This is a genomic window from Corynebacterium sp. Marseille-Q4381, assembly GCF_036881695.1.
Classification (GTDB): Bacteria; Actinomycetota; Actinomycetes; order Mycobacteriales; family Mycobacteriaceae; genus Corynebacterium.
Genome location: NZ_JBAJNR010000006.1, coordinates 113,841 through 168,451, shown reverse-complemented (window position 1 = coordinate 168,451; position 54,611 = coordinate 113,841). Strand labels below are relative to the sequence as shown.

Below are 54,611 nucleotides of genomic sequence, written 5' to 3'. Positions count from 1 at the left end.
GGTACCCCAATCGTGTGGGGCTTCGCTAACTACATTCTGCCGCTGCAGATCGGCGCCCCGGATGTGGCGTTCCCGCGCTTGAACGCGTTCGGCTTCTGGATCACCACCGTGGGTGTCGTCGCGATGCTCGCGGGCTTCATCACCCCGGGCGGCGCCGCCGACTTCGGCTGGACCATGTACATGCCGCTGGCTGACGCGACCCACACACCGTCGGTGTCTGCGAACCTGTGGATCGTCGGCGTCGGCGCAACCGGTGTCGGCACCGTGGCTTCTGCCATCAACATGCTCACCACCGTGCTGACCATGCGCGCACCGGGCATGACCATGTTCCGTATGCCGGTCTTCACTTGGACGGTCTTTGTCACCTCCATCATCGCGCTGATGATCTTCCCGCTGCTACTCGCTGCGGCTCTCGGCGTCCTGTACGACCGTCTTCTCGGCGGCCACATCTACGACACCGCTAACGGCGGCTCCATCCTGTGGCAGCACCTGTTCTGGTTCTTCGGCCACCCTGAGGTGTACGTCCTCGCGCTGCCGTTCTTCGGCATCATCTCCGAGATCGTCCCGGTCTTCTCCCGCAAGCCGATCTTCGGCTACATCGGCCTGGTGTTCGCAACGCTGGCCATTGCGGGTCTGTCCATGGCCGTGTGGGCGCACCACATGTTCGCTACCGGTGCGGTGCTACTGCCGTTCTTCTCCTTCATGACCTTCCTGATCGCGGTTCCGACCGGTGTGAAGTTCTTCAACTGGGTCGGCACCATGTGGAACGGCCGCATCACCTTCGACTCCCCAATGATGTGGGTCATGGGCTTCCTGTTCACGTTCCTGTTCGGTGGCCTGACCGGCATTATGCTCGCGGCTCCGCCGCTGGACTTCCAGCTCCACGACTCCTACTTCGTGGTCGCGCACTTCCACTACACCCTGTTCGGTACCGTGGTGTTCTCCGCAGTCGCGGGTGTCCACTTCTGGTTCCCGAAGATGACGGGCCGCATGCTGGACGAGCGCCTGGCCAAGATCTCCTTCTGGCTCGTGTTCATCGGCTTCAACATGACCTTCCTGGTCCAGCACTGGCTGGGCAACATGGGCATGCCGCGCCGCTACGCCGACTACCTGGACACCGACGGCTTCACCACCCTGAACCAGATCTCCACGATCGGTGCGATCATCTTGGGCATCGGTATGCTGCCCTTCATCTGGAACGTGTTCAAGTCTTGGCGTTACGGCGAGATCGTGACCGTGGACGACCCGTGGGGCTACGGCAACTCTCTCGAGTGGGCTACCTCCTGCCCGCCGCCGCGCCACAACTTCACCTCGCTGCCGCGCATCCGCTCCGAGCGCCCGGCGTTCGAGCTGCACTACCCGCACATGGTTGAGACCATGCGCCGCGAGGCTCACACCGGTCACAACGAGGACACCCCCGCCACCTGGAAGGGCTCTACCCACGAGCTCGGTGCCGAAGAGGGCCCGCACGCGCACACCGCGCCGAGCAAGTAAATCTGCTTGACCAACGCCTCCCATCGTAAGATGGGGGGCATTTTGTCTATCCGAACCGTACGCAGAAGGAATCACGCGATGCCCGAGAACCCCGCTCTTCAGGTCGAGCTGCAGCCAGGCCTGAAACCCGCAGTCATCAGCACCTCCGGCCCAGACCGCCCCGGCGTATCTGCGGCGTTCTTCGCGGCGCTGGCAGGCCACAACGTGCAGCTGCTGGACGTCGAGCAGACGAACTTCCGCGGGCGCCTCTTGCTTGCGGCCCTGGTGGGTATGGATCCCGCGGTGCTGACCGAGCTGGAGCGCGATCTGCGTTCGCAACTGTGGGAGTTCGGCCAGCACGTCACCATCGAGACCGGTTCCGCGGCTGCTGAGGTTCCCCGGGCGAAATCGACGCACGTGGTTGTCGCGCTGGGTAACCCGGTCACCGCGGAATCTGTTAGCCGCCTCGGCGCCACGTTGGCGTCCTACGGGGCGAACATCAACGTGATTCGCGGCATCGCGCAGTACCCGGTGACAGGTCTCGAGTTCCGCATTACCATCCCGGATTACACACCGGGTGGCGGGCAGGAGATTCGCAGAGAGCTCGCGGAGCTGTCTGCGGAGCTGGGGGTCGACCTTGCCATGGAGCACGCTGGCCTGCACCGCAGGGCCAAGCGCCTGGTGTGCTTCGACTGCGATTCCACGCTGATCACCGGCGAGGTCATCGAGATGCTGGCCGCTCACGCAGGCCGAGAGCAGGAGGTCGCAGAGGTGACGGAGCGCGCGATGCGCGGCGAGCTGGATTTCGAGGAGTCGCTGCGCGAACGCGTGAAGACGCTGGCTGGCCTAGACGCGTCCGTTATCGACGAGGTTGCCGCGGCGGTGGAGCTTACCCCGGGCGCACGAACGACCATCCGCACCCTGAACTCGATGGGGTACCGCACCGCGGTGGTCTCGGGCGGGTTCATCCAAGTGCTCGAGGGGCTCGCAGACGAGCTCGAACTGGACTACGTGCGCGCGAACACCCTCGAGATCGTCGACGGCAAGTTGACGGGCCGCGTCATCGGCAAGGTGGTCGACCGCACCGCCAAGGCTGAGTTCCTCGAGGAGTTCGCCGCGGACTCTGGTCTGACGATGAACCAGACTGTCGCGGTGGGCGACGGCGCCAACGACATCGACATGCTCTCGCGCGCGGGCCTCGGCATTGCTTTCAACGCCAAGCCAGCGCTGAAGGAGGTCGCCGACGCTTCGGTCAACCACCCGTTCCTCGACGAGGTGTTGTACATCCTCGGCATCCCGCGCGAGGAGATCGACGGACTGTGACCCATCCCGACCGCACAAGCGACATCGCCCGGGCGCACGCGCTGCTAGCGGAGTTGCCCGCGCGCGACTACAAGGACCGCACGGAGGACCCCGACGACCCGTCAACAGTCCAAGCCATGCAGATGGCCATCAACCTGCCGAAGGCGGATCCGCCGGCGCGCAACGCCGTGCTTGTCGACGCGGCCCGCGCAGTGCTCGCCGTGTGCCTCGACCCCCGCGCGAGCCAGGACGGGTTCTGGCGCGACGGCCTTGCCGGCTGGTACTCGCACCGCATCCGTAAGGTTGCCCGCCGCGCCCGCAACAAGGCGTGGGACGACGTGCAAACCCTTCCCGGCGCGACAGTCGGCGCAGTCCGGGCGTTTGTGCCGTCTCCGGTTTCGGACGTCCCGCACGAGATAGCGAAGCTGCAGATCAAAGGCACTGAGATTGAGGCGGGGGAGGAGCTCACGCTTGTCGACGCCCACCCCACCATCCTCATCAACGCCTCCCTGGGCATGTCCGCCGGCAAAGCGGCCGCGCAGGTGGGGCACGCCTCCATGCTCTACGCCGCGGCACTCCCGCTGGACGCGGTCCAAGCGTGGGCGCGCGAAGGGTTCGCGCTCAATGTGCGCGAGGTGCCCGCGGATGCGTTTAACGCGCTCGTTGATGCCCCGGGCGCAGCCGCAGTCCGCGACGCCGGGTTCACCGAAGTGGCACCTGGTTCGATCACGGCGCTCACGCTGCCGCCGGAGTGTAACGCCGAGCTTTACCGCTTAACCAAGCGCTGAAGGGAGCCGCGGACCGTCTCCGGGTTGGTGGTCTGCCAAAACGGCAGCAGCGACTTGCGCAGAAATGCTCCGTAGCGTTTGGTGACCAGGCGGTTGTCCAGCACGGCGATGACCCCGCGGTCTGTGGTGGAGCGCAGCAGCCGGCCGGTGCCCTGGGCGAGCAGCAGCGCGGCGTGGGTCGCGGAGACTTCCATGAACCCGGACCGGCCGGCGGCGTCGGCAGCTTCGGCGCGCGCCTGCAGCAGCGGGTCGTCGGGGCGGGGGAAGGGAATGCGGTCGATGATCACCAGCGAGCAGGAGCTGCCCGGCACGTCCACACCTTGCCAGAGGGTGAGCGTGCCGAAGAGGCAGGAGTTCTCCGACTTGGCGAACTTGTCCACCAGGGCTCCGGTTGTGTCCTCGCCTTGGAGGTAGATGTCGAACGGCAGCCGCGACCGCATCTCGGCCGCGGCCTGTTCGGCGGCGCGCTTCGAGGAGAATAGTCCAAGCGTGCGCCCGCCTGCGGCGGTAATGAGCTCGGCGATCTCGTCGAGGGTGGCGGGGGCCAAACCGTCGCGGCCGGGGGCGGGCAGGTGCGTCGCGGTGTAGAGGATGCCGGACTTCGCCGGGTCGAACGGTGTGCCGGCGTCCATCGTCTCGTACGAGTTGCGTGGCAGCCCCCAGGCCGCGGCCATGGCGTCGAAGTTGCCGCCGACTGTCAGGGTGGCGGAGGTGAGGATGACAGGGGTGGTGTCGAAAAGCGAAGTGCTCAACAGCGGAGCCACAGACAGCGGTGCGACGGAGACCGCGTCGTCCCCGCGCTCGGAGCGGGTGAGCCACACGACGTCGCGCTGCTTTTTCGGGTCTTCCTCCTCGAAGACGGAGAGGATGCGCTCGACGGCGCCCTCCAGCTCGTTGAGGTGGTTCTTCAGATTCTGGCGTTCGGCGTAGGTTTCGGGGTCATTCTCGGACTCGCCGGGAGGTGCGTCATTGATCGCGAGTCGCGTCTTGCTCAGCGCGGAGGAAAGCGTGGTGAACGCTGCTTCGGCGGGTTCGGTGATGGTCTCCCACCGTCCGGGCGCCTCGATAGCGACGGCCGCGTTGAAGTCGTCCACCACGCTTTCTAAGATCTGCTTATCAGCGCCGAGCTTGCCCGCGCGGCGGGCCGCGAGCGTGAGCGCCCGGTCCGAGATCACGTTGGTGGCCACGGCTGTGATGCGGGCGTCGAGCTCGTGGGCCTCGTCGATGATGACGGCGGAGTGCTCGGGAAGGATGTTGACGTCGCTGAGCGCGTCGATGGCGAGCAGCGCATGGTTGGTCACGACAACGTCGACTTTGCTCGCCTCCTCTCGGGCGAGTTGCGCAAAACACTCGTCGCCGTGCGGGCAGCGGGTAGCGCCCAGGCACTCGGCGGAGGTGACCGACACCTGCCGCCACACCAGGTCGCTCACACCGGGCTGCAGGTCGTCGCGGTCGCCGGTGTCTGTCTCCGACGCCCAGTCAGCCACGCGTTTGACCTCGCGGCCGATGCGCGAAAGGTTGTCTTCTTCGATGAGTGCTTCCGGCGCTGCGTCGTCAAGCGAAAGCTTGTGCAGGCACACGTAGTTGTTGCGGCCTTTGAGGATGGCGAAGGTGGGGCGGCGGCCCATGTGCGGCTCGAGGGCGTCTGCAAGCCGCGGCAAGTCCCGCTCGACCAGCTGCCGCTGCAGGGCAATCGTGGCGGTTGAGACCACCACCGTGGTGCCGGTTTGCTGCGCGTGCAGCATCGCAGGAACCAAATACGCCAGCGACTTGCCCGTGCCGGTGCCAGCTTGCACCGCCAAGTGCTTGCCGGTGTCGAGGGAGGTCGTCACCGCTTTCGCCATTGCCTGCTGGCCAGGCCGCGGCGCGCCGCCGATTGCGGCGACTGCGGCGGCGAGCAGGTCCTCGGTCGATGAGGCCACGCCTACTCTGTCGGCTCCGGGAAACCGACAAACTGCGTCGGGATGGCCGCCTCGCCGCGCGAGAGCGCCAGGCCTTCCCACGGCAACGTCTCGCGCGCCTTAGCGTGGTTCTCGCGCGCCGACTCAAGGTCGAAGGTGGCGTCGGTGACGGCACCGTCCTTGATCATCGGCACGGTCAGCTCCCGGTAGTCCAGGTTTGGCTTGCGGGAGATGTCTGCACCGCGCGGGGTGACAATCTCGGCGACCGCCACGCCGGAGGCGCGGTAGGCGCGCAGCGCGGTTTTTGCGCCGCCGTAGGTGCGCTTTCCGGAGGAGCGCTTCGCCACCGCGTGGCCCTCGACCTCAACCAGCTTGTACACCAGGCCTGCGGTCGGTGCGCCGGAGCCGGTGACTACGGAGGTGCCCACGCCGAAGCCGTCGACCGGGTCGCCGCGCAAGCCTGCGATGGTGAACTCGTCGAGGTCGGAGGAAACGATGATGCGGGTGTTGTAAGCGCCCGCTTCGTCCAGCTGGGCCCGCACACGGCGAGACATGATGCCCAGGTCACCAGAGTCGATGCGCACGCCGCCGAGTTCGGTGCCGGCAACCTCGAGCGCGTTTTCCACGCCTTTGGTGATGTCGAAGGTGTCCACCAACAAGGTGGTGTCTTTGCCTGCGGCCTCGATCTGGGCCTTAAATGCCGCCTTCTCGTCCGGCACGCCGTTCTCGTCCACGTGGAGCAGGGTCCACGCGTGCGCCGCGGTGCCAGAGGCGGGGATGCCGTAGCGCAGGGACGCCTCCATGTTCGAGGTCGCGTCGAAGCCGGCGATGTAGGCCGCGCGCGCCGCGGTCACAGCTGCGTGCTCGTGGGTGCGGCGCGAGCCCATCTCGATGATCGGGCGGCCGTCGGCAGCCGAGACCATGCGGGAGGCGGCGGAGGCGACAGCCGAGTCGGAGTTGAAGATGGACAAGATTACCGTCTCCAGCACGACGCACTCCGCAAACGTGCCGTGGACGGTGAGGATTGGGGAATAGGGGAAGTAGATGTCGCCCTCGCGGTAGCCTTCGACGCTGCCGGTGAAGCGGTAGTTGCGCAGGTAGTCCTTCGCCGCGTCCGAGAGGAACGGCGCGGTTTTGATCTGCTCCTCGGTGAAGCGGAAGTTCGAGATCGCGTCGATCACGCGCGCGGTGCCGGCGACCACGCCGTAGCGGCGCTCCACCGGCAGGCGGCGCGTGAAGACTTCGAACGCGCACTGCCGGAACGCGGTGCCCTCCTGGATCGCAGCGTCGAGCATGGTCAGCTCGTACATATCAGTGAAAAAGGCGGTGGATTCGGAGCAGCCGCTGGTGCGCGAGTCGCTCACCCGCGCGGGCGCCTTTGCCGTCTGATCGTTCATGGTGTGTAAGGCTACCCGGCTTCGCGGCTGAGAGCTCCAGCACACCTCGGGTAATGTGGGGCGCATGAATGCAATGCACCCGCGGATGGGCTCGCCGATGGCGTCGCCCGATTTGGACGAGGCGATCGAGGTTGATGTCGCCACGAGCGAGAATCTGCCGTGGATGTGCATCGTCTGGGACGACCCGGTCAACCTCATGAGCTACGTGGCCTACGTCTTCCAGACGGTGCTGGGCTACGACCGCAAGCGCGCGAACGAGCTGATGATGCAGGTGCACACGGAGGGCAAGGCGGTTGTGTCCTCCGGTGAGAAAGACAAGGTCGAAGGCGACGTGAAGAAACTGCACACCCACGGGTTGTGGGCCACGATGCAGCAGGCCGGGTAGCGAAAGCGGGGCGGGAGACAAAGATGGAGCAGTGGCGGCGCAAAAAGGGCTTGATGCGCTCGGGCGTAAAGTACTCGACTCGGTTCGAACCGATTGAACGCGAGCTGATCGGCGACCTGACAGCAACGGTCTCGGAAGCGCTGATCGCGCGCGCCCAGTCCGCGCCGAAGGACGAGTTCGCCGAGATGCTCGGTGTCTCCTCCGGCCACACCGAGGCGCCGCAGGACCCGCGTATGGCGCGCCTTTTGCCCGATTTTGAGCGCGAGGGCGACGAGGAGTTCGACGGCGACAACGGGCTGTTGCGCAGCTTGCACGAGAACGACATCATCAAGGCCAAGCTGCAGAACCTGCAGGTGGTCAACGAGGTGCTCGGCCCCACCGGCGGGGTGGAGGTAACAATCGAGCAGGACGACGCGCCGCGGTTTGTCGCGGCCCTCAACGACATGCGCCTCTACGTCTCGGAAGACACCTCCGGCGGCGAAGCTGCGCAGGAAAACCGCGCGATGCTTTTGGACTGGCTGGCGTTCTGCCAGGATTCGCTGCTGCAGGCCATGATGGATTGATGATGGGTAGAGCCGTGAACCTTCTTGTAGGGCACACCTCCCTCGGCGACACTGGCGTCACCGCGCTGGTGGCGGAGGACCCAGCGGGTATGGCCGCGGCCGTGGACGTGCGCGGCGGCGGGCCGGGCACGCGCGAGACTGATCTTTTGGAGCCCCACAACACGGTGGAGCGGATCAACGCGGTTCTTTTGTGCGGCGGCTCAGCGTTCGGCCTCGCCGCCGCCGACGGCGCGATGGCCGAGCTGGAGCAGCGCGGGGCGGGCTTCAAAGTCTTCGGCGACGAGCTGCCCGGCGGGCCCATTGTGCCGATCGTACCGGCTGCCGTGATCTTTGACCTCGCCGTCGGCGACCCCCACCACCGGCCGGGCCCGGACGACGGGGCGGCTGCCATTCGTGCGGCGTTTGCGTCTGACGGCGCGGAGCCGGAAACCGGCAGCGTCGGCGCCGGCTGCGGGGCGACCGCGGGTGTGCTGCGCGGCGGCTTCGGCAGCGCGCACGCCCACATCGGGCAGTACACGGTGTGGGCGTACGTCGTGGCCAACCCTGTCGGCTCTGTCATCGACCCGGTCTCGGGGAAGCTGTACGGCGACGCGTCTTACCCGGCGGTGGACCTCGAGGCGTTCCGGTCGCTGACGCGCCCCACCCCGAAGCTGAACACCACCATCGGGGTGATCGCCACCGACGCGCCGCTGAACAAAGCTCAGTTGAAGCGGCTGGCGATGACCGGCCACGACGGCATCGCGCGTGCCGTGCGCCCGGCGCATTCGCCGCTGGACGGAGACACGTTGTTCGCTGTCTCGGTGGGGGAAGGGAAGTTTGAGGGGGGCGTCGACAAGCAAACAATGCTCGGTGAAGCAGCCGCAGGCTGCGTGCAAGCGGCAATAGTGAACGCGGTGGTGACTGCCCGCACCGCCCACGGCGCGACAGCGTGGTGCGACATCGCGGGCTAAGCTTTAGCCTCGATGACGAACAACCAGTACTACCCGCCGGCCGGGTGGGGTTACGGCGATACCGGCCAGCCCGGCTACGGCAAGCCGTTCCAGCGGCCATTTTCCCACCCGGAGACCCAGCAACCGGCGTTCGCGCCGCTGCCCAGCCCGCAACCGGTGAACCCCGCGCAGCAGCAGCTGCAGGCGCGGAAGGCCAAGCGCCAGGCGCAGCGCCGCTCCGGCTGGCGTTTCGTGGTCCTCTACGTCGTGGCGATCTGGGCCGTGTTCCTCCTTAACGCGCTCGTGTTCGGCGGGAACCTGAACTACTTGGGCATCCACCCGCTGGATGTGTCGTCGCTGCCGTTCATCTTCACCTCGCCGCTTCTGCACGCCAACCTCGAGCACATCCTGGGCAACACCGTCGCCGGCGCTGTGTTTGCGTACCTGGTGGGGTATTCGGGCAAGCGTGTGTTCTGGGAGGTCTCCACGTTCGTGGTGCTCATCGGGGGCTTGGGCACCTGGGTCTTCGGCGGGATCGGCACCAACCACATCGGTGCCTCCGGATTGGTGTACGGCTGGTGGGCGTACCTGGTGGTGCGCGGCTTTTTCAACCGCTCTGGCCGCCAAATCATCCTGGGCCTCGTCCTCGGTTTCTTCTACTCCAGCCTGGTGTGGGGCATGTTCCCGGGCGACGCGGGTGTGAGCTGGCAGGCACACATGTTCGGCGCGATCGGCGGCGCCGTGGCCGCGATGGTGATCACCTCCGACGACCCGCCTGCGCTGGTGGCGAAGCGCCAGCAGAAGGACCTGGAGAAGCGGATGGCGCAAAACGAGCTGGATCAGCTGACGCGGCGGACGCAGGGATGGTGAGCCCGGTCGGCGCCGTCAACAACGCCCCCATCGGCATCTTCGATTCCGGTGTGGGCGGGTTAACTGTCGCCCGCGCCGTGATGGACCAGTTGCCGGAGGAGTCAATCATGTACATCGGCGACACCGCCCACGCACCGTACGGGCCGCAGCCGATCGCCACGGTGCGCTCGCACGCGCAGCGCATCGCCGACGAGCTGGTTGAACGCGGGTGCAAGATGCTGGTGATCGCGTGCAACACGGCCACGGCAGCTTTTCTTCACGACGCCCGCGAGCGCTACTCAATCCCCGTCATCGAGGTAATCCAGCCCGCCGTGCGCCGCGCGATGGCCACCACCCGCAACGGCAAGATCGGGGTCATCGGCACCCAAGGCACGATCACCTCCGGCGTCTACCAAGACCTGTTCGCACTCAACCCGAACGTTGAGGTCACCGCTGCCGCGTGCCCCGCGTTCGTGGAGTTCGTCGAGCGCGGGGTGACCTCGGGCCGGCAGGTCTTGGGCGTCGCGCAGGGCTACCTCGAGCCGCTGCAGGCCGCCGGCGTGGACACCCTCGTGCTCGGCTGCACCCACTACCCGCTGCTTTCAGGCGTGATCCAGCTGGCTATCGGCGAGCACGTCACCCTGGTCAACTCCGCTGAGGAGACATCCAAGGACGTGCTGCGCGTGCTCACCGAGCTCGACTTACTCGCCGCGCCTGCGGGCGCGCCGGGCCGCGAAGCACCGACGCGCACGTTCGAGTCCACGGGCGACCCAGTGATGTTCGACGCGCTGGCGGAGCGGATCGTGGGGCCAAGAGTGCACGCCGTGGGCATCCGTGGCACAGTAGGTCCATGAAGCTGACCATCCTCGGATGCTCCGGAAGTGTGGGTGCGCCTGGCAACCCCGGATCGTCCTACGTGGTTTCCACAGACGGCAACCCGGACGTGGTGATGGATTTCGGTCCCGGCGCGCTCGCTGCGATGCAGGAGCACGGGTTCGATCCGTCGGCGGCGCACGTCGTCTTCTCCCACCTGCACGCCGATCACTGCTCTGACGCCGCGTCGCTTCTGGTGTGGCGCCGCTACCACCCGGTTGCGCCGGCGCATGAGCGCCACCGCCTTATGGGCCCGAGCTACACCGCCGAGCACCTGGCGCTGATGGGCGCCGACGGCCCGAGCGATCCGACGGATATCTCAGACACGTTCGAGTTCACCTCCTGGACGCCGGGTGAGCCCGCCGTGTTTGAGGGTGTGACCATCACCCCGTTTTTGGTGGACCACCCGGCCGTGGAGGCGTGCGCGCTGCGCGTTGAAGACAAGGCGACCGGCAAGGTGGCCACGTACTCCGGCGATACCGGGTTCACCCCGTCGTTGATCGAGGCGGCACGAGGTGCTTCTCTTCTGTTCTGCGAGGCCGCGTGGGGCCCAATTGCCGACGGCCGCCCCAGCGGCATGCACCTGTCCGGCGAAGAGGCTGGCCGCGTCGCCCGCGAGGCGGGGGTGGAAAAGCTCGTGCTGGTGCACATCCAGCCGTGGACGGACAAGGAAGCGACCCGCCAGGCCGCGGCCGCGGAGTTCGGCGGCGAGGTTGTCGTGGGGGATGCGGGCGACGTCTTCACGCTGTAGCGCCAAGTACGCTTGGGGGCATGACTGAACCAGCAACGTTTACCCGTTTCGACGGCCGCGCGTTCGACGAGATGCGCCCGGTGCGCATCACCCGCGGCTTCACCTCCCACCCGGCCGGCAGTGTCTTAATCGAGTTCGGCCAGACGCGCGTCATGTGCACCGCGAGTGTGGAGGTGGGCGTGCCCCGCTTTAAGAAGGATTCGGGCGAGGGCTGGCTGACTGCCGAGTACTCGATGCTGCCGTCGGCCACGCACGAACGCATGCCGCGCGAGTCGATGAAGGGCAAGGTCAAGGGCCGCACCCACGAGATCTCGCGGCTGGTGGGCCGCTCGCTGCGCGCTGCGGTGGACTTAAGCCAGCTGGGCGAGAACACGATCCAGATCGACTGCGACGTCCTTCAGGCCGACGGCGGCACCCGTACCGCCTCCATCACTGGTGCCTACGTGGCGCTCGCGGACGCGATCACCGTGCTGAAGGAGCGCGGGGTGGTCCCCGGCGAGCCGCTGCTCGCCCCGGTTGCCGCGGTGTCCGCAGGGATTGTCGACGGCCGCGTGGTCCTCGACCTGCCCTACGTCGAAGATTCTGCCGCCGAGGTGGACTTGAACGTGGTGATGCAGGAGGGCGGCAACTTCGTCGAGATCCAGGGCACCGGCGAGCACGGGCTGTTCGGCCGCGCGCAGCTCGCGGAGATGCTCGACGTTGCCGAGAAGGGCTGCACCCAGCTCATCGCCGCGCAGAAGGAGGCGCTCGGGCTGTGAAAATGCTCGTCGCGTCGGGAAACCCGAAGAAGCTTCGGGAGTTAGAGCAGGTGCTTAAGCAGCAGGAGATCGGCGGTATAGAGCTTGTTTCGCTTGCCGACGTCCCCTCATACCCCGAACCCGCCGAAACCGGACTCACCTTCGCCGAGAACGCCCTGATCAAGGCCCGTGCCGGCGTAGCGGCCACGGGTCTCGCCTGCGTTGCCGACGACTCCGGACTCACCGTCGAGGCGTTGAACGGGATGCCTGGCATCTTGTCCGCGAGGTGGTCAGGCGCCCACGGTGACGACGAGGCCAACAACCGGCTGCTGTTGAACCAGATGGCCGACATCGACCACCGTGCGGCCGCCTTCGTCTCGTGCTGCGCCCTGGTCACACCGGCCGGCGAGGAGACCACCGTCGAGGGCCGCTGGGAGGGCGAGCTGCTGCGTCAACCCCGCGGCGAGCACGGCTTCGGGTACGACCCGATTTTTGCCCCCGCGGACGCGCCGGGGCAGTCCTCCGCCGAACTTTCCGCGGAGGCAAAAAATGCCCGCTCCCACAGGGGGCAGGCGTTGCGCGCGCTCGCGCCGGCGATCGCGGCGCTTGCCGCTACAGCTGGAACGTCCGGCTAACTTCCTTGCGCCGCTTCGCCTCCACGACGAAGGAAAGAAACGGCACCACGCCGGAGATGGCGGTGATGACCCACGTCGACGCCGGCCAGCGAGCGGTGGTGCCGAGGTTCAGCGATGCCATGAGGAACGCGATGTAGGCCAAGCCGTGCACGCGAGCGACCCATCCAAGCGCCGAGACGTCCATGCCGAAGCCGTACTCCAGCACCATGCGCAGCACCAGCAGAAGCAGCAGCACACCGGTCACCCACGCGGCGACGGAAAAGATTTTCAGCGCGGTGCGCACGCGTCGCTGGCGCTCGGGGTGGATGCGGGGTGCTGTCGGCTGCGGTTCTGTCATAGCTCGCGTTCTCCTTGTTTCGGGCGCTGACGTTTGGGCGTCAGCATCTCGTTGTACTCCTCGACGTCCACCTGGGGGCGGGCAGGCAGGAAGTCTTCGTCGATTTTCGTTTTGAGTTCTTCGCCGTCCTTGCCAAACTTTCGCAAGTCCGCCTCGTACAGGTCGTCCATTGCCTCGCCCGAGTTGATCGCGTCAATCTTCTCGTTCTCCATCCTCAGCCCCATGCGGTAGGCGTAGACGAAGAAAGCGCCAAAGAATGGCCACTGCAGCGCGTAGCCCAAGTTTTGGAACGTGCCGGTGCCGGACTGGTAGCGCTGCCACTGCCACCGTGCCAGCAACAAGGTGGTGATCACCGCAGCGATGAGGAGCAAGATGTGCCACGCGCGCACCCTAATTCGCTGGCGCTTCGGCGGCGTCTGCGTCTCGGTCGTTGCACGCGTGTCACTCACGTCTTCAAACCATACCCCCGCACTCTGTGCAGCCAAACTAAAGTTTTAGGCTTCCCTGTGTGTAGAGTGTTGTAGCACTGCGCCCGTGGCGGAATTGGCAGACGCGCTGGATTTAGGTTCCAGTGCCTTAGGGCGTGAGAGTTCAAGTCTCTCCGGGCGCACCACTTCTAGAGATATTCGAGCTAGATGCCCCAGTCGCGCAGAATGCGATCGACGTGGCCGGACGCGCGGACGTTGTACTGTGCCTGCTCGATGATGCCCTCGCCGCTGACGAGGAACGTGGAGCGGATAACGCCCTCGACAACCTTGCCGTAGTTCTTCTTCTCCCCGAACGCGCCCCATTCGCGCAGAACGTCCTTCGACGGATCGGAGAGCAGCTCAATATGCAGGTCGTGGTCGCTGCGGAACTTCGCAAGCGCCTCGGGTGTATCGAGGGAGATCCCGAGCACCTTGACGCCCGCGCTGTCGAACTCGGGGAACTTTTCCGTGAAGTCGCAGGCTTCGGTGGTGCAACCCGGGGTGTTCGCCTTCGGGTAGAAGTAGACGATCACGCGCTGGCCGAAAAAGTCCGCCAGCGAGACGGTCTCACCGCGGTCGTCGGTCAGCGAAAAGGCCGGCGCGGTGTCGCCGGGGGCAAGGCGGTTGTCGTTCGTCATGCATCCGTTGTACATGGTTTTCGATTAGTGTGGTTGCAAGTACTGACAAGCTTTGATTAGTAGGAGTTTTATCGTGGCACGAGACATCAACGACATCGAGCGCGACCTCGCCCGCACCCGCTCCCAGCTCGCAAGCACCCTTGATGAGCTGGCGGATCGCACCAACCCGTCCAACCTCGCGGACAACGCGAAGGACCAGGCCGCGTCGTGGCTGCAGGACGAGACCGTGCAGAAGGTGCTCGGCGGCATTGCGGCAGGTGTAGCGGCTCTTGCCGGTATCAAGTTCCTTAACGGCCGCAAGCGCAAGAAGGAGCTCAAGGAGCTGCAGCGCCTGCTTTCCCGCCGCTAAACGGTTAACCCCGACTGTGGGGTTGCTCACCGCCTGACTGGATCGACTGGCCAGGCGGTTTTTTTATGCTTGGATGTAGGTATGACCAATTCTGATCTGCAACCCGCTCAGCCGTCCCGCCGACCCCTCGTCGCTGGACTCGCCGTTGTCGCGGTGGTGGTGCTTCTGGCCGCCCTGCTCATCCCGCGCCTCGGCGGCTCCGACACGGCCGCTTCAGACGAGTACAACGACTTCGACGTTCACTTCCTCGGCATGATGGTGCCGCACCACGAGCAGGCGATCGAGATGTCGGACGTCCTTTTGGCCTCCGACGTCGACGACGAGCACGTCCGCGATCTGGCCCAGCGCATCAAGGACGGCCAAGAGCGCGAAAACGACCAGATGCGCGCATGGGCCGACGAGTGGGGCATCGACGAGGACATGGAGCGGCACTCGAAGCACATTGCCAACGGCATGTTCCATCCCGAGCAGCTAGACCAGTTCCGCGCGCTCAAAGGCGATCAGCTGCGCACCACGTTCCTCGAGTGGATGCACTTCCACCACGCCCACGTGATCGACATGACGCAGGGCGAGGTCGACGGCGGGGCTTACGAGCCCTTAAAGGATATGGCCCGCGAGATGATCGACGTTCAGACCGCGGAAATGGCTGAGATGGAAGACATCCTCGGCTACGAGCCGAGCATGTAGCGGGTTACACGATCTCGGCGCCGGCCGCGGCCATCTCCTCAAGCGCCGCTTGGCCGCGTGCCTCGTCCACGGGGGAGCACAGGTCAGCGAGTACGCGTACGGCAAAGCCCTCCTTCACGCCGTCGAGCACGGTGGCGCGCACGCAGTGGTCGGTCGCGATACCGACCACGTCGATCGCGTCGATGCCGTTTTCGCGGAGGAAATCTGACAGCAGCGCGCCGTCCGTGTTCTTACCCTCGAAGCCGGAGTAGGCGGCGGTGTACTCGCCCTTGCGGAAATATTCGGTGATCATCCCGGCGTAGGGGGCGTCGTCAAGCGGAGCTCGCATCGCGGAGCCCTCCGCATCGGCCACGCAGTGCACTGGCCACGAGTCGACGAAATCGGGGTTCTCCGAGAAGTGCGAGCCCGGGTCGATGTGCCAGTCCTGGGTGGCAAGCACGCGGGACTAGTTATCCTCAGCGCCATCGAGCAGATGCGCGATCTTGCCTGCGACCTCGTCGCCGCGGCCGGTCGCGAGGGAGCCGCCGGGGCAGAAATCGTTCTGGACATCAACAATCACAAGTGCGCGAGTCATGGGTAACAGTGTATAGACAAAACGAAGGCCAAGTTGAGAAAATCAACTTGGCCTTCGACCTGTGCGCCATCAGGGAATCGAACCCCGAACCCACTGATTAAGAGTCAGTTGCTCTACCAATTGAGCTAATGGCGCAACGGGATATGACTATAGCAGCGTGTTGTTTTAGTGTGAAATCGCCTGGTTAAACGACATTTCCTTCGTTGTGCAACGGTTTGGTTAACCAGCCCGGCAGAGTACTCATTTTGAGTGCCACCAACTAGGGTTGCATTGGTTGTGCGGGATTCCGCCCGCGGACGGGAAGGGGTGTCAGATGCGGACCAGGGTGACGGCGGCAGCGCTTACCGGTGTACTGGCTGGCGCGGCGCTGGCAGGCTGCGGCGGTGACGCAAGCGAGCGCCACGTTGCTGGTGCTGAAGCGGAGCTAAGTACCACAAGCGCAACCGCCGCGGCTACCACAACCGCGGCGGCGAAGCCCCCGACCATCTCTGTCAGGGACGGCGCGAGCGGGGTGGGGCCGTGGGATGGGGTGAAGGTGGCGTCGGCAAGCAAACTGCAAACCGTGACCATGGTCAACGAACAAGGGCGCGAGATCGACGCGGAATTCAACGACGACAAAACCGCGTGGGAGGTGGCAGAGCCGCTGGGCTACGGACGCACCTACACCGTTACCGCGAAGAACGTCGAGGGCAAGAGCTCTAGCGCAACGTTCACCACCGTCGTGCCGAGCCAGCAACTCACCGTCGCTGTCGGTCCCATTGACGGCTCGACCGTTGGCATCGCCCAGGCGGTTACATTCCGCTTCAACACGCCCGTGAAAGACACGAAGGCCGTGGAGGAGGCGATTACGGTGACCACCTCCAACGGCACGGAGGGCGGGTTCTTCTGGATCGACCCGTACGAGCTGCGCTGGCGCCCGAAGGAGTTCTGGGAGCCGCACACAGAGGTCTCCGTGGCGGCCGACATCTACGGGCACAAGTTCGGCGAAGGCTTGTGGGGCGGCGACGACGTGGAGATCTCGTTCACCATCGGCGACGCGGTCGAGACCGTCGTGGATAACGCCGACAAGACCTTGAGCGTGTACCGGGGCGGCGAGCTGGTGAGGTCGTTCCCCATTGCTCTGGGCCGCGACGGCACCTACGACACCCCAAACGGTACCTACGTCGTCGGTGACCGCCACGAGGAGCTTGTCATGGATTCGCGCACCTTCGGACTCGACCTGGGCAAGGGCGGCTACGTCACACCGGTCAAATGGGCAACGCAGTTGTCATACTCCGGCATTTACGTCCACGCGGCCCCGTGGGCCGCCGGCGCGATCGGGTCCAGCAACGTCTCGCACGGCTGCATCAACGCCTCCACAGAGGACGCCAAGTGGTTCCAGGACAACGTGCGCCGCGGTGACCCAGTGATAGTGAAGAACACGGCCGGCGACACGCTCACGCAGTACGACGGTCTGGGGTACTGGAACCTCGATTGGGAGCGCCGTTCGGGCGGATCCGAGGACCCGAACGAGTAAGGCCCGGCCTGCAACAACTGCAAGCCGGGCCTTAGCCTTTGGGGTGGCTGACGGGACTCGAACCCGCGACACCCAGGATCACAACCTGGTGCTCTACCAGCTGAACTACAGCCACCATCGCTGCCGTAAGGCAACTCCGACTACCTTAGTACGGGCGTCAGCGTTTACAAAAACGGCAGGTAAGCTTCGTGCGCCTCTGCAGCGGCGGCACGGGCCGCAGTCCCGTCGGGGCCTGGGGCGGGGGTGAACACGCAGCGTCGGTAGTAGTCCAGCTCTTGGATCGACTCGACGATGTCCGCCAGCGCGCGGTGCGCCATGCCCTTCGGCGGTTGGTTTTGATACGCCTTGGGGAACCAGCGGCGCGAAAGCTCCTTGATGGTGGAGACATCGATCATGCGGTAGTGCAGCGCCGCGTCCAGGCGCGGCATCTGCGCGCGGATGAAGGTGCGGTCCGTGGCGATCGAGTTGCCGGCCAGCGGCGCGGGGTGGGCGGGATCGCAGTGCTTCGCTATCAGCTCCAAGACAGCGTCCTCGGCCTCGGTGATGCTCACGGTCGACTCGCTGATTGCGGCCAGCAGCCCGTTCTCCGAGTGCATCCCGCGGACGAAATCGTCCATCTCTGCAAGCTCCGCCTCGGTGGCGTGGACGACCAAGTCGATGCCCTCGTCCAGAATGTTCAGCTCCGCGTCGGTGACCAGCGCCGCCACCTCCACGATGACGTGGCGCTTCGGGTCGAGCCCGGTCATCTCGAGGTCGACCCAGACAATCCGGTCGTCGCGTGCGGGTACGTCAGGCATGCTGTTCTTCTCCCATCTTTGCGTAAAAGCTGCCCAGAATAGGCGCGAGCGAGCCGCGCGGCGCGTAGGTGGACACCACATCCATCGCCTTCGACAGGGGGCCCGGCACCACGCGGCGCTTGTTCTTGCGCATGGCGCGCAGCGTGTCCTCGGCGCAGGATTCGTAGGTTGTCCAGAGGAAATCCGGCACGAGCTTGTCAATGAAGCTCTTGCTCGCCTCGTCGATGTCGGCGTCGCGCACGGGCCCCGGCGCGAGCAGGGTGCAGTGCACGCCTGTGGGCTTGAGTTCGTAGTGCAGCGACTCCGTGAACGTGTTCACGCCGGCCTTGGTGAAGACGTAGGTGGCGTTGTTCGGGATGGGGGAGTTGCCGGCGGCGGAGCCGACGTTGCACAGCGCCCCCTCGCCGCGCGGCACCATCTGGTCGAGCACGGCCTTAGTGATGCGGAACACTGCAGCCGCGTTCAGGTTGAACTGGTTGGTCTCGTACCCCCAGTCGGCCTGCATGAACGGCCCGAAGCTGGCTATGCCGGCAGAGTTCACGCAGATGTGGATCTGCTTGCTGCCAATGTGCTCAAGCAGCGCATCGACGTCGCGTTGCTTCGACAGGTCAGCGGCGAACACCTCCACGTCTATGCCATGCTTGCCCGCCAGCTCATCGGCGATGCGCATCAGCACGTCCTCGCGCCGCGCCACGAGGATCAGGTTGTGCCCGCCCGCCGCAAGTTTGCGGGCGATCGCTTCGCCGATGCCCTGGCTTGCACCGGTGATGAGGGCATAGTTGCTTATCGACGGCTGCGGGAAACTCATACCCCAACCGTACCCGCCCCCCGCTCGAGCCCGTCCACGTACGCGTTGTACGCCTGCAGCCCCGTGGTGGTCAGCGTGACCCAAACGGTGTTCTTCTCGGGCCGCGATCCGTACTCGAAAAACGTGGTGACGTGGCCGGCGGCCTCGAGTTCAGTAAGCGCCGCCGCCACCGCGTCGCCGCCCAGCCCGGTGAGCTCTGAGATGCGGCTGCGTTTCATCTCTTGGCGGACGCCGCCGTCCGTGGCGCCGGCGCCTTTGAGCGCCGCACAAATTTTCAGGGCATCGAAGTTCACGGCTTCGCCCGCTTCCACCACAAACCAAAGAAAACAGTCCACACCACAGCCGTGGCCACACCTGCTGCGATTGCCACTCCAAGGCTCGCGTGCGGCTGGCGGCGCATCATTGCTTGCATCGCGATGTTGAGCAGGAGAATGTACACCACGAGGCGCCAGTCCGTCGGAGGATCGGGGCGCACGTCTTGTTTCATCGCGGTGCGCACGGTCTTCTTGCCCGGGCGCTCGAGGACGACGACACCTGCCAGCAGCACCACGACCGCCGCGAAGGTGACGGCGGGCAGCTCCATCAGCGCGGACCCCACCACGAACCCGCAGGCCGCGCCGGTCGCTGCGATACCAGCCCACGGGACGGGGACGTCGGCCGCGCGGCGTTCAATCGCGCGCAGCTCCGCCAGCTGGTCCCGCTTAGTGATCAGTGTCCTCCACACCGAGACCGTCGGTGGAGCGCTCGTCCTGCACCGGGGTGTCAGCGCCGTCGGTGCCGAGGTCGCTTGCGCCCCGGGAGGCGTTCTGGTCGGCGTCCTCGAAGTCGTCGAAGGTCTCGCCGTTATCCGGCTCGTTGCCGATGCGGTGCACGGCAGCATCGAGCAGGCGGTCGGTTTCGCTGTTCGGGTTGGTCATGGTCTTTTACTCCTCACCCTCGTCGTCAGAAGTCTGCTCCTGCAGTTTGGCGGTTGCGTCTGGATCGCCGAGATCGTCGACGCTGTCTTCGCTCTTCGGCGGGCGGCCAGTGTTGTCAGTCATGGGTACTCCTTCGAAATACGTCGGTTTGTAAAAACCGTGTCTCCCAAGGGTACGCACGTACTACACCACGCGGAGAAAAATGTGCCCCCAGCAGGACTCGAACCCGCGACACACCGGGTAGAAGCCGGTTGCTCTAATCCACTGAGCTATGGAGGCGCGCTTAAAAAGTAAGCGTGCGTCATTGTAACGCACGCCGTTTGGTGGACTCGCAGCGCGCGAACGTATCGTTTGAGCCATGCAAGCCATGCAGCAGAAGCTTCCGGCCAGGGTCGCGTGGCCGTTCTATCTCGTCGCCGTGGTGGTGGCCGCGGTGGTCGCTGGGGCGGTGGCGCAGAGTTTCGTGGGCGAGTCGCTCGCGGCGCTCGGTATCCCGGACCCGGGCTGGCCCACCACGTTCGGGCTGCCGGCGCTGCGCGCCGCGGCGTGGATGTGCGCAGCACTTTCCGTGGGCTCGTTTTTGTTCTCGTCGTTCCTTTTTCCCCCGGCGTACGAGGACGACCTGAACAACGCAGCGCTCACGGTTGACGGGTGGGTGGCGGCGCGGGCGGGGGCGTGGGCGTCGGCAAGCATGGCCCTCATTGCGCTCATCATGATTCCCCTGACGCTGTCGGACGTGTCGGGCCAGCCGCTCGGCGAGGTGTTCTTCAACGCCGGCTCGTGGTCGATCGCGCTGGAGCAGGTCAGCGATGCGAAGGTGTGGCTCACCGTCGCGGCGTTTGCGGGGGCGGTCGCGCTCGGCGGATTCGTTTCCAAGACGTGGTGGCCGCAGGTTGCGCTGCTTATCGGATCGGTCACCTCGCTGATGCCGCTTGCGCTAACCGGCCACTCCGCAACCGGCGGCAACCACGACTACGGCACAAATTCCTTCATCTGGCACCTAGTGTGCATGGTGGTGTGGGTCGGTGCGTTGATGGCGCTCATCGCCCACGGGCGCCGGCTCGGCCCCCGCATGGAGGCTGCCGTGACGCGCTACTCCAACATCGCGCTGTTCGCGTTTTTCGGCATGTTGATTTCCGGTGTCGTCAACGCGTGGATCCGCATCCGCCCCAACGAGCTGCTGGACTACGACTACGGTCTCGTGCTGGTAGCGAAGCTCATCGGCTTGGTCGTACTCGGAGTTTTCGGCGCGCTGCACCGCCGCCGCACGATTCCCAAGCTCGCCACCGAACCGCGGGCATTCACCCGCCTCGCCGCCGTCGAGGTGCTAGTGATGGCTGCCGTCACCGGGTTGGCGGCCACACTCGGGCGCACCCCGCCGCCCCCGCCGCGCGAAGTGAACTTGAGCGCGATGCAGATCCAGATGGGCTACGACCTCGAGCGCCCGCTGACCTTCGCCACCTGGTTCACGCAGTGGCGCTTCGAGCTGCTGTTCAGCGTGATCGCCGTCCTGCTTGCCGCGTACTACCTGCACCTTGCGCGCCGGGTTGACGGCTGGCGCGCCTCGCGCACCGCGTGGTGGTTGGCGGGGTGCGCGACGGTCGTTGCCACGCTGTCGTCCAACATCGGCATGCACATGCCGGCGAGTTACTCCGCGCACATGCTCGCGCACATGGCGCTGTCCATGGTGGCACCGGTGTTTCTGGTGCTCGGCGCGCCGCTCACGCTCGTGCGGGCGGCGTACCCGGCGGGGGAGTTCAACCCGCGGTTGTGGGCCGAGAGCTTCCAGCGCTCCGCGTTTTTGCGCGTGATCACCTACCCGCCGGTCAGCCTTGTGCAGTTCATCTTCTTCTTCTACGCGCTCTACATGTTCATCCCGCTGTATGAGCTGATGATTTCTGAGCACGCGGGGCACGTGATCATGAACGCCGTGTTCCTCACCTCCGGCTACTTCTATTTTTGGGAACTCATCGGCCCGGACGAGATCGAGCCGCGCACCGACGCGCGCATCCGCCTCGCCTGGCTCTGGGTTTCCATGCCGATTCACCTGTTCATGGGCGTGTACCTGATGCAGCTCAACGTGGTGCTCGGCGAGGAGTTCTACACCTCCCTGCAGTTGCCGTGGAACCCGAATCTGCTCGACGACCAGAAGGTCGGCGGCGGTATCGCGTGGGCAACCGGCTCGTTCCCGCTGGTCATCGTGTTCGCCGAGCTGTTCCGCCAGTGGCTGAGCAGTGACCGCGCCGAGTCCGAGGCCGCCGACCGCCAGGCGGAGGAGTCGGATGATGAGCAGTGGCGGCAGTACAACGAGATGCTCGCGCGCTACAACAGTTAAGCTGCGCGTTTTCAATAAGCTGTGGAGTGTTTTCCGCGTTTCGCGCCGGGTTGGGGATTACCGCTTTGCCGGGGTGGCGGCAGGTGCCACGCTGCCCCTAGGGGCAATTGCTTATCGACGCCCCCATCAACCCCAAGAAAGGCACCACCATGAGCAACATCGTCACTATTTCCGGCAACCTCACCTCTGATCCCGTCTTGACCGTTGCGGGAGCGGACGAGCTCCCGCTGACCAAGTTCCGCCTCGCCACCTCGCGCCGGCGCAACACCGGCGACAAGGACTCCAATGGCCGCGACATCTGGGAGGACGCCGACCACCTTTACATCGACGTCGCCTGCTGGAACGAGCTCGCCGTCAACTGCATGGCGTCTCTGAAGCGCGGCTTCCCGGTCACGGTGACCGGCCGCCTTGTCACCGAAATGTGGGAGGACAAGTCGGCGCTCGGCCAAGACTCCAACATGCGCTCCAAGATTGCGCTGAAGGCCACCCAGGTCTCCTTCGATCTGTCGAACTTCCAGCTCAACTCCATCAAGACCACCAACGTCACCCACAACGCGAACGGCACCGTGCCGATGACGGTGAAAACCGTTGCGGATTTCATCCAGCAGCCTGAGGCGCGCCGCAGCGCGGAGGACGGCGCCGAGCCGAACTTCGCCGACGGCGGCGGCCACGGCGGCCGTGACGGCCGCAGCGCTGAGCCAGTCCCAGCCGCGGCCGGTGACTCAGAGGGCGCTGCGCCGTTCTAGCGCGCGGTGCACCAGGCCACGTAATGTACCCTGTGAAAAGCAGTTTCAAGTCTTTCTAACAAGGGGAAACGTTTCGTGGCTGAGTTCATCTACACGATGAAAAATGTTCGCAGGGCCATCGGTGACAAGGTGATTTTGGACAACGTCACCATGGCCTTTTACCCGGGCGCCAAGATCGGCGTTGTGGGCCCCAACGGCGCCGGCAAGTCGTCGTTGCTCAAGATCATGGCAGGCATCGACCAGCCGAATAACGGCGAGGCGTTCCTCCAACCCGGTGCGACCGTGGGCATCCTGCTCCAGGAGCCGCCGCTGAACGAGGAGAAGACGGTGCGCGAGAACGTCGAGGAGGGCCTCGGCGACATCTTCGCCAAGAAGCAGCGCTTCGAGGAAATCGCCGAGGAGATGGCAACCAACTACTCCGACGAGCTGATGGAGGAGATGGGCAAGCTGCAGGAGGAGCTCGACGCCGCCGACGCGTGGGAGGTCGACTCCAAGATCGAGCAGGCGATGGAGGCGCTGCGCTGCCCGCCGTCCGATTCCCCGGTGACTAACCTCTCTGGCGGTGAGCGCCGCCGCGTCGCGCTGGCGAAGCTGCTGCTGTCCGAGCCGGACCTTTTGCTGCTCGACGAGCCCACCAACCACCTCGACGCGGAGAGCGTCCTGTGGCTGGAGAAGCACCTGCAGACCTACCCGGGTGCCGTGCTCGCCATCACCCACGACCGTTACTTCCTGGACAACGTCGCGGAGTGGATCTGCGAGGTTGATCGCGGCAAGCTTTACCCGTACGAAGGCAACTACTCCACCTACCTGGAGAAGAAGGCTGAGCGCCTCGAAGTTGCCGGCAAGAAGGATCAGAAGCTGCAGAAGCGGCTGAAGAACGAGCTCGAGTGGGTGCGGTCCTCGCCGAAGGCCCGCCAGGCGAAGAACAAGGCGCGTCTGGAGCGCTACGAGGAGATGGCAGCCGAGGCGGAGCAGTACAGGAAGCTGGACTTCGAGGAAATCCAGATCCCGACCCCGCCGCGCCTGGGCAACAAGGTCGTCGAAGTCGAGGACCTGGACAAGGGCTTCGACGGCCGCGTGCTGATCAAGGACCTGTCGTTCACGCTACCGCGAAACGGCATCGTCGGTGTCATCGGCCCGAACGGTGTGGGTAAGTCGACCCTGTTCAAGACGATCGTCGGCTTCGAGGAGCCGGACGACGGCAAGGTCGAGGTCGGCGAGACCGTGCAGATCTCGTACGTGGACCAGAACCGCGAAAACATCGACCCGGAGAAGACCGTGTGGGAGGTCGTCTCGGACGGACTCGACTACATTCACGTCGGCCAGAATGAGATGCCGTCGCGCGCCTACCTGTCCGCGTTCGGCTTCAAGGGTCCGGACCAGCAGAAGCCGTCGAAGGTGCTCTCCGGTGGTGAGCGCAACCGCCTGAACCTGGCGCTGACGCTGAAGCAGGGCGGCAACCTGATCCTGCTCGATGAGCCGACCAACGACCTCGACGTCGAAACCCTGGGCTCGCTGGAGAACGCGCTGCAGAAGTTCCCGGGCTGCGCCGTGGTGATCTCGCACGACCGCTGGTTCCTGGACCGCACCTGCACCCACATCCTCGCCTGGGAAGGCAACATCGAGGAGGGCAAGTGGTTCTGGTTCGAGGGCAACTTCGGCGATTACGAGCGCAACAAGGTTGAGCGCCTGGGCGAAGAGGCGGCGAAGCCGTCGCGCGTGACCCACCGCAAGCTCACCCGCTAACACGCGGGCACCCCGCCTGAGGGCGGGGTAGCATCGCGAATGAGTAACGGTCGTCAAACGCAAAAGGTGTGATCTCCATGGCCGACAACGGCAACGCAGGCAACGTCCACGTCCACAACATCCCGCTTCGGTGGAGCGACTTCGACCGCTACGGGCACGTGACCAACTCCGCGTACATCGAGATCGCCCAGGAGGCGCGCCTGGCTTTTGCCAACGAGTTCTTCTACTCGCAGGGCCACGAGTTCGTCTCGTTCGTGCGCCGCATTGAGGCGGATTACGTCCGACCGCTGTTGCCGAACACGGTCCTCGCCCGCGTGGAAACGCAGGTGGTCAACCTCGGCACCACCTCCTTCACTACCCGTCAGGAAGTGAAGGACTCCCAGGGCCGCGTCTGCTGCACCATCGAGTGCGTCCAAGTGACAATCGACAACGCGACGACCACGCCGCGCGAGATCACGCAGAAAGAAATCGGGATTCTTTCGCAGACTGCGGCCAGTAACGTTGAGTAGCGACCGCGGACTTCTCACCCTCCTGCGCCGCGCGGTCGCCCTCGACGCGGGCGCGGTAGCGAGGGTCCAGGCGGTCGGCGCCGACGCGTCGAACGTCTTCGTCACCACCCCATTCGATTGCGCGGCAGCCCGGCGCAGCACAGCGCTGGAGGAAGGGGTGTTTCAGGGGCAGTTGCTTATCGACGCGCTCCCGAACACCCCAAACCCCCTCCCGGCAAGCGCGTGGCCCGGGGCACTTCCCCCGGTCGACGGCTTCGTTTTGCGGGACACCGTGCCGATTGCCACGGTGCGCAAGTTGGCGGACGAGGGTAGGGCGCTCGCCCGGCAGTTCTCCGGGCCCGCAGGTCCGCCGCGCTCCCTGCTCAGCAACACCGTGATCACCGCTGACGCCGAATCATCCAACCCCGTCGAGGTGCCGATGAGCATGATCTTCGCGGCGACCTCGCTGGGGCTGATCCCCGGATTCGATGCACCGGCGAATATCCCGCGGCAGATGCGCATCTCCACCTGCGGCTCGTGGACGCGCCTCGACGCGGCCTACGGCTCAATCTTCCGGAACGCGGGGCTGAACCTGCTTATTGGTTGATCATCATGAACGCCACGCGCTGCATGTGGTTCCACAGCACCGCGCGGTGTTCGGCGCTGAGTTCGTCTTCGCTGAACTGGTCGAGCGAGGCGCTCATCAGCTCCAGCCAGCGGTCAGCCTCCGCCGCGCCGATGGCGAAGGGGAAGTGGCGCCGGCGCAGCATCGGGTTGCCGCGCTGCTCCTGGTAGGTGCGCGGCCCGCCCCAGTACTGCTCCAAGAACCAGCGCAGCCGGTCCTCTGCGCCCGCAAAGTCGTCCTCCGGGTACATCGGGCCGATCAGGTCGTCGGTTTTCACCTGCTCGTAGAAACCGGAAACGAGGCGGGTGAAGAAGGAGTGTCCGAGGGCGTCGTAAAGCGACTGCTCCTTAGGCTCGTTCATTGTTGCTGTCCTTATCTGCGAACTCCACCAGGATCGAATCCATCGGCGCGAGTACGACATCTTCCTTGTGCAGCGCGACCAGCACGCGGTGGTGCAGGTGGCGGGCAACCGCCCACTGCGCGCCCGGCATGGTCTTCACCGTGACGCGGAACGACACGTAGTTCGGGTTGAAGTCGGACGGGCCGAGCATCTGCGGCGCCGCCATGACCAGGTCTTTAACCTCCGGGTCGTGGATCGCGGCGGTGCAGGCGTCCTCCACCACGCGCGAGACCTTATCCGGGTTCGCCATGAGCGAGACCGGGATCTGCAGGCGCGCGACCGAGAACTGGATCGAGTGGTTGCCCACCCGGTCGATGTCGCCGTTGCGGATGTACCACAGCGCGCCGTCCATGTCGCGGATCGTGGTGATGCGAAGGGTCATCTCCTCAACCTCGCCGACCACGTCGCCAACCTGAATCGTGTCCCCGACACCGTACTGGTTCTCCAGCAGGATGAAGATGCCGCTGAAGAAGTCCTTGACCAGTGACTGCGCGCCGAAACCAATGGCGACGCCGACCACCCCGGCAGAAGCGATCAGCGGCGCGACGTTGACACCGAGCTGGTCCAGAATCGCCAGCACCGCCCAGGTCCAGATAATGATCGCCGCGATCGAGCGGCCCACATTCGCCAGCGTGCGCATCCGCTGCTGCCGGCGGTTTTCCTGGGCGCGGGCCTGCGGAGAGTTCTTGTCTGAGCCCGATTCGCGCAGTATTGCGGGTGTCTCGATAGCGCGCTGCGTGGCCCGGCGGATAATGCGCACCGCGAGCCAGTTCAGCACCAGTGCCACGAGCAGAATGAGCAGTATCTTCAGCGGCTTCTCCACAAGCATCTCGTGGGTCGCCGGGTCGTTCCACCACGAGGTGACGTCGTCAACGGTGGTGTCGACGGAGGTTTCCAGGTTCTCGTTCATCGACGGTAAGTGTACGCGGTTGGATAAAAGTCGACCCAAGTGGACAGCTTGGTCTAGTGGGTGGTCTACCATCCAAACCATGCAATCCTCACCTCTTGGACCCTCGACCGATTCCATCCACGCGGGCTACGAGCCGGATAGCCTGTACGGCCCAATCAACACGCCGATCTACGCCTCGACCACGTTCGCACAGAACGGGCTGGCGCAGCTGCGCGGCGGCTACGAGTACACCCGCGTGGGCAACCCGACGATTACTGCGCTGGAGAAGACGATCGCGGCGCTGGAGGGCGCGGACTTCGCCGTCGCGTTCGCGTCCGGCATGGCAGCGGTGGACGTGGTGCTGCGCGTGCTGCTGAAACCGGGCGACCACATCGTGATCAGCAACGACGCCTACGGCGGAACCTACCGCTTGATCCAGCAGATCTTCACCCAGTGGGGCGTGGAGAACACCGTGGTGGACATGACGGATGTGGACGCTGTCGCCGCGGCTGTAAAGCCCAACACCAAGGTGATCTGGGTGGAGACGCCGACCAACCCGCTTCTGTCCATCGTGGACATCGAGGCGGTGTCCCGCATCAAGGGCGACGCGAAGCTGGTGGTGGACAACACATTCGCCTCGCCGTACCTGCAGCGCCCGTTCGAGTTCGGCGCGGACGTAGTGCTGCACTCCACCACGAAGTACATCGGCGGCCACTCGGACGTGGTCGGGGGCGTGGTGTGCGGTAAGCACGAGTTGATCGGCGACCTGGAGGAGAACCTGCGCTTCTTCTTCGGCTGGGTCGGCGCTATCCCTTCGCCGTTCGACACCTACCTCACGGGCCGCGGGCTGAAGACCCTGCCGGTGCGCATGGAGCGCCACTGCGACAACGCGGAGGCTGTTGCCAACTACCTCAGCGAACAAGATCAAGTCGCGCGCGTGCATTACCCGGGGCTGGAATCGCACCCGGGCCACGAGGTTGCCAAGCGCCAGATGCGCCGTTTCGGCGGCATGGTCTCCGTCGAATTCAACACGGAGGAGCAGGCGAAGAAATTCTGCTTGTCCACCAAGCTGTTCTGCCTCGCGGAATCGCTGGGCGGGGTGGAGAGCTTGGTGGAGCACCCGGCGACCATGACGCACGTGTCGGTGGCCGGCTCCGCCCTCGAGGTGCCGCCTGAGCTGGTGCGCATTTCCGTCGGTATTGAGGACGAGGCGGACTTGCTTGCCGATCTCGAGAAGGCGTTGCGCGCGCTGTAGTCTCACTAGCGTCGACGGTGCGTTTGAAGGAGGCGGTAGGTGGCGAAAAAGCCCGCGTACATGGTGATCGGTGACGAGCTGCGGGAGCAGATCGTCTCGCAGGAATTGCCGGCTGGGGCGCGCCTGCCGTCGGAGCGCGAGCTCGTCGACCGCTTCGGCGTGGCCCGCATGACCGTGCGCCACGCCCTCGACATGCTGCAGGACGAAGGGTTGATTGAGCGCCGCCGCGGCCGCACCGGCGGAACGTTTGTGCGCGCCACCCCGCCCTCGCTCGAGCTGACCTCGGTCGCAGGTTTCGAGGAACACTTCGCCCTCAGCGGCGCAGAGGTTGTCTCGACGCAGACGACGGCAGTGCCCGCGCCGTCCGTCGTCGCCGCCGCGTTTGACATCCCTGCCGGTACAGAAGTCTTCGAGCGCGAGGTGATCTACGCCTCCGACGGCCAGCCGGTGCTTTTCGCCGCCGCGTACACCTTGCCCGGCGGGCCCGAGGCCGCAGGTAACGCTCCCGTGCGGCGCGAGGACATTCTCACCGCAACGCGGGCCACCGACCGCGAGTGCGAGGCGCTGGGGCTGGCCAGGGGAGCGGTGGTGCAGAAGGTGTCGCGCAGCAGCTACGCGGGCGATCAGCTGGCCGAGTACACGCTGATCACCCTGCGGCCTGATGCGGCGCAGCTGCGCGCCGTCACCGGCGCTTAGTTTTCAGCGCCAGCAGCGCTCGCTGCGTCGACCTGCTGGTTGCGCAGCGCACGCGCCGCGCGGTCCTGGCCCTCTGACACGACCCGCTTCAGGCCGGCCGGGGCTTTCCCGTCGTTCAGCAGCGCGTCGGCTTTGCCGATAGCCTGCTCGTCCACATCCCACGAGGGGTACATGCCCTCAAGCGTGCGCTGCGCCATCTCGTTGGTGAGGCGGTCCCACAGCGCCGGCGCGGCGCGGAAGTACTCGTCGGTCAGCCCCTCCAACCCGTCGAGGGTGAAGGTGAGACCGTCCATGAGGAAGCGGGCCTCGAGGTTGGTCAGGTCGTCGCTCACCAGCTTGTCCCACGCCCAGCGCTTGTCCACGGCAGCGCGTGCGCGAAGGCGCGAAATTGCGCCCTCGTTGGAGTCGTCGTCCTCCTCGTCGGCTGCGCTCAGCGGCAGCGCGCCGGAGGCGATCAGGTTGGTCAGCGCCAGCCAGCGCACTTCGCGGTTGTCGGAGCGCTCCAGCAGCTCCTTGAAGTACGCGGTGGTCTCCTCCGTCGGGGTCAGGCGCGCCAGGGCGCGGTCGAACACCGCCGCAGGCTCAGCGCCCCGGAACGCAGCGTTGAGCAGGTCCATGCCCTCGCCGCGCCAGGCCGGGTCGACGTAGCTGCGCACTGCCAGCGTCGCCTGCGACAGGAGGCGCTCCTGCACGCTCGGGTGCGACTCTGCCGCGCCGAACTTCGCCACCAGGCGGACGAACTCGCGCGCGGGCAGCCGGCCGCCGCGGGCGGCCTCCCACAGCGAGGACCACACCAGGGTGCGCGCCAACGAGTCGTCGATTGCGCCCAGGTACTCGACCGCGAACTGCTGCTGCTCCGGGCCGAGCTCCATCAGGCAGTAGGTGAGGTCGTCGTCGTTGACCAGGGCCAGGTCGTGCTCCACGCCAGCGAACTCGGGGATCTCGGTGCGCGTGCCCGTAAGGTCGACTTCGGTTTGGTGGGTGCGGGTGACGCGGCCGTCGATAAGCGAATACAGCCCCACGCGCACGCGGTGCGGGCGTGGGTCTTCCTGCACCACCGCGAACGTCTCGCCGATCTCGGGGCGCAGCGTGGACACGCCGGTGGTGCGCAGCCACTGTTCAGCCCACTGCGACAAGTCGCGCCCTGAGGCCTCCTCCAGCGCGCCCAAAAGGTCGGCGAAGGTTGCGTTGCCGTACGCGTGGTTGTCGAAGTGGGTGCGCACGCCGGCGAAGAACTCCTCGTAGCCCACGTACGCCTGCAGCTGCTTGAGCACGGAGGCGCCCTTGGCGTAGGTGATGCCGTCGAAGTTCTGCTCCGCCGTCTCGATGTCCGGCGCGTCCGCCGCGATCGGGTGGGTGGACGGCAGCTGGTCCTGGGAGTACGCCCACGCTTTCTCCACCGCGGCGAACGTGGTCCAAGCCTCCGGGTACTCGCCGATGCCGGTCTGCGCCGTGGCTGCCGACCAGGTGGCGAAGGACTCGTTCAGCCACAGGTCGTCCCACCACTGCATGGTGACCAGGTCGCCGAACCACATGTGCGCCATCTCGTGCAGGATCGTGTCGTTGCGCCGCTCGAGGCGGTACGGCGTCGGTTCGGAAGAGAAGACGTACTCGTCGCGGTACGTCACCGCGCCGACGTGCTCCATCGCGCCCATGTTGTACTCGGGGCAGAAGATCTGGTCGTACTTGTCGCCGAACGGGTACGTCCGGCCGAAGTTGGCGTGGTAAAAGTCGAAGCCGTCCTTCGTCTGGCGGAAGATGCGCTCGGCGTCCAGGTGCTCGATCACGCTGGAGCGGGCGTAAATGCCTAGGTCGATGGTGCGGTCGCCCGTGGTGTAGGTGTCGCGCACCTGCTCGTACTCGCCGGCGATGATCGCGATCAAATACGTCGACAGCGGCGTGTCGATGCGTGTGGTCCACGTCGCGGTGCCGTCGCCGTTGCCGCGGCGCTCGGCCGCCTCGTTCAGCACCACCGTGTAGCGCTCCGGCGCCGTCACGGCGATGTCGTACGTCGCCTTCAGGTCCGGCTGGTCGAAGCAGGCGAAGACCTTCATCGCCATCGCGGGCTCGAACTGCGTGTAGAGGTAGTCCTTCCCGTCGACCGGGTCAGTGAACTTGTGCAGCCCCTCGCCGGTGCGGTTATAGGTCTCTTTGGCGTGGACTTGGACGGTGTGGTGGGCGTCGGTAAGCGAAAGCTCCCTGCCCTCCAGCGGCTCACCGTCGAGCGTTGCGGAGAACTCGTCGGCCACCAGATCGAAGAAGGTTTCGCCTTCGCCGGAGTCGAACTCGATGGTGGTGGTGGAGGTGAACTGCTCCGCGCCCGTGACGTCGACCTCGATGCGGTAGGTCACGTTGTCAATCAGTGCTTTGCGGTGTTGCGCGGCGTCGCGCGTCAGGTTCGTTTTCATGCGCACCACGTTACAAGTTCTCTACAGTGGGGCCCATGAGCGAGAACGTGACGTTTTATTTCGATGTGTCCTGCCCGTTTTGCTGGCAGACTTCCCGCTGGATGAAGGAAGTGGAGAAAGTCCGCGACGTCACGGTGGAGTGGGTTCCCATGTCGCTTGCGGTTCTTAACGACGGCCGCGATGAACTCCCCGAGGCCTACCGCGAAATGATGAAGGCGAACTGGGGCCCTGCGCGCGTCTTCGCCAAGGTGAAGTCCGAGGCGCCCGAGAAGGTCGACCAGCTCTACACCGCGATGGGCACCATGGTCCACCCGGGCGGCGAGGGCGGCAAGAGAGGCTACGGCGCCTACGACGAGATCATCGCGGCTGCGCTGGAGAAGGTGGGCTTGCCGGCGTCGTTCGCTGAGGCTGCCAACACCGACACCGAGGACGACCTGCTGCGCGGCTACCACGCGCAGGCTATGGAGGCCGTGGGCGACGACGTGGGCACCCCGGTGATCAAGTTCGGCGACACGGCGTTTTTCGGTCCGGTGATCACGCGCGTTCCGGAGGGCGAGGAGGCAGGGCAGCTTTTCGACGCATCCGTGCAACTCGCCTCCTTCCCCTACTTCTTCGAGCTGAAGCGTTCGCGCACCGAGGACCCGCAGGTAGGGTAGGGACATGCGTATTTACCTTGGAGCAGACCACGCCGGTTTCGAGCGGAAGAACCAGATCAAAGCCCACCTCGAGGCCAAAGGGTTCGAGGTGACTGACTGCGGCGCGCTCGAGTACGATGCGGCCGACGATTACCCGGCGTACTGCATCGCAGCCGCTGAAGCCGTGGTCGCCGACCCGGGGTCGCTGGGCATCGTGCTGGGCGGCTCCGGCAACGGCGAGCAGATCGCGGCGAACAAGGTCAAGGGCGCGCGCTGCGCGCTCGCGTGGTCGGTGGAGACCGCGAAGCTGGCGCGCGAGCACAACAACGCGCAGCTGATCGGCATCGGAGGGCGCATGCACACCGAGGAGGAAACGCTCGCTATCGTCGACGCGTTTGTTACCCAGCCGTGGAGCGAGGAGGAGCGCCACCAGCGCCGCATCGACATCCTCGCCGACTACGAGCGCACCGGTGTGGCACCGGAAATCCCCGCCGCGAGGTAATTACCAGCCGGCGAAGTAGCGCTCGAGCTGCAGCGGGCCGGTAATCGGGGTGAGCCCGCAGTCCTCAGGGGAGGCGTTGACGGGCTCGAGCTGCAGCGCTTTCGCGCGCGCCGTGCGGATCACGGTGCCGTCGGTTAGCAGCACGTGCTCGACGGCGAGCAGCGCGTCCAGATCTTGCGGTGCCCAGCCTGCGCCGATAGCGACGTGCACGCGGGCGTCACGGGGCTCGGTGCCCACCCGGGGGTCGGCGTTAAAGAGTTCCGGCACGTCGGCGACGTGCACGTACGCGCCGACCTTCACCCATTCGGCGATGACGAATTCGGCCACGCCCTCGCCGTCCAGCAGCGGCACGGTGACGGCGATGTCGAAGTTTTTGAACAAGACGTGCTCGGGGCGGGCGAGCGGGTGGGTGATGCGGCGCGCCAACGCCAGCGACTCGGCGTTTTTCACGCGCGCGGCTTTATCGGCGTCGTCGAAACGCCCGCCGAAATCCTCCTCGGGGTGGATGGCCACCGCAGCCGGTTCGTGGATAAACGTTGCGCCGGCGTTCCACGCGCGCCACCCGAACTCCCAGTCCTCGCCGCCGTATCCGACGAACGTGCCGTCGAAGCCACCGACCTGGTTAAAGAACTCGGCGGAGCACGTCAGCACGGCGGAAATGATGAAGCGCCACGAGGTGTGGTCTGCGTCGCGGAGGTCGTTGGTGCGCTCCCAGGCGTCTGCAAGCCACTGCGGTTCGCGCCGCTGCGATCCCGTCAGCCGCGTGCCCACGACCACGGCGCGGTAGTCGCCCACCACGTGCGGCACCACCGCCGAAAGGTAGCCCGTCTCGGGCACCGTGTCGGCGTCTAAAAACGCGAGCACCTCGCCGCGGGCTGCCTCGGCGCCCAGGTTGCGGGCGGCGGCGGCGCGGAAACCCAGATCGGGCTGGGTGACGGTGGTGGTGCCGTCGATGCGCGGCGTCTCCGCGGAACCGTCGTCGGCGATGATGATCTCGACTTCACCCGCGTAGTCCTGCGCACGCACTGCGTCAACCACCCGCGCCAACGACTCGGGCGAGTTGTAGTGCGGGATCACCACGCTTACACAAGGCCAGCTGAAGTCCATGCGTCCTCCCACGCGCGCGCCACGTCCGCCCACCCGTACGCCGGCGGGTCGACGACGCGCGGCTCGAAGTCTTTGATTGCGGGGCGCCACGGGCCGTCGACAAGCTGAATGCGCCCCGGCAGCCAATCGTCGATTTCGCGGGCGTAGTCGGAGTCGCGCGCGAGGATTGTGCGGCCGGCGCCGAGCCACGCCATCATCGACCCCGACGCCGAGAAGTGCCGGTGCGCGCACACCGGCACGGCGATGCGGCCCATCTCAACCGCCATCTGCTCGTCGGTGAGCCAGCCGGTGATCTCCGCGTGGCGGGCAAGTCCCGCAGCCCATTCCTCGTGGCCGTCGGAGACCGCGCCGAGAAAGCGCATGCGCCAGTTCGTGCCTGCAAGCGCCTCGATCACGTCCTCGTGGCCCTTGCCGGGGTAGAGGAAGCCGAGCACGCCGACGGTGCCGGCTTCCGGCGCGAACGGCGAATCAATTACCGGAATCGGCAGCCGGATCACGGCGGCGTCGCCGCCGAAAAACCGCGCCTCGTGGTTGGAGTTCGTGGCGTTCAGCTGCGCGGCGTCGGCTAAGCGCCGGTACGCGGCGGCGCGGCGCGCGTAGCGGGCTTTACCTTCTTCCGGCTGAGGGACGTCGTGGAAGCTCACGGACAGCGGGCGCGCGCCCACCCGCTCAATCAGCGCGTCGGTGTCGCAGAGGTTGTCGGTGAACGCGACGTGGATGGGTTCGTCCGGCAGTTCGGCGCCGCTGAACCGCTCTTCGCGGATGGTCTCGGCGCCGCACGCCGCCGCGAGTTTGAGGGCGTAGTCGGTCACGCCGTGGCCGTCAGGCCCGATAATCAGGTGTTTCACGGCATCAACCCTAGGTTTTCAAGGCGCTCCGCGTGGCGTTTCAGCCCGTGCGCGACCACGTCCGGCCGCGAGCGGTAGTAGTCGAAGTGCCCCTCGGTGATCAACTGCTGGTCGATCACGCCCAGCGTCCGGTCGGTCCACTCGCCGCGGCGCACCTCCACACCAAGCGCGAGGGCAGCTTGCCTATCGACGGGCCCCTGCAAGGCCCCCAACATCTCATAACCAGGCATCTGTGGCTGCGCGGTGCTGCCGAGCGCGGCGAGAATCTGCTGCGCCATGTGCGCGAGCGTGGCGTTGTTCGGGTGGTTGATGGTGTGCCACACCGGGGTGGTTTCCAAGTAGTCGGAGACGACCACGGTGCCGTAGGCGCGCTCGCGCACGCGCATCTGCTCGATCGACATGGCGGCGGCGCGGCGCAGCGCGACATGGTCTGGGTCAGCCTCAACGGGCGCGTCTCTACCCCTCGCAGCGGCGGCGAGGATGCGCAGGTCGTGGTAGGGAACAACCGGCGGGTTCTCCGACATGTTGGCGGGGTTGCGGATGATGGCGTGGTACGGCATCAGACCGTCGAAACGCAGTACCGGCACCGTGATGTGGCGGGCAGAGCGCCTTAAATGCTCGCGCATTTGGCGCGTGCCCACGGGCAATCCCCGGTAATCGTCGCGGATCGGCTGGGTGACCAGCACGTCGGTGCTAGCGAGCAGCTCGGTGAACCAGCCCATGTCGTCTTGCTCGAGCTCGTGGACGGGCTTGATGCGCTCCGATTCGAATTCTCCTGTGGACATCAGCAAGCGGCGCGTGGACTCTGCTTGGCAGTTGCCGACGACGGTGAGCGTGGCCATGGTGGGGGTGGACCTCCTGGGAGCCCGTGATTAATGCGAAAACGATTATATTAGTGGGGTGACAACCGACCAGCGCGCCGTGCGGGTCCTCGCGATCCCGGCAGAACACCCCTACACGCAGGCTGTTTTGCCTGCCGGTGTGGAGTATGTTCCGGACCCGGACGTCGACGGGGAAGGCCGCTGGTGGCCCCACCCCGCACTGCGCGCCGACTACTGGGCGAACCCCCCGCAGGTTGACCTGGTGCACATCCACTTCGGCTTCGAGCACGTCTCGCCAGACGAGCTGCGTAAGACGGTCGCGGCGCTGCCCGTGCCGCTGGTGGTGACGGTGCACGACATCGACAACCCCCACTTGGCCGACCAGCGCGAGCACCACGAGCGGTTGCAGGTGCTTGTCAGCGCCGCCGCGGCCGTCATCACGCTCACCGACCACGCCGCGCGCATGTTGCGCGAGCGCTTCGGCGCGGCCGGCGTGCGGGTGCTGCCGCACCCCCAGATCGCCGAGCCTGTCGACGTCCCGCGCGAGCCCCGCGCCGCGGTGTTTGTGAAGTCGCTGCGCGGCAACGTGGTCGCCGACCCGGCGTTCTACACCGAGATCGCACGTAACGTGCCGCTGGGCGTCTACGTCCACGACGTCGACGCCACAGCTACGCTGCGCCGCGCACTCGCGGACGCGCCGGGCGGCGCCGACCTTGCCCTCCACGTGCACGAGCCGATGAGCGACGCCGAGCTGCACGCGGCTGTCGCCCGCGCAACTGTGTGCGTACTGCCGTACACCCGCGGCACCCACTCCGGGTGGTTGGAGATGTGCCGGGACCAGGGCACAAACGTCGCGGTCCCGGACATCGGGTGCTACGCGGACCAAGTGGACACCCCTAATGCCGTTGAGGTGTACGGGGTAGGCGACGGGGCGCAAGCAAGCAATGCTTCCAAAACCCTGCTTGAGCGCGGCGCGGTGCCCTTGACCACCGACCGCCGCGCCCAACTTTCGCAGGTCCGCGACGCCCACGCGGAGATATACCGAGCAGTGATCGACCAAACAGTGAGGAGGTAGAGTGCGCATCGCGTTTATCGGGCCGGCCCGTTACCCAGTGCGCGAGCCGTTTGCCGGCGGGCTCGAGGCGTTCTGCCTCACCATGGTGCGTGCGTTGCGGCAGCTCGGCCACGAGGTCGACTTCTTCGCCGCCGCCGGCTCCGACGGCAACGACACCGGCTTGGAGCTGCCCGGCGTGGACTGGGGCGATGCGGCCGACGACGCGACGGACACCACCTATCCCGAGGGTGGCAAAGAGCGCGAGGACGAAGCGTTCACGCAGCTGCGCGAGCTGTTGGCGCGGCGCGACTACGACGTCGTGCACAACAACAGCCTGAACCCGCGCATCTTCCCCGGCGAGCACTCCAGCGCGCCGCTGCCCATGCTGACCACGCTGCACACCCCGCGCGTGGATGAGCTGCAGGACGCGATCACCGCCGCGGGTGCGCGCGCCGGGCACTTTGCCGCCGTCAGCCACACCACCGCCGCCGATTGGGACCTGCCGCGGTCCGCGACCGTGATCCCGAACGGCGTCAACGTCACCACCTGGCAGCCCGGCCCAGGTGGCGAGCGCGCGGTATGGTTCGGCCGCCTCGTGCCGGAGAAGGGCGCGCACATGGCGATGGACGCCGCGCGCGCCGCCGGCGTCGAGCTGGTGCTGGCCGGCCGCAACGGCGATCACCGCTACTTCCGCGAGGAGATTGAGCCGCGGCTTGCTCCCGGCGTGGCCACGTGGCTGGGCGCGATGTCGCACGCTGAGCTGCGCCAGCTGGTGGCCAGCTGCTCGGTGGCGGTGGTCAGCCCGCGCTGGGAGGAGCCGTTCGGGCTCGTCGCCTTCGAGGCGATGGCGTGCGGCACGCCGGTTGCAGCGTTCGACCGCGGCGGTCTCGGCGAGTTGTTGCACCGCGCGCCGGCGGCCCTGGCCGTTCCCGACGACATCGACTCGTTGGCCGCGGCGATCCACCGCGCGCGCGAGATCGACCGCAAGCTGGTGCGCGATTGGGTGGTCAAACACCACTCGCTGACGCAAACCGCCCGCAACTACATCGCGCTCTACGAGGAGGTCCGCGCATCGTGAGCACCATCGGCATCTACGCCCACCACCACGGCTCCGGCCACATCCAGCGCTGCCGCGAGATCCAGCGGGAGCTCGTCGCGCGCGGACACGACGTGACAATCCTGTCCACCGACCCGCGCGGGGGCATTCTGCTTGCCGACGACGCCGGCCACGGCCACTACGGCCGCTCCATGAACGCCGGCGGATCTTTGCACTACGCGCCCTACGGCAACGAGGGGTTGAAGAAGCGCTTCGCCACGATCGCCACCTGGATCGCGGAGCACAACCCGGACGCGTTCTACGTCGATGTCTCCGCCGAGGTGGGGATGTTCATCCGTCTTATGGGCGTGCCGGTGGTGGCGCACGCGATGCCGGGGCTGCGCGACGACACCCCGCACCAACTCGCCTACGCCCAGGCCGACGCGCTGATCGCCGCGTGGCCGGACTGGGTTGACGTGCCCGAGCACCTGCGCGCCCACGAAGACCGGTTGCACGCAGTCGGCGGCATCTCGCGGCTTCGCCCCAAGCCGGGGGTTGCCCGCGACCCGCACCACGTCGTGGTGATGGCGGGCACCGGCGGCTCCACGTGGGAGCCGGAGGATTGGGAGGACGTCGAGCGAGCCTGCCCGGACTACCGGTTCACGTACCTCACCGGCGACAACCGCGTCGACGACCCGACGGAGCTCCTCCAGTCGGCGGGTGTGGTCGTCACCGCGGGCGGGCAGAACTCGATCGCGGACATCGCCGCGTGCGGGGCACCTGCCGTCCTGCTGCCGCAGCCGCGCCCGTTCATCGAGCAGAAGCTCAACGCAGCCACCGTTGGCGAGGCGGGCCTTGCTGTTGTCGCCGACACGTTCCCGCCAGCAAGCGAGTGGCCCGAGCTGCTGCGACGCGCGCAGTCGGCTGGTGACTGGTCGCGGTGGCAGACGGACGGGGCGGCGGCGCGGGCGGCCGATGTGGTGGAAAAGGTGGCTAGGGGGGCGTCGATAAGCAAAAAAATTGCTCTGGTCACGCTGGCGAATGCCAACCGCGCTGGGCACCTGACCCACCAGGTGAACTTGAAGCCCGAGGGCACCGACCACATCACCGTTGCGCTCGCCGACGCTGAAGGCTTGCGCAAAGCCGTGCCGAAGTCGCACGTCGTGGCGGGTGAGCCGAACCTCGCGGCGGCGCGCAACCTCGCCGCGCGCACCGCGATTGAGCGCGGCGCCGATATCATCATTTTCCTCGACGCGGACTGCGTGGCCTCCGGCGACCTGGTCGCGCACTACACGCGCGCGCTCGCCCTGCACCCGGATGCGGTGGTCGCGGGCCCAGTGACGTACATGCGCGAAGGCGAGTTACGCACCGTGCGCCCCGACCCGCACCCCGCGCGCCCCAACCCGGCGCCCGGCGAGCTGGTGAAGGCCGACGACTACAACCTGTTCTGGTCCCTCTCCTTCGCGCTGACGGCCGACACGTGGCGGCGCATCGAGCGCGACTTCGGTGGCTTCGACACCGGCTACACCGGATACGGTGGCGAGGACACCGATTTTGCCTGGCAGCTGCGCGCCCACGGCATCGACCTCTACTGGGTCGGCGGCGCGCACGCGTTCCACCAGTGGCACCCGGTGTCGTCCCCGCCGTGGGAGCACTTGGACGACATCGTGCGCAACGCCAACTACTTCCACTCGAAGTGGGGCGAGTTTCCCATGGGTGGCTGGCTGAAGGCCTTCGAGGCGGAAGGGGCTGTTTCGCTTATCGACGGCACCTGGCAAGCACAAACCCCCAAACACCCTTAACCTTGCGAGGTATGTACGAGCACCTCTGCGTAAGCCGGGGCACAGACGCCAGCCCCGTCATCCTCCACGTCCCGCACGCATCGCGCGAGATCCCAGATGCAGTCGCGGCTGATTTCGCCGCCACGCCGGAGCAGGTCGAGCAGGAACTGGACCGCGTGACCGACACAGGCACCGACGCGCTCGCCCGCGCCGCGCACGAGGCGGCGGGGCAGCGCAGCTGGCTCGTGGTCAACGAGCTGTCGCGCCTGGTCGCGGATCCGGGCCGCTTCTACAGCCAGCGCGACTCCATGGAGGCCTCCGGCCGCGGCGCCGTTTACACTCGGCTGACCGACGGCGAGCTGCTCCGCCCCTTAGGCTTCGACGATTCCGCCCTGAAGGCAACGTACTTCCACCCGTACAACGACGCGGTGGGGGAGCTTGTGCGCGAGCGCATCCGCGCCACGGGCGGCGCGGTGATCGTGGACATCCACTCGTATAACAACCCGCCCGAAGAGCACCAGATCCACGGCGGCCGGCTCTCCCCGGACATCTGCATCGGCACGCACTCGGTGCACTCCCCGGCGATCCTCGTCGACACCGCGGCGCGCATTTTCACCGAAGCCGGCTTCCGCGTCGAGCGCAACACCCCGTTCACCGGCGTCTACATCCCTGTCGAGTACGAGATGAACCCGGCAGTGCTGGGCATCATGTTCGAAGTGCGCGACGACCTGCTCGCCCCGGGTGGCGAAGCTTTTGTCCGTGTGACGGAGGCGCTAGCCAAGGTGATCGACGAGGCGGAGCGCATCGCCGGGCTTGAGATGGGCCGCCCGCAGTAGCGCGGGAAGGGCTGTTCTTCAGCCCCGCCAGCCGGTGTGCCGCGCTCCTTTTCCCGTGCCCTTCACAGTCTGCCTTTTCACGGGTTCCCTCCACGGGCTCCCTTTCCACGGGCCGCCTTTTCCAGGGACCGCCTTTTCCAGGGGGGGGCGGATGAGGGATGGCGGATGAAGGATGGCGGATTTACGAGTAAGAACCCGTACTTCCGTCATCCGCTATCCGCCCCCCCTGTGGTGAGTGGCCACGGCCGGCGTTAGCGCTGCGTGACGTTGCCGAACTTCGCCGCCACCGGGGTGATGAGACCGCCTGGGTGCCCCCCTTTGGCGGTAGTGGCCGCGGCCGGCGTTAGCGCTGCGTGACGTTGCCGAATTTCGCCGCCACCGGTGCGATGAGACCGCCTGGGTGCCCGCGCATTCGCAGGGGGGCGGATGAAGGATGGCGGATGAGGGATGGCGGATGAAGGATGGCGGATATGCGAGTAAGAACCCGTACTTCCGCCATCCGCTATCCGCCCCCCCCCTTTGGCGGTAGTGGCCCGGCCGGCGTTAGCGCTGCGTGACGTTGCCGAACTTCGCCGCCACCGGTGCGACGACCATCGGCCGCGCGGCGAACCACGCTGCCGCAATCGCCACTAGGCCGCCGAGGAACACCAGTACGCCGGTCCAGCTTTCGGCGTCGTGGGAGGCAGCGAACATCGCGTTCATGTTGCCGCGCAGGCCCGTCAGCAGCACGAGCGCCACGTGGATGACCACGAACACAACGAAGAACACCATCACTGGGAAGTGGATGCGGCGCGCCGCCTTGAGCGACAGTCCCGTCCACCTCTTTGGCCAGAACGGGCTCATGCGAAGCCCGGAGAGAATCGCCAAGGGCGCGGCGAGGAAGACGACCGCGAAGTACATCAGCTCCTGCAGCGCGTTGTACGCCACCCACGGGTCCTCGTTCGGCCAGTCAAGTGAGAGGTACTGCAAGCCGGCGGAGACGGCGTTGGGGATAACTTCCCAGCTCGTCGGCACGATGCGCATCCACTGCCCGGTGGCAAACAGCAGCACGTAGAACACGGCGCCCAAGACAACCCACGCGGCGTCGAGCACCAAGTGCATCCATTGGTTCAGCGAGATCTTCGCCCGGGGGTTGGAGCGCGGAGCCCAGTACGCCGGGGCCTTTGCTTGCGTGCGAATCGCCCAGCCCGTCTTCACCACCAACGCCATCAGGAACATGTTGAAGAAGTGGGCCCACCCCAACCAGGCGGGAATGCCGGTGGGGGCGGAGTCGGGGAGCGGCTGCTTGCCGTCGTAGCGCGTGATGAAGTCGGCGCCGGTGTCAGTGCCGAGGAACCAACGCGAGAACACCACGCCGACCACGAAGAGGGCGACCGCGGCTGCGAGCCAGCCGAGTCCGCGGGGGCGCTTGCGCGGTTGCTGCGGCTGCGGCGCTGGCGCGGGCTCGGTGGCGGGAGCGGCAGCCGGCACGGGAACGGGCTCCGCGGCCGGTTCGGGCGCTGAGGCTGGCTCGGCGGGGACAAGGGAGGCGTCGACGAGTGCGGTGTCGGCGGGCGGCCAGGGGTCGCCGCCGGGGGTGCGGGGCAGGCCGCGTCGTAACGCAACGGCGACGCGGTCGCCGGCCGGTTCGGGCTCCGAGGCGGCGGTCTCTGCAAGAGGGGCAGGGGCGAGGGCGTCTTCGACTTCGACGGCGTCGACGGGCGGCCACCCTTCGCCGCCCGGGGTGCGCGGCAATCCGCGGCGGACGGGGATCTGCATGGTTACTCGCTCACCTCGCCGGACACGGACTTGCGGGCCTCGATCTCGGCGATGATGTCCGGGACGAGGTCGAAGATGTCGCCGATGATGCCGAAGTCGGCGATGTCGAAGATCGGCGCGTCTTCGTCGCTGTTGATGGCGACGATGGTGTCGGATGTCTGCATGCCCACCAAGTGCTGCACGGCGCCTGAGATGCCGAGGCCGATGTACAGCTTCGGGCTGACCATCACGCCGGTCTGTCCGATCTGCGCCTCGTAGGGCACTTGGCCCTCGTCGACGGCGGAGCGGGTGGCGCCGACGGCGGCGCCGAGGGCGTCGGCGAGCCCGCCGACAAGCTCCTCAAACATGTCGTCGCTGCCCAGGGACACGCCGCCGGCAACCACCTTGTCGGCGGTGAGCAGGTCGGGGCGCGTCGAGGTGCGCTCGATCGGGGTGGTTTCCAGGATCTTCACGTCGCGGCGGCCAGAAGCGGCGACATCGAGCTCGACGACCTCGGACGAGGACGCCTCAACGGCGGCGTCGACGCTGCCCGGGCGCATGGTCACCACCGGCGCGAGGTGGGTGGCCGCCGCGGTGGCGGTGAACGCGCCGCCGTAGTTGGAGTGCTCGGTCACGATGCCGTGGGCGTCGCGGCGGATTGCGGTGGCGTCGGTAAGCAACGCCCTCCTGAGGCGCACCGCGACTCGGGCTGCGACGTCGCGCCCGGCGGCCGTGTGTGCGAAGAGGATAGCGGCGGGGTTCAGGCGGGAAACAGCGGCCTCCACCGCGTCGACCAGCGCGACGGCGCCTTCGCCAACCTCGGCGACGAGCACCTGGTCCGCACCGGGCACCTCCTTGCGCGTCGTGGTCAAAACGGCCACGGAGCCCAGCTCGCGCGCGGCCGCGATCAGCTCGGCGCCGTCGCCGGCGCGGTCGAGCACAACAAGCACAGTGTCAGTCATCGGGTTCTCCTTACAGCAGGCCGCGGGAATCGAGGAAGTCCACCAGCTGGCTCGCTGCGGTCTTCCCGCCGTCAATAATCTCGCCGCGCTCTCGCGCCGGTCGCTTCGCGACATCCACCATGATCGCGCGCGGGCGGGAGTAGTCCTCCGCGTCAATACCCAGCTCAGCCAGGGCGAAGGTGTGCAGCTCCTTCTTCTTCGCGGCCATCAGGCCCTTGAAGTTGGGAAAGCGGGCGTCGGGGAACTCGTCGGACACCGCAGCCACGGCAGGCAGAGGGGCTTGAAGCTTTACGACGCCCCCCTCACCCACACCAACCCCAACCACGGACTCACCGTCGAGCGCGAGCTCGGACAAGTTCGTCAGCGCGGGCCAGTTCAGCAACTCTGCCAGCATCGGGGCCATCACGCCGGCCGCGCCGTCCGACGACATTGCGCCGCAGACGACGAGGTCGTAACCGTTCTTCTCCACCATCGCGGCGAGCGCCTCGGCTGTGAGGGTGAGGTCGGCGCCGGTGAGGGCTACGTCGCTAAGCAAAAAACCCTCCGACGCGCCCATGGCGATGCCGCGGCGAACCGCGTCAGCCGCAGATTCCGGGCCGACGGTGAGGATGTGGACCTCCGCGTCGCCCTCGCGGGCCTCCTTGATGCGCAGCGCGGCTTCGACCGCGCGCTCGCCGACCTCGTCCGCCACCACATCGCCGGTGCGGTCCGTCAGGCCAGTCTCCAAACTCATTTCCCGGTCGCTGTACGTGTCCGGGACCTCTTTCAGCAGCACGGCGATACGCACGGGCGCTCCTTCATTCTCGCGGGTAGACGTGCAGATTCTAGCGCACCCGGGATGCGGGGCTAGAAGTCGAAGCCGCCGAAATCGAAGCCGCCGAAGTCCCCGCCGAGATCCCCTCCCATGTCACCCATGTCGCCAATGTCGCCGGCGCCGTCCATTCCGCCGAGGTCACCGCCGAGGTCGCCCGCCTCGAACGCGGCAGCGGGTGCCGCGCCCGCCATGCCGGAGAACATGGCCGAATAAAACATCATGGAGCTCGCCGCCCACATGCCGGTCATCATCGCCGGCGCCCACCACGCGGTGGAGTACCAGCCGGCCGGGACCGGGCGGCCGGCCACGGCGCCGCCGGGGTAGTAGTGCGGCGTCTGTGCCGAGGCGTAGGGCGAGGCGGTGACCAGCGTGCCGTCGTCCTGGCGCACCGTGCGCTCCTCGGTCACGCGGCCGGCCTGGCGCTGGCCCTCGAGCTCGGGCAGCTGAGGGCCCGCGGGCAGGCCCATGATCTCGCGCGCCGCGTTGACGTAGTGCAGGCCCTCGAGCGCGGATTCGCGCGCCAGCATCGCCTGCTTCGGCGTGCGCGCGTCCGCAAGCCCGGCGCGGGCGGCGTTGAAGCGCTCGGACGCGTCCGCCATGGCCTGCTTGGAGGCGGCGTCGGTGCCCTCGAGGTTCAGAATCTGGGAGCCGAGTCGATCGGTCCAGCGTTTGGCGTCCGCGAGCGCGTCGTCAAGCGAAACCTGCTCCCGCTGCGCCACCTGGCGCTGCGACATTGGCCGCTGCTGCCCGCCGCCCATCATGGGAAAAAACAGCATGGGGCCGATAAAGAAGAGAAGGAGGATAAATAGCAAGGACACGGTGGCTCCTTAATAGATACAGTCACGTGTTTGGTTCAACGGTACCGGCTGCGCTAACATTCCGAACAGCGCTTTTTCGCGCGTGGGAACGTCGTATAGTGGCTAATACCTCAGCCTTCCAAGCTGAAGACGCGGGTTCGATTCCCGTCGTTCCCTCCAAGTCCGGCCAGCTCAGGCCGGGCTTTTTATTTTTCTCGGCCCCCATAACGCCGTCGGTTTTCCGGTCGCTACAATGGTCGGTCGTGGGTTCCACTCACGGGGCGTGGCGCAGTTTGGTAGCGCACCTGCTTTGGGAGCAGGGGGTCGCAGGTTCAAATCCTGTCGCCCCGACAAGGTCATGTACACCGATCTAGAAGGACAACATCCGTGAAGACAAACGTCGAGAAGCTGAGCGACACCCGAGTCAAGCTTGACGTCTCCGTCCCGTTCGACGAACTGGGCCGCGAGATCGACCAGGCGTACAAGGCGATCGCCCAGCAGGTCACCATCCCGGGCTTCCGCCGCGGCAAGGCGCCGCGCCAGCTGATCGACGCACGCTTTGGCCGCGGCCCGATCCTGGAGCAGGTTGTCAACGACATGCTGCCGACCCGCTACGAGCAGGCGCTGGCAGAGAACGACCTGAACCCGCTTGGCCAGCCCGAGATCGAGATCACCAAGATCGAGGACAACGACGTAGTCGAGTTCACCGCAGAGATTGACGTCCGCCCGGAGATCACCGTGCCAGACTTCTCCCAAATCTCTGTCACCGTTCCGGCGCTGAACGTCGAGGACGAGGCGATCGACGCTGAGCTGGAGAACCTGCGCGGCCGCTTCGGCGAGCTGAAGGACACCGACCGCAAGCTGGCCGAGGGCGACTTCGCTGTGCTGGACCTCGAGGCAACCGTCGACGGCGAGAAGCTCGAGGACGCGTCCGCTGAGGGCCTGAACTACGAGGTTGGCTCCGACGACCTGATCACGGGCCTCGACGCCGCAATTACCGGCCTGAAGTCCGGCGAGAGCGCCGAGTTCACCACCACCATCGAGTTCGGTGAGCACAAGGGCGAGGAAGCCGTCGTCAAGGCCACCGTGAACCAGACCAAGGAGCGCGCACTGCCGGAGCTCGACGACGAGTTCGCTCAGATGGCGTCCGAGTTCGACACCGTCGAGGAGCTGCGCGAGTCCACCAAGACCCAGCTCGAGGAGAATCTGAAGGCGCAGCAGGCCGCGGACATCCGCGACGAGGTGCTCAAGGCCGCTCTCGCGCAGTCCGAGTTCGCGCTGCCGGAGTCCATCGTGGACGAGCAGGTGCACAACCAGCTCCACCAGATCCTGGGCCAGCTGGCGCACGACGACAACGCGCTTGCCCAGCTGCTCGAGGCGCAGGGCACCACCCGCGAGGAGTTCGACGCGAACGCCCGCACCCAGGCCGAAGAATCCGTGCGCACCCAGTTGTTCCTCGACGCTGTCGCCGACCAGGAGCAGCCGGAGGTCACCCAGGAGGAGCTGACCGACCACATCCTGTTCACCGCGCAGTCCTACGGCATGGACCCGAATCAGTTCGTGGCTCAGCTGCAGCAGTCCGGCCAGATCGCGAACCTGTTCTCCGACGTGCGCCGCGGCAAGGCGCTGGCGGCAGCCATCTCGCGCACTACCGTGACCGACTCCGAGGGCAACTCCGTTGACCCGAACGAGTACTTCGGTGAGATCGAGGACGACGAGGTTGTCGAGGACGCAGCTCCCGCGACCGAGGAGTAAACCTCTTCGCGCAACGCGCTAAGCAGCCTGGGCGGCAAAGCCCCGGCTGCTTTTTTGTTTGCCTTGTGCAAAGGCGTACGCCGGTAGCGAACGCGCTGGGAGTTCCCACTACAGCCGAGTAGGGTTGGGGCGTTACACGAGAAAACTAGCGAAGGAGCGGTGTTATGACTTCCCCGACTCAAGGAATGAACCTGGGAGACTCGGTCTACGAGCGCCTGCTGCGCGAGCGCATTATTTTCCTCGGCCAGGAGGTCGACGATGAGATTGCGAACAAGCTCTGCGCGCAGATCCTCCTGCTGTCCGCTGAGGACCCGACACGCGACATTAACCTTTACATCAACTCCCCGGGCGGTTCGGTGACCGCTGGCATGGCTATCTACGACACGATGCGTTACTCGCCGTGCGATATCGCCACTTACGGCATGGGTCTTGCGGCGTCGATGGGCCAGTTCCTGCTCTCCGGCGGCACCAAGGGCAAGCGCTACGCCCTGCCGCACGCGCGCATCATGATGCACCAGCCGTCCGCTGGTGTCGGTGGCACCGCGGCAGACATCGCCATTCAGGCGGAGCAGTTCGCTCAGACCAAGCGCGAGATGGCGGAACTCATTGCCGAGCACACCGGCCAGACCTTCGAGCAGATCACCAAGGACTCCGACCGCGACCGATGGTTCACCGCTCAGGAGGCGCGCGACTACGGCATCGTGGACCACGTGATCGAGAACGCCGCGCAGGCCGGCGAGTACTCCATCGGCGACTAACCGGCAAGCAACGAAGAAGGAGAATTCCATGACTTTCCAAATGCCCAGCTCCCGCTACGTGCTGCCGCAGTTCCTCGAGGAGACCAGCTTCGGCACGAAGCAGATCGACCCGTACGGCAAGCTGTTTGAGGAGCGCATCGTCTTCCTCGGCACCCAGGTCGACGACACGTCCGCCAACGACATCATGGCGCAGCTGCTGGTCCTCGAATCGCAGGACCCGGACCGCGACATCACGATGTACATCAACTCGCCCGGCGGCTCGTTCACCGCGCTGATGGCGATCTACGACACGATGCAGTATGTCCGCCCCGACGTGCAGACCGTCTGCCTCGGCCAGGCGGCCTCCGCTGCGGCCGTCATCCTCGCTGCCGGTGCGCCGGGCAAGCGCGCGGCGTTGCCGAACTCGCGCGTGCTGATCCACCAGCCGGCGACCGAGGGCACCCGCGGCCAGGTTTCCGACCTGGAGATCCAGGCTGCCGAAATCGAGCGCATGCGCCGCCTCATGGAGGAGACCTTGGCGCACCACTCCGGCCGCACGCCGGAACAGGTCCGCATCGACACCGACCGCGACAAGATCCTCACCGCGGCAGAGGCCGTCGAGTACGGCATCATCGACCAGGTTTTTGATTACCGGAAGTTGAACGCGTAAGCGCTTAAGGCTCGATGAATTAAACGGTGCGCACCAGTGCGCACCGTTTTCTCGTTCACTAGACCGTGCGGTACAGTTCGCCTGCGTGAACATCCGCAGCTCAATCGATACGCGCCCGATGACCGGCTACCAGTGGCTGATCGTCGCGGTGATTACGTACCTCAACGCCCTCGACGGCTACGACCTCGTGGCCACCGCTTTTGCCGCTCCGCATCTGAGTGAGGAGTTCGGGATCGGTCCCGCAACGCTCGGCTGGGTGCTTTCCGCGGCGCTGATCGGCGTGGGTGTCGGCGCCGCGGTCTTAGGACCGCTGGCAGATAAATTCGGCCGCCGCACGATCGTCCTGGTCTCCCTCATCCTCGACATCGTCGGCCTCGTCATGACCGGATTCGCAGGCAGCGCCGGCACGTTCATTTTCTGGCGCCTTGTTACCGGTATCGGCGTCGGTGGTGTGCTCGCCTGCGTGACTGTGGTCATCACCGAGTTTTCCAACCTGCGCTTCCGCGGTTTGGCTACGGCGATCTACGCCTCCGGCTACGGCCTCGGCGCCACGCTGTGCGGCGTGCTCGCCGGCCGCCTCATCCCGAACCAGGGGTGGGAGTGGATTTTCTTCACCGGCGCCATCCTCTCGGCGGTCGCGCTCCTTCTCGCGTATGTCGTTCTGCCGGAGTCGGTGGACGTGCTTTCCGCCCGCGGGGATATCGACGGCGTTCGCCGAGTGGCGAAGCGCATCGGCCACGGCTCGGACGTGGAGCTGGCGCCGGTTGTGCGTTCCGAGAAGACCCCGTACTCCGAGCTTGTCTCGCCGGCGTTCCTCGCCACCACGGTGCGGCTCTGGATCGCGTTCGCGCTGGTGAACTTCGGGTTCTCGTTCGCCAACTCGTGGACGCCGAAGTTGCTGAACGAGTCGGGCATGACCGCGCAGCAGGGCATCCTTGGCGGCATCATGATCGCGTTCGGCGGCACGATCGGTTCGCTGATCTTCGGGGTGCTTACGACCAAGGTCAAGCCGCGCACGCTGCTGATGGTCTTCGCGGTCCTTGGCGCCGCGGCCCTGGTCGCGTTCATCTACTGCGTGGACCAGCCGGGGGTGGCCTTCCCGCTCGGCATCCTGGTGGGCATGCTGCTCAACGGCTGCGTGACCGGCATGTACACCGTGACCCCGCTGTCCTACCCGTCGCGTCTGCGCGCAACAGGCGTCGGCGCCGCACTTGCGGTGGCGCGCGCCGGCTCTGTGCTGGGCCCCCTAATCATCGGCTACTTGGCGCAAGCCGGGTGGGGGCCGAAGTCGCTCTACGTCACCTCGGCGTGCGTGTTCGTCGTCAGCGCGGTTGCGTTGGCCGGGCTGAAGCCCACCGAAACCGCGGACAGCGCGAAGGCTGCAGCCTAGTCCGCCGGCTCCTCGGCGGCGGGCTCGCAGTACACGGCGGCGTTTCGGATAGCTTCCGGAGCGCCGTCGAACTCGTCGCGGGGCCAGCACACCTCGTCGTCGACCATGGCTTCTGGGTCGATGCTGACCCAGCCGTTGCCTTCGGCGCGCCAGAAGTACTGCTGCCCGTCGAGCATGGTGCGGGCCCATTCGCGGTCGCAGAAGGTGGAGAACTCGCCCCCGTTTGCCTCACCCTGCGCCGGCCACGCGCAGTTGGCGCCGGGCTGAACGGGCTCCGGGTTGGCAGGGGCCGGCGCGGGTGCGGGTTCCTGCTGGCGGGTCGAGCTTGCGGAGCGGGTGCTTGTCGACGTCTTCGTGGACGTGCGCGTCGATGTCTTCGTTGAGGAGGACGTCGTCGAAGACTCAGACGCGGTCGTTTCCGTCTCGTCGGCGTCCTCGGTCTCAGCAGGCGCCGCCATCGTCGGGGTTGGGGCGGCGGTGGTGCTGGTGTAGGGGAAGTCGAGCACCGGTTCGGCGAGGCGCACCTCGTCGTCCTCGGACGCGCAGCCGGTCAGCACGAGCGCGGAGACGGCGAGTGTCGCTACGGCTGTTGTGGCACGGTTCACGCGTGAGACCCCTTTGGCAGTTCGTGTGTATCAACCCTCAAGGCTAGCCGATGCGCCGGCCAGAAACCGTTTCAGCACCCGGATGAATTCGCCCGGGTTCTCCACAGCGACTTGGTGGGAGCCGGGGTCGATCACCGCGGATTCGCTCGGGCCGGACACACCGGCGGCAATGGCGGCAAGTTCCTCCGGCCCCGTGTTCGGGTCCTGCGCGCCCGCGATCGTGAGCACGGGACAGGTGATGCGGTCGAGGGTGTCGGCGAAATCCCAGCCCGCCAGCGCGTCGCCGTTTTGGGCGTAGCCCTCCGGGTCCACGCCCGCGGCCATGTCGCGGATGCGGCGGACCTCGTCGGGGTTGCTCTCGCGGAAGGAGGGCGTGAACCAGGAGTTCACGAAACCGTCGGCAAGCAGTGCCATACCCTCGCTTCGAGCTTGTGCCGTGCGCTCCGACCACTTGTCCTGACCGCCGAGGTACGTGGCGGTGGAGCAGAACACTGCCTTTTCTACCCGGCCGGAGTTGGCCGCGATCCACTGGGCGAGGGCGCCGCCGAGGGAAAGCCCAACGACATTGAAACGGTCTACACCCACCGAATCGAGTGCCTGTATGACGTCGTCGCACAGCTGCTCGACCGTGGTAGAGCCCGGCGCCACACGCGCCACCTCGGACGCGCCGTGCCCGCGGTGGTTGACGGTGACCACGCGGTAGTTGGGCTCGAGCGCCGCGATGATCTCGTTCCACGACTCGTGGGTGGTGGCGATGGAACTGAGCAGCACCACCGTTTCCACACCGGAGCCGCGTTGACCGAACTCGTGTACCTCAAGGTTTGTCATGCGGCCCATTGTGCACGATCATTGCCGGACACGGTTTCGCGCGTTGTGCCCAAAAGGGATGTTTGCGCGACGAAGTATGCTGGAGTAACTACAAACTTTGACATCTGGGAGTTGCAGAAAGTACATGGCAGTAACGCACGACAGCTCAGAACTTTTGAAGTGCTCGTTCTGCGGCAAGACGCAGAAGCAAGTTCGCAAGCTGATCGCCGGGGGCGGCGTCTACATCTGTGACGAATGCATTGAGCTCTGCAACGAGATCATTGAAGAGGAACTAGCCGGCTCCGCGTCGAACTCGTCCGCAAGCGACGACCGCCTGCCGCGGCCGTCCGAAATCACGGCGTTTTTAGACGACTACGTGATCGGCCAGGACCAGGCTAAGCGCACGCTCGCCGTCGCCGTCTACAACCACTACAAGCGCATCCGGGCCGAGCAGACGGTGCTGGGCAGCCGGCGCCGCGACGAGGAAGTTGAGATTTCCAAGTCGAACATCCTGCTGCTCGGCCCCACCGGCTCCGGTAAGACCTACCTCGCGCAGACGCTCGCGCGGATGCTGAACGTGCCGTTCGCCATCGCGGACGCAACCAGCTTGACCGAGGCCGGGTACGTGGGCGAGGACGTGGAGAATATCCTTTTGAAACTGCTGCAGGCGGCGGACTTCGACGTCAACCGCGCGCAGACCGGCATTATCTACGTCGACGAGGTGGACAAAATCTCGCGCAAGAGCGAGAACCCGTCGATCACCCGCGACGTCTCCGGCGAGGGCGTGCAGCAGGCGCTGCTGAAAATTTTGGAGGGCACGGTCGCCTCGGTGCCGCCGCAGGGCGGACGCAAGCACCCGAACCAGGAGTTCATCCAGCTCGACACCACGAATATCCTGTTCATCGTCGCCGGAGCGTTCGCGGGTCTGGACAAGGTGATTGCGGAGCGCGTGGGCAAGAAAGGCATTGGCTTCGGCGCGGAGATCGACTCCAAGTCGGAGCGCGACGAGGCGAATCTCTTGGCGCAGGTCCAGCCGGGGGATCTGGTGAAGTTCGGGCTCATCCCCGAGTTCATTGGCCGCCTGCCGATCATCGCGCACGTTGACGACTTGGACCGCGACTCGCTGGTGCGGGTGCTCACGGAGCCGAAGAACTCTCTGGTGAAGCAGTACCAGCGGCTGTTCGCTATGGACGGGGCGGAGCTGACCATCACGGACGAGGCGCTCGGTGTGATCGCCGACAAGGCGGCGGAGCGCAAGACCGGAGCTCGCGGCCTGCGCGCGATCATGGAGGAAATCCTCGTGCCCGTGATGTACGACCTGCCAGACCGCGAGGACGCGGCCGAGGTGGTCATCTCGGACGCAGTGGCGCGCGGCAAGGCAGAGCCGGAGTACCGGGCATCCAGCGAGAAGCGCTCGGCGTAGACCCGCCTAGTAGATGTCGGCGACGTCGATGGTCTCCGGGGCCGGCTCGGAGACCAGGTAGGAGTCGTAGCCCGAGTGGGGGATGTGCGACGTTAAAAACGCCAGCACGGTGTCGATGACCAAACGGCGCAGCCCCTCGACATTGCGCGGGTCGTCCACCTTGATTCTGCTGACGGTGTAGGCGGTCGCGGTGTGAGCGACCTGGAACTCGCACAGAGACACAGTCAGTGCGAGCACGTCGTCAGCGCTGATGCCGGGGCGAAACGCCCCGGCATCTTGGCCCTGCATAAGAATGCGCTCCAAGTGCAAAAGCACTGAGTGCTCGCGCGCGTCGGAGCCAGAGTCGTCCACGTCGGTGGTGGGGTCGAGGTTTTCGCGCAACAGCAGCCGCACGCACTCGGGGTGGTCGCGGAAGGAGTGGAAGGTGGCGTCGACAAAGCGGCGCATGCCCTCCACCGGCACGGCGTAGTTGCGGCTGATCAGCCGCTCCGGCGGGGCGACGCGCTCCATCGCCAGCGAGAGCGCGCGCTGGTAGAGGCCGGCTTTGTTGCCGAAGTGGTAGTGCAACATGCGCTTCGATACGCCGCACGCTCTCGCCACCGCGTCAAGCTTCGTTCCCTCGTAACCGTCGCGGGCGAACATGGCAAGCGCGACCGCGACCGCCTCCTCAGGCGATGGCTCAGCGCTTCCGTGTGTCATAGCCGCAATGTTGCCCGAATTCGCCGTGCTCGGCGCGTTTTTGCGCGAGGAAGGCCACACTTCCAAGCACAAACGGGGGGAGTGGCCGCGACCTATACTCGGGGTATGTCTGAGAATCGAACCCCGCTGAAAGTAACGGTCACCGGCGCCGCCGGCAACATCGCCTACTCGCTTCTGTGGCGCGTCGCCGCCGGGGACGTCTTCGGGCCGGATCAACCAGTCGAGCTGACGCTGCTGGAGATCGACAGCGCCGTGCAGGCCGCCGAAGGCACCGCGATGGAGCTGTCGGATTCCGCGCTGCCGCTTCTGCGCAACATCACCGTCTCCACCGACGCGGCCCAGGCGTTCGACGGCGCGAACGCGGCCTTCCTGGTCGGCGCGAAGCCGCGCGGCAAGGGCGAATCCCGCGCCGACATGCTCCAGGCCAACGGCCGGATCTTCATCGAGCAGGGCAGGGCGATTAACGACGCCGCCGCGGACGACATTCGCGTCCTCGTCGTGGGAAACCCGGCAAACACCAACGCCTACATCGCGTCGAAAGCTGCTCCGGACGTGCCGGCTGAGCGTTTTAACGCGCTGATGCGCCTCGACCACAACCGCGCGCTGTCGATGCTGGGGGAGAAGCTGGGTGCGGACTCCGCCGAGTTCGAGCGCCTGGTGGTGTGGGGCAACCACTCCGACACCCAGTTCCCGGACGTGACGTACGCCCAGCTGAACGGCCAAAGCGTCGGCGACCAGATCGACCAGGCGTGGTACACCGACGAGTTCATCCCGCGCGTGGCAAAGCGCGGCGCGGAGATCATCCAGGTCCGCGGCAAGTCGTCGGCTGCGTCAGCTGCGTCCGCGGCGGTGGACCACATGCGCGATTGGGCGCTGGGTACGGATGGGCGCTGGGTGACGGTTGCGTTGCCGTCGACAAGCCAATACGGCGTCGACGAGGGCCTGGTCTTCGGTTTTCCTGCCGTGGGTGTCAACGGCCAGTGGGAAGCCGTGGACGACCTTGAGATCAACGAATTCCAGCGCCCGCGCATCGACGCCAACATCGAGGCGCTGCGCGCCGAAGCCGAGGTGGCCGACGGGCTTTTCTGACCTACTAAGATGATTGTTCGTGACTGAAGCGAATGATCAACTGGTAGGCACAAACCGCGCCGACGCGCTGCCCAAGTCGTGGGAGCCGAAGGAGCACGAGCAGCCGCTGTACGAGGGCTGGGTTGAGGCCGGTTACTTCACGGCCGACCCGGCGTCGGACAAGCCGGCGTACTCCATCATGCTGCCGCCGCCGAACGTGACCGGTCAGCTGCACATGGGCCATGCCCTTGATCACACGCTGATGGACGCGCTGGTGCGCCGCAAGCGCATGCAGAGATACGAGGTGCTGTGGTTGCCGGGCATGGACCACGCGGGCATCGCGACCCAGACCAAGGTCGAGGCGAAGCTCAAGGCTGAAGAGGGCAAGGACCGCTACGACTACGGCCGCGACGAGTTCGTTGAAAAGGTCTGGGAGTGGAAGCGCGAGTACGGCGGCACCATTGCCACCCAGATGCGGGCGATCGGCGACTCGGTTGACTGGTCGAGGGAGCGGTTCACGCTGGATAGCGGGCTGTCGAACGCTGTCCAGACCATCTTCAAGCAGCTGTACGACCAGGGGATGGTCTACCGCGACTACCGCCTGGTGAACTGGTCGCCGGTGCTGGAAACCGCGGTCAGCGACATCGAGGTGGTGTACAAGGACGTCGAGGGCGAGTTCGTCTCCATCCGCTACGGTTCCCTGAACGACGACGAGCCGCACTTAATCGTCGCCACCACCCGCGTGGAGACGATGCTGGGCGACGTCGCCATCGCCGTCCACCCGGACGACGAGCGCTACGCGCATTTGGTGGGCGCCGAGTTCGACCACCCGTTCCGCGACGACCTGAAGCTGAAGGTCATCGCCGACGAGTACGTCGACATGGAGCTGGGCACGGGTGCTGTGAAGATCACGCCCGCGCACGACCCCAACGACTACGAGATGGGCCTGCGCCACGACCTGGACATGCCGATCATCATGGACGAGAAGGGGCGGATCGCGAACACCGGCACCGCCTTCGACGGCTTGAGCCGCGAGGAAGCGCGCGTGAAGGTGCGCGAGGCGCTCGCGGAGCAGGGCCGCATTGTCAAGGAGATCAGGCCGTACGTCCACTCGGTGGGCCACTCCGAGCGCTCCGGCGAGCCGATCGAGCCGCGCCTGAGCCTGCAGTGGTTTGTCAAGGTCGAAGAGCTCGCCCGCATGTCCGCCGAGGCGGTGCGCTCCGGCGACACAAAGATCCACCCGCAGTCGATGGAGAAGCGCTACTT

Annotated in this window: 57 protein-coding genes, 6 tRNA genes and 1 pseudogene (2 of these 64 cut by a window edge); 37 read left to right on the top strand and 27 right to left on the bottom strand. The window is 66.2% G+C overall.

Annotation, left to right across the window (positions count from 1 at the left end):
• The 3 genes from ctaD to V6D40_RS06930 form a co-directional block, all read left to right on the top strand.
• Positions 1-1,494, top strand: the 3' portion of a protein-coding gene (gene ctaD, locus V6D40_RS06940) for an aa3-type cytochrome oxidase subunit I (protein WP_334289631.1). 285 nt of this gene lie to the left of the window's left edge; the window shows 1,494 of its 1,779 coding nt (coding positions 286-1,779); its start codon lies beyond the left edge, outside the window; the stop codon is at positions 1,492-1,494.
• A gap of 78 nt (positions 1,495-1,572) precedes the next feature.
• Positions 1,573-2,796: a phosphoserine phosphatase SerB gene (serB, locus tag V6D40_RS06935; RefSeq protein ID WP_334289630.1), complete on the top strand. Its 1,224-nt coding sequence runs from the start codon at positions 1,573-1,575 to the stop codon at positions 2,794-2,796.
• Entirely contained in the window at positions 2,793-3,563 is a 771-nt protein-coding gene (locus V6D40_RS06930) for a peptidyl-tRNA hydrolase (RefSeq protein ID WP_334289629.1), read from the top strand. The genes serB and V6D40_RS06930 overlap by 4 nt, the downstream gene beginning before the upstream one ends.
• On the opposite strand, the gene V6D40_RS06925 is transcribed toward V6D40_RS06930, so the two are convergent.
• Positions 3,542-5,485, bottom strand: a complete 1,944-nt coding sequence (locus V6D40_RS06925) for an ATP-dependent DNA helicase (RefSeq protein WP_334289628.1) — start codon at positions 5,483-5,485, stop codon at positions 3,542-3,544. The two genes, V6D40_RS06930 and V6D40_RS06925, sit on opposite strands and share 22 nt — an antisense overlap.
• A 2-nt stretch (positions 5,486-5,487) precedes the next feature.
• Positions 5,488-6,861, bottom strand: coding sequence for a nicotinate phosphoribosyltransferase (locus V6D40_RS06920; RefSeq protein ID WP_334289627.1), 1,374 nt, complete (start codon positions 6,859-6,861; stop codon positions 5,488-5,490).
• Positions 6,862-6,958: 97 nt separating this feature from the next.
• On the opposite strand from V6D40_RS06920, the gene clpS reads away from it, so the two are divergent.
• The 8 genes from clpS to rdgB are packed head-to-tail and all read left to right on the top strand — an operon-like array spanning position 6,959 to position 12,583.
• Positions 6,959-7,246 (top strand): ATP-dependent Clp protease adapter ClpS, encoded by a 288-nt coding sequence (clpS, locus tag V6D40_RS06915; RefSeq protein ID WP_334289650.1) that lies wholly within the window; start codon positions 6,959-6,961, stop codon positions 7,244-7,246.
• A 23-nt stretch (positions 7,247-7,269) separates the two neighbouring features.
• Positions 7,270-7,809: a DUF2017 domain-containing protein gene (locus V6D40_RS06910; protein WP_334289626.1), complete on the top strand. Its 540-nt coding sequence runs from the start codon at positions 7,270-7,272 to the stop codon at positions 7,807-7,809.
• Positions 7,809-8,759, top strand: a complete 951-nt coding sequence (locus tag V6D40_RS06905; RefSeq protein WP_334289625.1) for a P1 family peptidase — start codon at positions 7,809-7,811, stop codon at positions 8,757-8,759. The genes V6D40_RS06910 and V6D40_RS06905 overlap by 1 nt, the downstream gene beginning before the upstream one ends.
• Positions 8,760-8,771: 12 nt before the next feature.
• The gene (locus V6D40_RS06900; protein WP_334289624.1) at positions 8,772-9,608 is read left to right on the top strand and encodes a rhomboid family intramembrane serine protease; all 837 of its coding nucleotides are present in this window, start codon (positions 8,772-8,774) and stop codon (positions 9,606-9,608) included.
• Entirely contained in the window at positions 9,602-10,441 is an 840-nt protein-coding gene (gene murI / locus V6D40_RS06895; protein WP_334289623.1) for a glutamate racemase, read from the top strand. Before V6D40_RS06900 ends, murI begins: the two co-directional genes overlap by 7 nt.
• Positions 10,438-11,211 (top strand): MBL fold metallo-hydrolase, encoded by a 774-nt coding sequence (locus tag V6D40_RS06890; protein WP_334289622.1) that lies wholly within the window; start codon positions 10,438-10,440, stop codon positions 11,209-11,211. Before murI ends, V6D40_RS06890 begins: the two co-directional genes overlap by 4 nt.
• 20 nt (positions 11,212-11,231) lie before the next feature.
• The gene (gene rph, locus V6D40_RS06885) at positions 11,232-11,969 is read left to right on the top strand and encodes a ribonuclease PH (RefSeq protein ID WP_334289621.1); all 738 of its coding nucleotides are present in this window, start codon (positions 11,232-11,234) and stop codon (positions 11,967-11,969) included.
• A gap of 2 nt (positions 11,970-11,971) precedes the next feature.
• A complete protein-coding gene (rdgB, locus tag V6D40_RS06880) occupies positions 11,972-12,583 on the top strand; it encodes an RdgB/HAM1 family non-canonical purine NTP pyrophosphatase (protein WP_334289649.1) in 612 nt (203 codons plus the stop codon).
• On the opposite strand, the gene V6D40_RS06875 is transcribed toward rdgB, so the two are convergent.
• On the bottom strand, positions 12,561-12,920 hold the full coding sequence (locus V6D40_RS06875) for a DUF3817 domain-containing protein (RefSeq protein ID WP_334289620.1): 360 nt from the start codon (positions 12,918-12,920) through the stop codon (positions 12,561-12,563). The genes rdgB and V6D40_RS06875 overlap by 23 nt on opposite strands.
• On the bottom strand, positions 12,917-13,369 hold the full coding sequence (locus V6D40_RS06870) for a hypothetical protein (protein ID WP_334289619.1): 453 nt from the start codon (positions 13,367-13,369) through the stop codon (positions 12,917-12,919). The genes V6D40_RS06875 and V6D40_RS06870 overlap by 4 nt, the downstream gene beginning before the upstream one ends.
• 79 nt (positions 13,370-13,448) lie before the next feature.
• Here V6D40_RS06870 and V6D40_RS06865 point away from each other — a divergent pair.
• Positions 13,449-13,533, top strand: a tRNA-Leu gene (locus V6D40_RS06865).
• 18 nt (positions 13,534-13,551) lie between these two features.
• Here the strand turns inward: V6D40_RS06865 and bcp are convergent.
• Complete coding sequence (gene bcp, locus V6D40_RS06860; protein ID WP_334289618.1) at positions 13,552-14,025, bottom strand: thioredoxin-dependent thiol peroxidase; 474 nt, start codon at positions 14,023-14,025, stop codon at positions 13,552-13,554.
• A 73-nt stretch (positions 14,026-14,098) separates the two neighbouring features.
• Here bcp and V6D40_RS06855 point away from each other — a divergent pair, with 73 nt between their 5' ends.
• On the top strand, positions 14,099-14,374 hold the full coding sequence (locus tag V6D40_RS06855; protein ID WP_334289617.1) for a DUF3618 domain-containing protein: 276 nt from the start codon (positions 14,099-14,101) through the stop codon (positions 14,372-14,374).
• Between the two features lie 81 nt (positions 14,375-14,455).
• The gene (locus V6D40_RS06850) at positions 14,456-15,061 is read left to right on the top strand and encodes a DUF305 domain-containing protein (RefSeq protein WP_334289616.1); all 606 of its coding nucleotides are present in this window, start codon (positions 14,456-14,458) and stop codon (positions 15,059-15,061) included.
• A gap of 4 nt (positions 15,062-15,065) precedes the next feature.
• On the opposite strand, the pseudogene V6D40_RS06845 reads toward V6D40_RS06850, so the two are convergent.
• Together V6D40_RS06845 and V6D40_RS06840 are read right to left on the bottom strand one after the other, a co-directional pair.
• A pseudogene (locus V6D40_RS06845) lies at positions 15,066-15,635 on the bottom strand (isochorismatase family protein).
• 62 nt (positions 15,636-15,697) lie between these two features.
• Positions 15,698-15,770 (bottom strand) — tRNA-Lys (locus tag V6D40_RS06840).
• 178 nt (positions 15,771-15,948) lie between these two features.
• Between V6D40_RS06840 and V6D40_RS06835 the strand changes: the two genes are divergently transcribed.
• A complete protein-coding gene (locus V6D40_RS06835; RefSeq protein WP_334289615.1) occupies positions 15,949-17,151 on the top strand; it encodes a L,D-transpeptidase in 1,203 nt (400 codons plus the stop codon).
• 39 nt (positions 17,152-17,190) lie between these two features.
• On the opposite strand, the gene V6D40_RS06830 is transcribed toward V6D40_RS06835, so the two are convergent.
• From V6D40_RS06830 to V6D40_RS06800, 7 genes are all read right to left on the bottom strand, one after another.
• Positions 17,191-17,266 (bottom strand) — tRNA-His (locus V6D40_RS06830).
• Positions 17,267-17,315: 49 nt separating this feature from the next.
• Positions 17,316-17,948 (bottom strand): oligoribonuclease, encoded by a 633-nt coding sequence (gene orn, locus V6D40_RS06825; RefSeq protein WP_334289614.1) that lies wholly within the window; start codon positions 17,946-17,948, stop codon positions 17,316-17,318.
• Entirely contained in the window at positions 17,941-18,756 is an 816-nt protein-coding gene (gene cmrA / locus V6D40_RS06820; protein ID WP_334289613.1) for a mycolate reductase, read from the bottom strand. The genes orn and cmrA overlap by 8 nt, the downstream gene beginning before the upstream one ends.
• The gene (locus tag V6D40_RS06815; RefSeq protein ID WP_334289612.1) at positions 18,753-19,049 is read right to left on the bottom strand and encodes a MarR family transcriptional regulator; all 297 of its coding nucleotides are present in this window, start codon (positions 19,047-19,049) and stop codon (positions 18,753-18,755) included. The genes cmrA and V6D40_RS06815 overlap by 4 nt, the downstream gene beginning before the upstream one ends.
• On the bottom strand, positions 19,046-19,480 hold the full coding sequence (locus tag V6D40_RS06810) for a hypothetical protein (protein ID WP_334289611.1): 435 nt from the start codon (positions 19,478-19,480) through the stop codon (positions 19,046-19,048). The genes V6D40_RS06815 and V6D40_RS06810 overlap by 4 nt, the downstream gene beginning before the upstream one ends.
• Positions 19,458-19,673, bottom strand: a complete 216-nt coding sequence (locus V6D40_RS06805) for a hypothetical protein (RefSeq protein ID WP_334289610.1) — start codon at positions 19,671-19,673, stop codon at positions 19,458-19,460. Before V6D40_RS06805 ends, V6D40_RS06810 begins: the two co-directional genes overlap by 23 nt.
• A gap of 205 nt (positions 19,674-19,878) precedes the next feature.
• Positions 19,879-19,952: transfer RNA gene (locus tag V6D40_RS06800), tRNA-Arg, on the bottom strand.
• Positions 19,953-20,031: 79 nt separating this feature from the next.
• Between V6D40_RS06800 and V6D40_RS06795 the strand changes: the two genes are divergently transcribed.
• The 5 genes from V6D40_RS06795 (at position 20,032) to V6D40_RS06775 (ending at position 25,595) form a co-directional block, all read left to right on the top strand.
• Positions 20,032-22,008 carry a cytochrome c oxidase assembly protein gene (locus V6D40_RS06795; RefSeq protein WP_334289609.1) on the top strand — a complete coding sequence of 659 codons (1,977 nt, stop codon included), beginning with the start codon at positions 20,032-20,034 and terminating at the stop codon, positions 22,006-22,008.
• 149 nt (positions 22,009-22,157) lie between these two features.
• Positions 22,158-22,754, top strand: coding sequence for a single-stranded DNA-binding protein (locus V6D40_RS06790; protein WP_334289608.1), 597 nt, complete (start codon positions 22,158-22,160; stop codon positions 22,752-22,754).
• 75 nt (positions 22,755-22,829) lie between these two features.
• Complete coding sequence (gene ettA / locus V6D40_RS06785) at positions 22,830-24,500, top strand: energy-dependent translational throttle protein EttA (protein ID WP_334289607.1); 1,671 nt, start codon at positions 22,830-22,832, stop codon at positions 24,498-24,500.
• Between the two features lie 77 nt (positions 24,501-24,577).
• Positions 24,578-25,009 (top strand): acyl-CoA thioesterase, encoded by a 432-nt coding sequence (locus V6D40_RS06780; protein WP_334289606.1) that lies wholly within the window; start codon positions 24,578-24,580, stop codon positions 25,007-25,009.
• Complete coding sequence (locus V6D40_RS06775; protein WP_334289605.1) at positions 25,002-25,595, top strand: hypothetical protein; 594 nt, start codon at positions 25,002-25,004, stop codon at positions 25,593-25,595. The genes V6D40_RS06780 and V6D40_RS06775 overlap by 8 nt, the downstream gene beginning before the upstream one ends.
• On the opposite strand, the gene V6D40_RS06770 is transcribed toward V6D40_RS06775, so the two are convergent.
• Both V6D40_RS06770 and V6D40_RS06765 read right to left on the bottom strand, forming a co-directional pair.
• Positions 25,585-25,974: a globin gene (locus V6D40_RS06770; protein WP_334289604.1), complete on the bottom strand. Its 390-nt coding sequence runs from the start codon at positions 25,972-25,974 to the stop codon at positions 25,585-25,587. The genes V6D40_RS06775 and V6D40_RS06770 overlap by 11 nt on opposite strands.
• Positions 25,961-26,923, bottom strand: coding sequence for a mechanosensitive ion channel family protein (locus V6D40_RS06765; protein WP_334289603.1), 963 nt, complete (start codon positions 26,921-26,923; stop codon positions 25,961-25,963). Before V6D40_RS06765 ends, V6D40_RS06770 begins: the two co-directional genes overlap by 14 nt.
• A 79-nt stretch (positions 26,924-27,002) precedes the next feature.
• Here V6D40_RS06765 and V6D40_RS06760 point away from each other — a divergent pair, with 79 nt between their 5' ends.
• Together V6D40_RS06760 and V6D40_RS06755 are read left to right on the top strand one after the other, a co-directional pair.
• The gene (locus V6D40_RS06760; RefSeq protein ID WP_334289602.1) at positions 27,003-28,157 is read left to right on the top strand and encodes a cystathionine gamma-synthase; all 1,155 of its coding nucleotides are present in this window, start codon (positions 27,003-27,005) and stop codon (positions 28,155-28,157) included.
• A gap of 39 nt (positions 28,158-28,196) precedes the next feature.
• Positions 28,197-28,853: a GntR family transcriptional regulator gene (locus V6D40_RS06755; protein ID WP_334289601.1), complete on the top strand. Its 657-nt coding sequence runs from the start codon at positions 28,197-28,199 to the stop codon at positions 28,851-28,853.
• Here V6D40_RS06755 and pepN read toward each other — a convergent pair.
• Entirely contained in the window at positions 28,850-31,261 is a 2,412-nt protein-coding gene (gene pepN / locus V6D40_RS06750) for an aminopeptidase N (protein ID WP_334289600.1), read from the bottom strand. The two genes, V6D40_RS06755 and pepN, sit on opposite strands and share 4 nt — an antisense overlap.
• Positions 31,262-31,296: 35 nt before the next feature.
• Between pepN and V6D40_RS06745 the strand changes: the two genes are divergently transcribed.
• Both V6D40_RS06745 and V6D40_RS06740 read left to right on the top strand, forming a co-directional pair.
• Entirely contained in the window at positions 31,297-31,917 is a 621-nt protein-coding gene (locus V6D40_RS06745; protein WP_334289599.1) for a mycothiol-dependent nitroreductase Rv2466c family protein, read from the top strand.
• A gap of 4 nt (positions 31,918-31,921) precedes the next feature.
• Positions 31,922-32,398: a ribose-5-phosphate isomerase gene (locus tag V6D40_RS06740; protein WP_334289598.1), complete on the top strand. Its 477-nt coding sequence runs from the start codon at positions 31,922-31,924 to the stop codon at positions 32,396-32,398.
• On the opposite strand, the gene V6D40_RS06735 is transcribed toward V6D40_RS06740, so the two are convergent.
• Genes V6D40_RS06735 through V6D40_RS06725 form a run of 3 tightly spaced genes read right to left on the bottom strand, consistent with a single transcriptional unit; the run spans position 32,399 to position 35,195 of the window.
• On the bottom strand, positions 32,399-33,505 hold the full coding sequence (locus V6D40_RS06735) for a glycosyltransferase family 2 protein (RefSeq protein WP_334289597.1): 1,107 nt from the start codon (positions 33,503-33,505) through the stop codon (positions 32,399-32,401).
• Positions 33,481-34,353, bottom strand: coding sequence for a glycosyltransferase family 1 protein (locus tag V6D40_RS06730; protein WP_334289596.1), 873 nt, complete (start codon positions 34,351-34,353; stop codon positions 33,481-33,483). The genes V6D40_RS06735 and V6D40_RS06730 overlap by 25 nt, the downstream gene beginning before the upstream one ends.
• Positions 34,350-35,195, bottom strand: a complete 846-nt coding sequence (locus V6D40_RS06725; RefSeq protein ID WP_334289595.1) for a WcbI family polysaccharide biosynthesis putative acetyltransferase — start codon at positions 35,193-35,195, stop codon at positions 34,350-34,352. The genes V6D40_RS06730 and V6D40_RS06725 overlap by 4 nt, the downstream gene beginning before the upstream one ends.
• A gap of 58 nt (positions 35,196-35,253) precedes the next feature.
• On the opposite strand from V6D40_RS06725, the gene V6D40_RS06720 reads away from it, so the two are divergent.
• From V6D40_RS06720 to V6D40_RS06705, 4 genes are read left to right on the top strand one after another with little or no spacing between them, the layout of a single operon-like run.
• Positions 35,254-36,249 carry a glycosyltransferase gene (locus V6D40_RS06720; protein ID WP_334289594.1) on the top strand — a complete coding sequence of 332 codons (996 nt, stop codon included), beginning with the start codon at positions 35,254-35,256 and terminating at the stop codon, positions 36,247-36,249.
• 1 nt (position 36,250) lies between these two features.
• Positions 36,251-37,306: a glycosyltransferase gene (locus V6D40_RS06715; RefSeq protein WP_334289593.1), complete on the top strand. Its 1,056-nt coding sequence runs from the start codon at positions 36,251-36,253 to the stop codon at positions 37,304-37,306.
• Entirely contained in the window at positions 37,303-39,066 is a 1,764-nt protein-coding gene (locus V6D40_RS06710; RefSeq protein ID WP_334289592.1) for a glycosyltransferase, read from the top strand. The genes V6D40_RS06715 and V6D40_RS06710 overlap by 4 nt, the downstream gene beginning before the upstream one ends.
• A gap of 11 nt (positions 39,067-39,077) precedes the next feature.
• Positions 39,078-39,881, top strand: a complete 804-nt coding sequence (locus V6D40_RS06705) for an N-formylglutamate amidohydrolase (protein ID WP_334289591.1) — start codon at positions 39,078-39,080, stop codon at positions 39,879-39,881.
• 543 nt (positions 39,882-40,424) lie between these two features.
• Here V6D40_RS06705 and V6D40_RS06700 read toward each other — a convergent pair.
• Genes V6D40_RS06700 through V6D40_RS06685 form a run of 4 tightly spaced genes read right to left on the bottom strand, consistent with a single transcriptional unit; the run spans position 40,425 to position 44,155 of the window.
• Complete coding sequence (locus tag V6D40_RS06700; protein ID WP_334289590.1) at positions 40,425-41,639, bottom strand: cytochrome b/b6 domain-containing protein; 1,215 nt, start codon at positions 41,637-41,639, stop codon at positions 40,425-40,427.
• A gap of 2 nt (positions 41,640-41,641) precedes the next feature.
• The gene (locus V6D40_RS06695) at positions 41,642-42,580 is read right to left on the bottom strand and encodes an electron transfer flavoprotein subunit alpha/FixB family protein (RefSeq protein ID WP_334289589.1); all 939 of its coding nucleotides are present in this window, start codon (positions 42,578-42,580) and stop codon (positions 41,642-41,644) included.
• Between the two features lie 10 nt (positions 42,581-42,590).
• Positions 42,591-43,367 carry an electron transfer flavoprotein subunit beta/FixA family protein gene (locus V6D40_RS06690; RefSeq protein ID WP_334289588.1) on the bottom strand — a complete coding sequence of 259 codons (777 nt, stop codon included), beginning with the start codon at positions 43,365-43,367 and terminating at the stop codon, positions 42,591-42,593.
• 59 nt (positions 43,368-43,426) lie between these two features.
• Positions 43,427-44,155, bottom strand: coding sequence for a DUF1542 domain-containing protein (locus V6D40_RS06685; RefSeq protein ID WP_442891900.1), 729 nt, complete (start codon positions 44,153-44,155; stop codon positions 43,427-43,429).
• A gap of 141 nt (positions 44,156-44,296) precedes the next feature.
• Between V6D40_RS06685 and V6D40_RS06680 the strand changes: the two genes are divergently transcribed.
• The 6 genes from V6D40_RS06680 (at position 44,297) to V6D40_RS06655 (ending at position 48,743) form a co-directional block, all read left to right on the top strand.
• Positions 44,297-44,371: transfer RNA gene (locus tag V6D40_RS06680), tRNA-Gly, on the top strand.
• A gap of 97 nt (positions 44,372-44,468) precedes the next feature.
• Positions 44,469-44,542, top strand: a tRNA-Pro gene (locus V6D40_RS06675).
• Positions 44,543-44,578: 36 nt separating this feature from the next.
• A complete protein-coding gene (gene tig, locus V6D40_RS06670) occupies positions 44,579-45,946 on the top strand; it encodes a trigger factor (RefSeq protein ID WP_334289587.1) in 1,368 nt (455 codons plus the stop codon).
• A gap of 164 nt (positions 45,947-46,110) precedes the next feature.
• Positions 46,111-46,704 (top strand): ATP-dependent Clp protease proteolytic subunit, encoded by a 594-nt coding sequence (locus V6D40_RS06665; RefSeq protein WP_334289586.1) that lies wholly within the window; start codon positions 46,111-46,113, stop codon positions 46,702-46,704.
• A gap of 28 nt (positions 46,705-46,732) precedes the next feature.
• Positions 46,733-47,353, top strand: coding sequence for an ATP-dependent Clp protease proteolytic subunit (locus tag V6D40_RS06660; protein ID WP_334289585.1), 621 nt, complete (start codon positions 46,733-46,735; stop codon positions 47,351-47,353).
• 85 nt (positions 47,354-47,438) lie between these two features.
• Positions 47,439-48,743: an MFS transporter gene (locus V6D40_RS06655; RefSeq protein WP_334289584.1), complete on the top strand. Its 1,305-nt coding sequence runs from the start codon at positions 47,439-47,441 to the stop codon at positions 48,741-48,743.
• On the opposite strand, the gene V6D40_RS06650 is transcribed toward V6D40_RS06655, so the two are convergent.
• Positions 48,740-49,348: a hypothetical protein gene (locus V6D40_RS06650; RefSeq protein WP_334289583.1), complete on the bottom strand. Its 609-nt coding sequence runs from the start codon at positions 49,346-49,348 to the stop codon at positions 48,740-48,742. The genes V6D40_RS06655 and V6D40_RS06650 overlap by 4 nt on opposite strands.
• 30 nt (positions 49,349-49,378) lie before the next feature.
• Positions 49,379-50,176: an alpha/beta fold hydrolase gene (locus V6D40_RS06645; RefSeq protein ID WP_334289582.1), complete on the bottom strand. Its 798-nt coding sequence runs from the start codon at positions 50,174-50,176 to the stop codon at positions 49,379-49,381.
• A 124-nt stretch (positions 50,177-50,300) separates the two neighbouring features.
• On the opposite strand from V6D40_RS06645, the gene clpX reads away from it, so the two are divergent.
• Entirely contained in the window at positions 50,301-51,578 is a 1,278-nt protein-coding gene (gene clpX, locus V6D40_RS06640; protein WP_334289581.1) for an ATP-dependent Clp protease ATP-binding subunit ClpX, read from the top strand.
• 6 nt (positions 51,579-51,584) lie between these two features.
• Here the strand turns inward: clpX and V6D40_RS06635 are convergent, their stop codons facing one another.
• Complete coding sequence (locus tag V6D40_RS06635; protein ID WP_334289580.1) at positions 51,585-52,277, bottom strand: TetR/AcrR family transcriptional regulator; 693 nt, start codon at positions 52,275-52,277, stop codon at positions 51,585-51,587.
• A gap of 105 nt (positions 52,278-52,382) precedes the next feature.
• On the opposite strand from V6D40_RS06635, the gene V6D40_RS06630 reads away from it, so the two are divergent.
• Entirely contained in the window at positions 52,383-53,366 is a 984-nt protein-coding gene (locus V6D40_RS06630; RefSeq protein ID WP_334289579.1) for a malate dehydrogenase, read from the top strand.
• A 19-nt stretch (positions 53,367-53,385) separates the two neighbouring features.
• Positions 53,386-54,611, top strand: the 5' portion of a protein-coding gene (locus V6D40_RS06625) for a valine--tRNA ligase (RefSeq protein WP_334289578.1). It continues 1,519 nt past the right edge of the window; only the first 1,226 of its 2,745 coding nucleotides appear in the window; its start codon is at positions 53,386-53,388; the stop codon falls past the right edge of the window.

Excerpts from the sequence above, each read along its gene's own strand:
- V6D40_RS06890 (WP_334289622.1), top strand. The coding sequence starts at position 10,438 with ATGAAGCTGACCATCCTCGGATGCTCCGGAAGTGTGGGTGCGCCTGGC.
- V6D40_RS06645 (WP_334289582.1), bottom strand. The coding sequence starts at position 50,176 with ATGACAAACCTTGAGGTACACGAGTTCGGTCAACGCGGCTCCGGTGTG.
- V6D40_RS06900 (WP_334289624.1), top strand. The coding sequence starts at position 8,772 with ATGACGAACAACCAGTACTACCCGCCGGCCGGGTGGGGTTACGGCGAT.
- V6D40_RS06630 (WP_334289579.1), top strand. The coding sequence starts at position 52,383 with ATGTCTGAGAATCGAACCCCGCTGAAAGTAACGGTCACCGGCGCCGCC.
- serB (WP_334289630.1), top strand. The coding sequence starts at position 1,573 with ATGCCCGAGAACCCCGCTCTTCAGGTCGAGCTGCAGCCAGGCCTGAAA.
- V6D40_RS06665 (WP_334289586.1), top strand. The coding sequence starts at position 46,111 with ATGACTTCCCCGACTCAAGGAATGAACCTGGGAGACTCGGTCTACGAG.
- V6D40_RS06740 (WP_334289598.1), top strand. The coding sequence starts at position 31,922 with ATGCGTATTTACCTTGGAGCAGACCACGCCGGTTTCGAGCGGAAGAAC.
- cmrA (WP_334289613.1), bottom strand. The coding sequence starts at position 18,756 with ATGAGTTTCCCGCAGCCGTCGATAAGCAACTATGCCCTCATCACCGGT.
- V6D40_RS06735 (WP_334289597.1), bottom strand. The coding sequence starts at position 33,505 with ATGGACTTCAGCTGGCCTTGTGTAAGCGTGGTGATCCCGCACTACAAC.
- V6D40_RS06660 (WP_334289585.1), top strand. The coding sequence starts at position 46,733 with ATGACTTTCCAAATGCCCAGCTCCCGCTACGTGCTGCCGCAGTTCCTC.
- V6D40_RS06875 (WP_334289620.1), bottom strand. The coding sequence starts at position 12,920 with ATGACAGAACCGCAGCCGACAGCACCCCGCATCCACCCCGAGCGCCAG.
- bcp (WP_334289618.1), bottom strand. The coding sequence starts at position 14,025 with ATGACGAACGACAACCGCCTTGCCCCCGGCGACACCGCGCCGGCCTTT.
- V6D40_RS06790 (WP_334289608.1), top strand. The coding sequence starts at position 22,158 with ATGAGCAACATCGTCACTATTTCCGGCAACCTCACCTCTGATCCCGTC.
- V6D40_RS06700 (WP_334289590.1), bottom strand. The coding sequence starts at position 41,639 with ATGCAGATCCCCGTCCGCCGCGGATTGCCGCGCACCCCGGGCGGCGAA.
- V6D40_RS06850 (WP_334289616.1), top strand. The coding sequence starts at position 14,456 with ATGACCAATTCTGATCTGCAACCCGCTCAGCCGTCCCGCCGACCCCTC.
- V6D40_RS06685 (WP_442891900.1), bottom strand. The coding sequence starts at position 44,155 with ATGATGGGCGGCGGGCAGCAGCGGCCAATGTCGCAGCGCCAGGTGGCG.
- rph (WP_334289621.1), top strand. The coding sequence starts at position 11,232 with ATGACTGAACCAGCAACGTTTACCCGTTTCGACGGCCGCGCGTTCGAC.
- V6D40_RS06765 (WP_334289603.1), bottom strand. The coding sequence starts at position 26,923 with ATGAACGAGAACCTGGAAACCTCCGTCGACACCACCGTTGACGACGTC.
- murI (WP_334289623.1), top strand. The coding sequence starts at position 9,602 with ATGGTGAGCCCGGTCGGCGCCGTCAACAACGCCCCCATCGGCATCTTC.
- V6D40_RS06780 (WP_334289606.1), top strand. The coding sequence starts at position 24,578 with ATGGCCGACAACGGCAACGCAGGCAACGTCCACGTCCACAACATCCCG.
- V6D40_RS06805 (WP_334289610.1), bottom strand. The coding sequence starts at position 19,673 with ATGACCAACCCGAACAGCGAAACCGACCGCCTGCTCGATGCTGCCGTG.
- V6D40_RS06695 (WP_334289589.1), bottom strand. The coding sequence starts at position 42,580 with ATGACTGACACTGTGCTTGTTGTGCTCGACCGCGCCGGCGACGGCGCC.
- V6D40_RS06635 (WP_334289580.1), bottom strand. The coding sequence starts at position 52,277 with ATGACACACGGAAGCGCTGAGCCATCGCCTGAGGAGGCGGTCGCGGTC.
- V6D40_RS06910 (WP_334289626.1), top strand. The coding sequence starts at position 7,270 with ATGGAGCAGTGGCGGCGCAAAAAGGGCTTGATGCGCTCGGGCGTAAAG.
- V6D40_RS06770 (WP_334289604.1), bottom strand. The coding sequence starts at position 25,974 with ATGAACGAGCCTAAGGAGCAGTCGCTTTACGACGCCCTCGGACACTCC.
- orn (WP_334289614.1), bottom strand. The coding sequence starts at position 17,948 with ATGCCTGACGTACCCGCACGCGACGACCGGATTGTCTGGGTCGACCTC.
- V6D40_RS06705 (WP_334289591.1), top strand. The coding sequence starts at position 39,078 with ATGTACGAGCACCTCTGCGTAAGCCGGGGCACAGACGCCAGCCCCGTC.
- V6D40_RS06920 (WP_334289627.1), bottom strand. The coding sequence starts at position 6,861 with ATGAACGATCAGACGGCAAAGGCGCCCGCGCGGGTGAGCGACTCGCGC.
- pepN (WP_334289600.1), bottom strand. The coding sequence starts at position 31,261 with ATGAAAACGAACCTGACGCGCGACGCCGCGCAACACCGCAAAGCACTG.
- V6D40_RS06795 (WP_334289609.1), top strand. The coding sequence starts at position 20,032 with ATGCAAGCCATGCAGCAGAAGCTTCCGGCCAGGGTCGCGTGGCCGTTC.
- clpX (WP_334289581.1), top strand. The coding sequence starts at position 50,301 with ATGGCAGTAACGCACGACAGCTCAGAACTTTTGAAGTGCTCGTTCTGC.
- V6D40_RS06835 (WP_334289615.1), top strand. The coding sequence starts at position 15,949 with ATGCGGACCAGGGTGACGGCGGCAGCGCTTACCGGTGTACTGGCTGGC.
- V6D40_RS06725 (WP_334289595.1), bottom strand. The coding sequence starts at position 35,195 with ATGGCCACGCTCACCGTCGTCGGCAACTGCCAAGCAGAGTCCACGCGC.
- V6D40_RS06905 (WP_334289625.1), top strand. The coding sequence starts at position 7,809 with ATGATGGGTAGAGCCGTGAACCTTCTTGTAGGGCACACCTCCCTCGGC.
- rdgB (WP_334289649.1), top strand. The coding sequence starts at position 11,972 with ATGCTCGTCGCGTCGGGAAACCCGAAGAAGCTTCGGGAGTTAGAGCAG.
- V6D40_RS06745 (WP_334289599.1), top strand. The coding sequence starts at position 31,297 with ATGAGCGAGAACGTGACGTTTTATTTCGATGTGTCCTGCCCGTTTTGC.
- V6D40_RS06760 (WP_334289602.1), top strand. The coding sequence starts at position 27,003 with ATGCAATCCTCACCTCTTGGACCCTCGACCGATTCCATCCACGCGGGC.
- clpS (WP_334289650.1), top strand. The coding sequence starts at position 6,959 with ATGGCGTCGCCCGATTTGGACGAGGCGATCGAGGTTGATGTCGCCACG.